Source organism: Thermodesulfovibrionales bacterium (assembly GCA_035686305.1).
GTDB lineage: Bacteria > Nitrospirota > Thermodesulfovibrionia > Thermodesulfovibrionales > UBA9159 > DASRZP01.
On the sequence record DASRZP010000093.1, the window covers coordinates 1 to 45,408 of the forward strand.

Sequence of the window (45,408 nt, forward strand, 5' to 3'; positions counted from 1 at the left end):
ATGAACCTAATGCAAGGAGGGTTTACTGTGCTGGAAGCCGCAAACGGGCAAGAAACACTTGAGAGCTTGCAGCTAAGAAAACCGGATATTTTGGTGATGGAAATGCATGCTGGAGGGCTCAATGCGGTAAAAATACTTCAGTTTATGCGTACAAGAAAAAACTTGCAAGATGTACCAGCTATCATTCTTTCAGCGACTTTTCTTCCTGAAGAAGTGAAGCAAATCATTGCTCTTGGCGCAAGCAATTGTCTTAATAGAACAACGACGACCCCCCTTGTACTTTGCAAAAAGATCAAAGACATTTTGACAAGTTAGGGGCGGCCAAACAGCCGTAAAGAAGACCATAAACACCAAAGATATCGAGCTTCGCTCCAGCCCTTTTCAACAATGCGGCGAGATTCTGATCGCTATAGTCTTCGTCACTGCCTTTGTGTGAAACATACCCGCTCATTTCCTTTTCCCTCCATAGATGCAATCCTTATCATGCCGGACGCCAATGATCAGCGTCTCTCCCCAGAACCTTGCCGGCGTAATACTTCTCCCCTTTTCTCTCAGGTTTCCTTCTTCCCTCGAACCGGCAAGTGAATATGCTCTAAGGAACTAAGGATGCAAGGAGCGATTGAGAAGGTGTAACCTATTCCTTAGTCTTTGTCTTCAGCGTCTCTTCCATCATCAGGATATATTTCACGAACTTGAATCCGAAGAGCATGAGTTCCACATCATCGGTGCTGAGTTTCTCATGTAACGTTTCATCAACTTCAAAGTGGTCCAGGAATTTGCTGTTGAACACGAACCGGCGAAATCTATCCGTGTCATAACAGGCCATATAAAACAACTCCTGTTTCTTCTCATCGAGCTCCTTCCCCGGCAGGTTCCGCATCAGGATGATGCTCTTCCAACTCCTGTTCAGCTCATCGTAACGGTCTACGCCCTGATCCTCTCTCCATCGCTCGACCGTCCATTCGTCAAGCTCTTCAAACCCCTTACAATGGGCTTCCCTGACGAAGAAAAAGAACTCCTCATCGACGATCTCGCCGTCAAGGGCCTTTTTCAGGGTACCCTGGCCGATAGGATAGTACCTGCAGTTCGCCGGCCTGTCTTCATAGATGGAACATCCCTCGGACGTAACAAAGTGGCAACTCCTCGCACCGTCGTCCTTCATCCTGAGGAAAAGAAAGGGGAATGACGACTTTTCCTCGGTCCTGGTATAGGTATATCTTTCGAGGAATTCCTCGGATGTAATACCGAGCCTCCTCTTCAGGGCAATGATATCATAGGGCGTGAGCATGATATCGATGTTGCTGCAACACTTCGTGAAACAGGAAATCCCCTTGTGACACGTAAACCTGAACCTGCTCTTTGGGGTGAGCTGGACGTGATCGACAGCGGACATATTCAGCATAAGGGCCTCCTGAATTCTTGATCTTTTATTATAGACGGCGGGTTCCGGAAAAAGCTATTTCGACCGTTCTCGAAGCCATTATCAGTTCATCACTGAATGAAGGGATCGAGAGAAGATCGTCGGGAACCTCCCAAAAGCCCTCAGTGGTATTCAGGCGCTCATTGACTGGGTCAGCTTCCTTCGCGCAGGGATGATGAGCGCAGTATCTCTCCTGAGACAAGAAAGGGCCGGCCCCTTCGGGGTCGGCCCTTGGCTCCGGTACAATAGCTCAGCCCGCTTTTTACAACAGGGGAACGATGAGCAGGGCAACAATATTGATGACCTTGATCATCGGGTTGATGGCCGGTCCTGCTGTGTCCTTGTAAGGATCGCCGACTGTATCACCGGTGACAGAGGCCTTGTGTCCATCGCTTCCCTTCTTATGAACTTTCCCTGTGTCATCGGTAACGCCCTCTTCAAAGGATTTCTTGGCATTGTCCCAGGCGCCGCCGCCGCTTGTCATGGCGATGGCCTGGAAGAGTCCGGTCAGGATACTTCCGATAAGTACGCCTCCAAGTGCCTCTCTTCCAAGCAGAAAACCTACAATAACAGGAACAACAACTGGGATGAGCGCAGGGACCATCATCTGCTTGATAGCGCCTTTTGTGACAATATCAACACACTTGCCATATTCCGGCTTTGCCTTATATTCCATAATTCCGGGGATCTCCCTGAACTGTCTTCTGACTTCATCAACGATGCTGCCTGCTGCTTTTCCAACAGCCTCCATCAGGAGTGAGCCGTAATAATAAGGAAGCAGACCGCCGATAAAGAGACCTGCCAGAACCATCGGGTTTGAGAGATCAAAATAAAGCTGTGTGCTGAATGACCTTGAATACTCCGCAAAAAGAACCAGAGCTGCAAGGCCTGCTGAACCGATTGCATAACCCTTTGTAACAGCCTTTGTTGTGTTTCCGACTGCATCGAGAGGATCTGTTATGTTACGAATCGCTTCAGGTAGTCCTGCCATTTCTGCGATACCGCCTGCATTGTCAGTAATCGGTCCATATGAGTCAATCGCAACAACGATGCCTGTCATCGAAAGCATGGAAACTGCGGACAATGCGATAGCAAAAAGACCGCCTGCTGCGTCACCTGCAAATCCGCCACCCAATGAATAGGCTCCGAGGATTGAGGCAACAATAACTATCACAGGAGCGGCGGTTGACTTCATGCTGACAGCGAGGCCTGCGATCACGTTTGTGCCGTGGCCTGTCAGACTGGCCTTTGCAATGTGTTTCACCGGGGGATACTGTGAAGCGGTGAAATATTCAGTTATGACCACGATCAGTCCGGTCAATGCAAGGCCGATAATTGCCATAAGGAAGACGTTCATCTGTGTAAATGAAGGGTGAGAGGCCATTGAAGCCGCATCTACGCCTTCAAGAAATCTACCTGTCACAAAATAAAACACTATTGCGGCGAGAACTCCGGCAACGGAAAGCCCCTTATAGAGGGCGCCCATAATGTACTGGCTCTTGCCGAGCTTTACAGCAAAGGTTCCGATAATGGAAGCGATGATCGATATTCCGCCGAGGAGCATCGGGAATTCCACCCATGGGCTTTCAGCGCCAAAAACCGTCTTAGCGAGGAGCATTGCTGCAACGAGCGTGACCGTGTATGTTTCATAAAGGTCAGCTGCCATGCCTGCACAGTCGCCGACATTGTCGCCAACGTTGTCTGCTATAACTGCGGGGTTCCTCGGGTCGTCTTCCGGTATGCCCGCCTCGACTTTTCCGACGAGGTCCGCTCCGACGTCTGCTGCCTTTGTATAGATACCGCCTGCGATACGGGCGAACACACTCATGAGTGAGCATCCGAACCCGAGACCTACGAGCGCATGGAATGCCATCTCAGGGGCTGCCTGTCTTGCTATTGTGTAAAAGCCGGCAAGTCCTATAATTCCGAGACCAACGACCATGACTCCGGTCACCGAGCCGCCCTTGAACGCAAGGCTGAGTGCAGCCTGGAGCCCTTTGTGGGCAGCCTGTGTTGTACGTACGTTTGCGCGGACTGTAACCCACATGCCTACAAAACCTGCAAGCGCTGAACCCAGTGTTCCAATAAGAAAACCAGCAGCTGTCCAGATACCAAGTCCGGCAACGGCAATCAAAATAATCAGGGCAACAAGCACAATTGCAACAGTTTTATATTCACGTGCAAGAAATGCATATGCTCCCTCTTTAACCGCATTCGAGATCTCCTGCATCTTCGCGCTCCCCGCATCCTGCTTCGATACCCACATTGCAGTCATCACAGCGTATATCACGCCTAACAATCCGCAACCTAAGGCGAAAAGTATTGTTAAACTCATGTATTCTCCTCCTTCGATAAGATGTTGTTCGAATTAGTTATAAGTCAGACTGAATGATCCTGGATTTCGACGAACGCTGTCTTCACCTCCCTTGTTTGGACTAAAGATTATTAATGTATTCCCACCGAGGCTTGCCAACAAAATGTCCCTTATTCCCTTGCTGCCTGTTTTGCAAAGACCATTGCCGTCGCCCGGTAGAACATATGGGCCATCTTCGAAAAGGGCGCGTAGGCGAAGAGGAAGAAGATGAAAACGAGATGGGTGACATAGATGGGATAAGCCAGGGCCGCGATATCGGCAAGCCTCAAGAGCTCGGAGAGTATGCCTGTTGCCATGATTGCAGTCACAACCACAATGAAGAGCCAGTCAAAATAGCTGCCTGCCCCCGCCTTTTCAGCATTCTTCAGACGGTTGCTGATGACAAGGGACATCCCGATGAGGAGGGCAAGGGCACTTGCGTTTCCAAGAATCTTCATAGGATCATAGAGCGGATATGGCGATTCGCCGAAGTGGAAGAGCGACGAAGCCTGTATACCAAGGATTTCATATCCATAGAGATACGCAATCGCCCAGGTCGTTGTTATCGCAAGTCCCACGAAGGCGTAGAATACGAGAAGGTGTGACGTTGATCTTGCCTGTGTTACATTACACTTCTTGAACCTCTTGTGAGTAAGGATCTCAATAATCGTATCCTTGATGTGGGCTGTCAGGTTGCCTCTTAGCGTCACGCCGTTGCTCATCGCCGCCCAATACTTCCTGATTCCTGCGATAAAGCTCAGCACGGCAAAGACTGCTGCCGCGATGAATACCGTGTCGATGAGGGGAACAGGGATGAGCTTTGCATAAACGATCTCCCCTTCAGGGAGTCCCGAGAGGTATCCCCTGGCGCCGATAATCCCGAGAAAAATGAGCACCGGCAGTGCAAAGAGGAGGATCAGGTATTTTGAGTCGGCAACCATGTTCGCAAGAGCAGAGGGTGAAGAATACGTCTTGATCGTCATCTTCCTGATCGCGCCGAGCACCTCGCCCGGTTTAGCGCCCCGAGGGCAATATGCAGTACAGTCACTGCACTGATGGCATAGCCAGACATCGGGGTTGCTCAGAAGCTTGTCCTTCTGCCCCCACTGGGCAAGGACCATCTCCTTCCTCGGGAATGGCTTGTTGTCGGGAGTCACATTACATACCACAGAACATGTGGCACACTGGAAACACTTCTTGAGTGACTCTCCTCCGTTGTTGATGATCTCTTTAACAAAACTTAAATCCGGGCTTATCACCTGTTCCGCCATGAATGAACCTCCTCTTTCAGATAGAGGCTGAAGTGAGGGTTACGAACCTATCCTTCTGCGTTCTTCAGCCTTTTTTCAGCTCAATCCTAACCTTTATCCTAAAATCCCTTAAACGGATTTGGGCCTATCTCCTTAACCTTCTCGACAAACTCGTTGATCATCTCAGGCAGCCTGTCATACTCCGAGATCGCCACCTGCATCATCTGGACCCTCTCGGACTCGAGCTGCAGCCTGTTCAGAGTCTCTCCGATCTTGCTGAACCGGTAATTGGCGAGCTCGCTGCCCTTCACGAAGTGACACTGGTAGTTCTCTCCGTACTTGCAGCCGAGGAGAAGCACGCCGTCGATGCCTTTCGAAAGGGCATCGGCGACCCAGACGAGATTCATGCCGCCGAGACATCTCAGCGAGACAAACCTTACGCTTGGATCGATCCTCTTCCGATTGATCGCCGCCGTGTCCAGCGCAGGGTATGCATCGTTCTCGCAGACGAGGGCGATGATCCTGAACTCATCCTCCTCGGACTCAACAGACTTGATCATCGAGCCGACAATATCGACACTGTAATCCTTGAAGGCGACGATCCTTTCTGGACATGCACCCATGCAGGTTCCGCAGCGCCTGCACCGGTTGATCTTGTAATAGGGTATCCCCTTCTCGTCTTCGTCAATTGCGCCGAAGGGGCATTCCTCGGTGCATCTCTTACAGGCAGTACACCTGATGAGCATCGGATCAGGGAAGGTGATGTCCCAGGCCCTTGGATGGACTGCGACACCCCTCGATACATGGTCAAGGCACTGTATCGCCTTAAAGGCCGCCCCTGCACCATCCTCCTGGGCCTCTGCCATGTTCATCGGCTGTCTCACACCGCCGGCAGCATAGATGCCGGTCCTCCTCGTCTCGTACTGGAAACAGATAAAATTCGAGTCCGCAAAACCGCAGGCGCCTTCAAGGGGCGGTATCTCAGGGCCCTGACGGTAGCCGAGGTTCAGAATAAATTCCGGCTTCGGCGTCGACTCGAGGTAAGCCTTTTTCGCCTCATCGCCCTTTGCAGCCGCCTGGGTTATTCCGTCAAGATATTCCTGGGGGGCCTTCGTCGTAGGCACCATGCCTGTTGCGAGCACGACGAGGTCAGCCTCGATCTTCACCTTCTCACCGAGCAAGGAATTTTCGGTCTCTACAAAGAGATTCCCCTTTCCTCCGTCTGTTACACCCGTCACGTCCGCCTTTGTCAGCATGACGCCGGGATCGTTCTGGGCCTCTTTATAATAGGCCTCAAGTCTTCCGGGGGTTCTGATATCGATATAAAATATCATCGCCAGGGCATCAGGGTTCTGCCTTACGTATTTCGCCTGTTTCAGGGATGTTGCGCAACACATGGCAGAGCAGTAGGGAAGATGGTTCGGGTTCCTGCTCCCCGCGCACTGAATGAAGGCGACCTTCTTCGCTTCTTTTCCGTCGGAGGGCCTGACGATCCTGCCGCCGTTCTTCCGGGCAATCTCCTCGAACTCAATATTGGTAACGACATCCTTGAACTTTCCGTATCCGAGATAGTCAAGTTTCGTCGCGTCATAGGGCTGCCAGCCCGAGGCCATAACGATCGCCCCGATCTTCATCGTTTCAGAACCGTCCTTTGACGCAATAGTCACATCGTAGAGACCCGGCTGGCCGTCGGTCTTCTCCACGTATGCAGATTTATATACCTTGATATCAGGGTGGCTCTCTACCTCCCTAATGGTCTTCTCGATGTCAGTGTCAACGATGAGGGGCTCCTGGAAGAAGTCGCCTGTAGGGATCTTCTTGTAAAGCCTGTTCGCAAAGCCCCCAAGCTGCGCCTCCTTTTCTACGAGCACAACCTTCTCGCCGGCCCTGGCCGCCTCAAGGGCCGCAGTCATTCCCGTGATGCCTCCGCCGATGACGAGGAGGGTCTCGGTAAGATCGGCGAGGATATTGGGTTCCGGCAGATCACCTTTCTGGGTCTTTATGATCCCCATGGTGAGGTAATCAGCGGCAACAGCCTGGGTCTCATCATTGTTCGGCTCCAGCGTCCATGCAACAAATTCCCTGATATTCACACGCTCTGTTATCGTTCCTGGGAAATCGAACTCCTCAAACTTCACGCGGGGAGAACAGGCTGCGATAACGATGGTGTTCACACCTTCCTTCTCCATGTCCTCCGTAATCATTCCCACGCCATCGGGACTGCAGAGGATATCATGGGTCTTGCAGAGAGGGATCTTCATGTCCTTTATCGCAACATTCGAGAGCTTATCTATATTGACGGCTTCACCAATACCGCAGCCCTTGCAGATATATACGCCATACTTTTTGTCCATCCCTACCTCCTCCTCAAGCTCTGGATGCTCTTCATAACAACACCCGTTGCATCCTGTGCTGACCGTGCAACATCAACAGGGCTCTTCAGTGTTCCCACCGCATAGACCCCCTTCTTTGCCGATGTGTCCACAAACCCTTCCGGTGTATAGGAGAGATCCTTTATCGTCTTCGCTTCCCTTGTGCTCGGGGCCATTCCTGTTGCAAGGACTACCATGTCAAAGGTCGCCTTGATCTTGCCTTCGCCGAAGATGTCTTCGGCCTCGACAATGACGTCCTTTGTTACGGGGTCTTCGGTGATGCCTGCAACCTTCCCCTTCGTGAAGGTGACATTCGGATCGTCCTTCACCTTCCAGTAGAATCTCTGCTCATAGAGACCGGGGGTTCTGATGTCGATATAGAATATCCGGGCCTTTGAATCGGGATACTGCTCCCTCACATAGAGGGTCTGCTTTAGCGAGGCCAGGCAGCAGATATAGGAACAGTAGGGGAGGTGATTCTCATCCCGTGATCCTGCACACTGGACAAAGGCTATGTTCTTAACCTCTTTTCCGTCAGAAGGCCGGAGGATCTTCCCCTTTGTGGGACCGTTCGGCGCTGCGAGCCTCTCCATCATCATATTGGTTATCACGTTCTGGACCTTGCCGAATCCGAGGATATCCATCTTCGTCGCGTCATAGGGGTTCCAGCCCATGGCCATGACGATAGCACCGACCTTCAGGTTCACCGTCTCCGGCTTCATGGCAAGGTCGATAGCGTCGTATTTACAGGCATCGAAACATGCCTTTTTGCAGTCACCGGCGCATGCCGTATCATCGATCACATAGCGAAAGGGGAAGGCCTGATCAAAAGGCAGATATGCTGCCTTTGTCTTGTCCATGCCGAAGTTGAATGCGTTCTCCCGGAAGGAAGGGCATGCCTGGGCGCATGCATCGCACCCGACGCACCGCTCATTCACATAGCGCGGATGTATCTTGAGGGTCACATCGAAATTCCCCTCTTCACCCTTGACGTCAACGACCTCGGCGAGGGTATAGACCTTTACCTGCGAGCTGTTCTTTATCCTCTTGAACTGTATCTCGAGTCCACAGTTTGGGGGGCAGAGTTTCCAGAAATACTTGTTGAGCTGTGCCACCCTGCCGCCGAGGTACGGATTTTTTTCTACGATGACTACGTCACAGCCCGCCTCAGCCGACTCAACAGCCGCTGTAAGCCCGCTGAAACCTCCTCCAACCACGAGAACCGTTTTATTCTCTGCCATCTCTATCCTCCTTAAGGCAGTAAATCACGCTGTACGGAAAATGGAACAGGGAAAAGGGAAAACCGATCATGAATAAACTATGATTAAGCCTGAGCGTAGTATTTTCCATCTTCCATCTTGCATTTTCCGTGAAACAATCGGGGAGGGCTGATGCCCTCCCCGTGTGAGGTCGACTACGATACCATCTGGACGTAGGGAACTTTCTTCAATTCCCACCCGTGAGTTTCTGCATTGTACTTCGAATTGGTGAAGCACTTCCAATCTTTATCATCGATCTTGTTGAAGTCGCCCCTGTAATAGTAGCCCGGGTACCTGGACTCCTGCCTGAAGAGGATGTGCCGTGCGTGAGCTTCAACCGAAAGGATGCGGTGATAATTCTCATTGCACCTCAGCAGCTCATGGAGGTCCTTTGCCGCCATCTTGTTCGCGTCCTCTTTGAGCATCTCGAGCTTCTTGAGACCTTCTTCGAGCATGGTCTTTGAGGTCATGTACCAGGTTGACACCCCTCCGAAGTACTCGTCGGCGATCTTCTGGAGCCTCAACTGAAGGGCCTTCGGGCCGATGTAATTGGGGTTGATCGTAGGATCGGTTGAATAGGTTTTGTATTTCTCATATATCTCGAAGGGCAGATACATCTCGGCCGTGACTTCGTCAGCCGACTTCTTCGGTGTCGGCTTGTAGTCGGGATGGTCGAGGATGTATGCTAACGCAGCCTTTGCAGCTAGCCTGCCTTCTGCGTGAGAACCTGAGGAGAATTTGTGGCCCGATGCTCCGACAACGTCACCGGCCATGAAGAGACCGGGTACGGTGGACATCCTGTTATATCCCCAGCTGTAGTGTTCCGGAGTGCCGGGAATATCGCCGGGGCCGCTTACCCAGAACCCTGCGCAGCCTGCATGGGAACCGAGGAGATAGGGCTCTGTCGGCATGATCTCGGAAGGGACCTTATCAGGCTCGGTATTCGTTGCCGCCCATATGGACGCCTGTCCGATAGCCATATCGAGGAAGTCTTCCCAGGCCTCTGCCTCAAGGTGTTTCATCTTCTTGGCTCCTTCTTTGTCGCCAAGCTTCTCTTTGAAGGCCTTGCCCAATTCAGCCATAGCCTCGTGCGTCCTCATGATGATCGGACCCTTTCCGTCCTTCATGGCCCTCATCATGAGGTGGTTCCTGATAGCCGTTCCGAGACCCTTTGCATAGTCTCCATATCTTGCAACGGCATCATCGAAATATTCCTTGTCCGCGCAGTAATCGCTTCCATAGCTGTCAGTTGCCTTCGCCTTGAAAAAGAGGAACCATGCGCCGACAGGACCATAGCCGTCCTTAAACCTCGCAGGCACGAACCGGTTCTCCATCAAGGTCATCTCGGCGCCTGCCAGCATTCCGAAAGCATAACCTGAACCCGCGCTGAATACCGGGTACCAGGTCCTTCCCATACCCTCACCGACCGACCTCGGCCTAAAGACATTAACGGCTCCGGCACATGCGTTGATGATAGCCTTCGCCTTAAAGATATAGGTCTTGTTCTCTCTGACGCTGAAGCCCGCCGCTCCTGCCACGTGCTTCCCGTCCACATCCATAAGAGGGCTGTGGATCAAGACCCTCTCGAAATGGTTCTGGGCCATTCCGGTCTTTTCCCTGTTGGTCTGGAGGGCCTTCTTTGCAGCCTCTGCAACAATGACCTTATAAGATTCACCGTTGATCATGATCTGCCATTTGCCGGACCTCACCGGCGTTCCGCCGTCCTTGAGCGATGCCTTGCCAGCATCCCTTGCCTGGAAGCCGTCGAGGGAGAATCCGTCATCACCCTTCTTCCAGATCGGGAGTCCCCACTCTTCAAAGAGCTTGACGGAGTCATCAACGTGCCTGCCGAGGTCAAAGACAAGGTCTTCCCTGATGATGCCCATCAGGTCGTTTCTTACATACTTTACATAATCGGCGACTTTGTTCTCACCGACATAGGTATTGATAGCCGACAGACCCATGGCGACTGCACCGCTTCTGTCCGTTGCTGCCTTGTCGACAAGGACAACCTTCAGTCCCTTTTCGTTTGCCCACCGGCATGCTTCGAATGCAGCGCCGCAACCTGCCATACCGCCACCCATAATAAGGAGATCGGTCTCAACCTCGGTCACTTCAGGCTTCGCACAAAATGAAAATGTACAGGTTTCTTTTTCCATGGATATTCACCTCCTATTCGTTTCTTGCCGGACCGGTAAAGAAGCCGGGCTTTTTCAGCGTCGCAAAATCAGGCGTCGGTTTTCCGGCATAGGGATCAACCGAACCTTCTGCCGTTGACCGGATGGGGAACTTGAACCTCTTGAGGATCCCGTTCCTGAATTTGATCGTCCACATGATGGAGTCAGTGCCTCTCAAAGGGATCGTGCTGGACCCGAGGGGAACAAAGTCCGAGTAACCCCTGACCTCGATCGCCTGCTGAGGGCAGATCTTCACGCAGTTAAAGCACTCCCAGCACTGCTCGGGCTCCTGATTGTATGCCTTCATCTTCTCTCTGTTGAGGGCCATCAAATCATGGGGACAGATATACTGGCAGGCTGTCTTATCCTGAGCCTTGCATCCGTCACACTTCTCGGTGATCACAAAACTTGGCATGTCAAAACCTCCTTCGGATATAGTGTTGATAATTGGCTTTTTAACCTAAAGCCTCAGGGTCTTGCTGAACCTTCACCCCCTCTCGTCATAAAATGGGGCTGGGGATTGGCGATCAGGGATTTGCTTTCGGCAATCCCCAATCTCTCATCCCTAGTCCCCTTATTTTTATGCGCCTTCTGCATATTTGTGTGTCTTGATCTCGACCTTCTCGGTCAGGCCCTCATAGTATTTTCTGAGGATCGCCAGGACCTCAGGCCGGCTGAACTTATCGGAAACATCTTCGCCCTCTGAGAGCATCTTTCTCAGCTTCGTGCCGCTCAGGAGAAGCCTGTCTTCCTTGCCGTGGGGACAGGTCCTCATCGAGGCCATGCCGTCGCACTTGTGGCACCAGAACGTCCAATCGATCTTGAGGGGCTTTGTCTCGAGGGCGTCCTTCGGAATCTCATCAAAGATCTTCTGGGCATCAAAGGGCCCGTAGTACTCACCGACACCGGCATGGTCGCGGCCAACGATGAGATGGCTGCAGCCGTAGTTCTGCCTGAAGAGGGCGTGGAGAAGGGCCTCCCTCGGACCCGCGTATCTCATGTCGAGGGGATAGCCGCCGATAACGATGGTGTTCTTTACGAAGTATTTTTCCGTGAGCATATCGATTGCCTTCTGACGGACATCGGAAGGGATGTCTCCCGGCTTCAGTTTGCCGAGGAGCATATGAACAAAGACACCGTCGCAGGTCTCGATGGCGATTTTGCAGAGGTACTCGTGGGAGCGGTGCATCGGGTTCCTCGTCTGAAAGGCTGCAACGGTCTTCCAGCCTTTTTCGAGGAAGAGATGCCTCGACTGCGCTGGGGTCAGATAGATCTCGGGATATTCCTTCGGAAATGTTGCCTCGCTGAGGACCTTGACAGGGCCGGCGAGGTTCGTCCCGGCCTGATCCATGACCATCTTCACACCAGGATGCTCTACATCAGCGGTCTTGTAAATCTCTTTGCACTCATACTGCTTGTCGATCTTGTAGCTTTCCGTGACCTTCATAGTCGCCATGATCTCGCCGAACTCCTCGGAGAAGAGGGCCACCTCGTCGCCCGGCTTTACGCTCTCGTCCGTCGAGACTGTTACCGGAATCGGCCAGAACGTGCCGTCGGCCATCTTATAATCGCCACAGATGTCCTTCCAGTCTTCGTACCCCATGAAGCCTTCGATCGGTGTAAACCCGCCGATACCGATCATGATAAGGTCGCCGGTCTCGCGGGACGATATCCTGATCTGCTTCAGGGATTTTGCCCTTTTCTTTTCTTCCTCCAGTTCCTTGCCGGTGAGCAGAAGCGGTTTCAGTTTCTTCTCTTTTCCATGCGGATTAACCAGTGACATATCCAATCCTCCTGTCTGTTATTGTTAGGCTTTCACGGGTAAAGCCAAACCGAAAACCCTTGCCTGATGCGCCCTTCATGGCTTCATGATGCCTTGGTGAGAATCCTTTTCGCGGATCAACCACCTAAAGTTCCTCAAAAGAGCACTCTAAATTAATCAATGTGGGGATTTAAAGCAATTTTAAAATTATAATTCGAAGATTAGTTTTCCTTATAAAATGGGGGGAGCACAGCAGGCGGGATTGGCAGGGGCGTACCGGCTGCACGCCCCTGCAAAGAGGTCGTAAAAAAACGCTATCTATTTCAGGCCCAGAGAAGCACAGACGGCCTTGAAGATGTCGTCAATGCCTCCGGTGCCTTTGACGCTGCTCAGTATCCTCTTCCTGCCGTAGTAGTCGATGAGGGGAGCGGTCTGGGCATTGTATACTTCAAGCCTCTTCTTTATTGTCCCTTCCTTGTCGTCGTCCCTCTGGAAGAGTTCGCCCCCGCATTTGTCGCAGACGCCTTCCTTTTTAGGAGTATTGAAATAGACGTTGTACATCTGGCCGCAGGCCTTGCACGTCCTCCTGCCGGTGAGCCTCTTCATCAAGTCGTCTAAAGGCACGTCCACGCTCAGGGCAGCGCTCAGAGACATGTTCAGGCCGGCAAGCATCTTGTCCAGCGCCTCTGCCTGGGCTGTGTTCCTCGGGAAACCGTCAAGGATATAGCCCTTCTTGCAGTCATCCTTCTTCAACCTCTCCTCAACCATTCCGAGCACAACCCTGTCCGGTACCAGTTCACCCTTGTCCATATAGGATTTCGCCTCTTTCCCGAGAGGGGTCCCTGCTGCAACAGCGGCCCTCAAGAGATCGCCGGTGGAGATCTGAGGGACACCATATTTTTCGATAAGCTTCTTTGCCTGGGTGCCCTTTCCTGCCCCCGGCGCGCCAAGTAGTACGAGTCTCATAGTTCCTCCTTGTCTGTTATGATGAATGTAAAGGCACTCTTGCATCGGACTGACCTTCAGCCCTTCAAGAAAACATGGTTACTTTATGACAACAAACCGTCTTTTTTCAAGAATAAACCCGGCAGGAATCATTAATTCTTCTTATTTTCCTATTAATGCGGCATGACGGATAGATAGTCTCTCAGCTTTTTGAGCGCCCTTCCCCTATGGCTCAGGCCATCCTTTTCGTCGGCTCCCATCTCTGCAAAGGTCCTCCCATGTCCTTCAGGATAGAAGACAGGGTCGTAACCAAAACCGTTAAAGCCTCTTTGATCCCTGCCTATCCTGCCCCCGACATTTCCCTCGAAGGTCTCAACAGGGCCTCCGGGAAAGGCCAGAGCTATACAACAGACAAACCGAGCTCCTCTTTCACTGTCGTCGACGTCATGGAGTTCTGCGAGCAGTTTGGCGATATTCTTCCGGTCATCCGCGCCCTCACCGGCATAGCGCGCGGACAGGACGCCCGGGGCGCCTCCCAGGGCATATACTTCAAGGCCGGAATCGTCGGAAAGGGCGGGTTTTCCCGCGTAAGCTGCAACAGCAACAGCCTTTTTGATCGCATTCCCTTCAAAGGATCCAGCATCCTCCTCCACCTCGGGACAGTCCGGAAAATCATCAAGGGTGTAGAGGACTATCGGAATCCCCTCGAGTATCCTCCTGATCTCTTCTACCTTCTTTTTGTTTCTTGTGGCGATGACAAGTTCCATGTCCATCCCCCTTGAGACTCCCGGTAATCTTCAGGAGTAAATGCGCCGATCCCCTTGGTACCCGGCCCCCTTGCACGATTGGGCCACTGGGCCTTGGTAATAATGAGGCCACAGGGTCTGCCTGTGACAAAAGTCATGGGTGTGAGGTAAAATATATTATGCTGGCCCAAAAAATAAAGCCAGTATTGAAAATATCGTTATCCATCTGTTAGTATTTGTGGATGTCTGATGAGTTAAAGAAGGCCAGCCTGCTGCTCAGGGTATTTGCAAAGGCTCTTGATTTCATCCTCATTGCTGCAGTGACTGAGTTGGTGCCGAGGGCCGGTTTCTACGCTGGACTGTCCTATCTCCTCATCAGCGACGGGCTCTTCGAAGGAAGAAGTGTCGGCAAGCGCCTCATGGGTCTAAGCGTCGTCTCGGCCTCGACTGAAGCCCCCTGCTCCATGAAGGACTCGATACTGAGGAACTCGCTGCTTGGTGCAGGCCTCGTGCTGTTTAGGATCCCTCTCATCGGCTGGGCATTCATCATACTGATTTCAGGCGTTGAGTTCCTCATACTCCTCGGGAGTAAGGAGGGAATGAGACTCGGAGATGAAATCGCCAAGACCTTGGTAGTCGAGGGGCTGCCGGCGCAGAGCGAAACAGCTAACCAGTAGACGAAATTCGGCGTGTTGTTCAGGAGGTGGAATGCTTTTCCATAACATATTAGGGATGTTTTCGAGTGATCTTGCCATAGACCTCGGTACGGCAAATACCCTCGTCTTTGTCAAGAGTAAAGGGATCGTCTGTAACGAGCCTTCTGTTGTCGTTGTCAGGAAGGACAATAAGAAGACCGTAGCCGTCGGCGCAGATGCCAAGAAGATGCTGGGGAAAACGCCCGCGAATATCATGGCTATCAGGCCGATGAAGGACGGCGTAATCGCAGACTTTGACGCCACAGGTGAGATGCTGAAATACTTCATCAAGAAGGTCCATAACCGGAAGAGTTTTCTCTCGCCAAGGGTCATCATCGGCGTGCCATCAGGAATTACCCAGGTCGAGCAGAGGGCTGTCAAGGATGCTGCTCAGGCGTCAGGGGCGAGAGAGGTGTACCTCATCGAAGAGCCCATGGCCGCTGCCGTTGGCGTGGGCCTTCCTGTCGGCGAGCCTTCGGGGAACATGATCGTTGATGTCGGGGGAGGGACAACGGATATAGCGGTCATCTCCCTTGACGGCATCGTCTACAGCAAGGCGGTCAGGGTGGGCGGCGACAAGATGGATGAGTCCATCATCGCTTATATAAAGAGGAAGTACAACCTTATGATCGGTGACAGGACCGCAGAGTTGATAAAAATAGAGGTTGGGTCGGCCTGTGTGGTCGATCCCTCCGATATTAAGACCATGGAGATAAAGGGAAGAGACCTTATATCAGGCATACCAAAAACGATCGTGATCAGCGAGACAGAGATCCGGGAGGCCCTTAATGAACCGGTCAGCGTGATTCTCGACACCATCAAGGTGACGCTCGAAAACACGCCACCCGAACTTGCTGCCGATATCGTGGACAAGGGCATCGTCCTTGCCGGGGGAGGGGCATTGCTGCGCGGCCTTGATAAGCTGATCAGGGAAGAGACGGGCCTGCCCGTTATCGTGGCCGATGATCCGCTTTCGGCAGTTGCGCGGGGAGTCGGCAAAATGCTCGATGAAATGGAACTCTTAAGGAAGATAGCCATAACCTGATGTCTTTCAGACGTCTTCTCCCTCTTTTCCTGCTCATGATCCTGTCATTTACTCTCATGACATACCAGAGCAACAAAGGTGTTCTTACTCCCTTGGCCTTCCTCTCGATCCCCCTGAACTATGTGAACAGTGTCTTCGGTTCCCTGTCAACCTCTGTCAAAGAACCCTTCAGAAACATGACGCTGAAGGTTGAGGAGAACAGGAGACTGAGAGAAGAGGTCAACAGGCTCATCACGGATCAACAGAGATACCGTGACATCTACTTCGAAAACCAGAGACTGAGGGAATTGCTCTCCCTGAAGGAGAGAGAGAGGAGATACGTTGCGACAGCACATGTCGTTTCGAAGGGTTGGGACCGATGGGCCAACACCCTTATCGTCGACAAGGGGAGGACCGACGGCGTAGAAAAGGATATGGCTGTGATAACTCCCCGTGGCCTTGTGGGGAAGGTCTCGAATGTGACCGACAGGTACGCTTCTGTCCTCCTCATAACCGATATCAATTTTTCTGCTGCCGTGAAGATTCAGGAGACGAGGAAAGACGCCATTTTCTCCGGAACGGGCTCCGGTTCGTGCATACTGAAATACATTCCTCAGGAAGAGAAGCTCAACGGCAACGAGGTCGTTGTCACTTCGGGCTTTGATGACCTTTTCCCTCCCGAGGTTCCTGTTGGATTGGTATCATTGGCATCGGGGAAGAGCTCAGGCATTTTTCAGAAGATCAATGTTACGCCGTTCCAGGACCTGTCGAGATTGGATGAGGTGGTCGTGATAAGGAGATGAAGACCGTCTGTCTCATCTTTACGGTTCTCTTCTCCCTCCTCCTGCAGACGAAGGTCTCGTTCTTCGGGGTCGCCCCCATGTTGACCATCATCATTGTTTATTATGGAGCCATGAGGAGCGGCACTCTGAAGGGAGTCCTTCTCGGTTCGCTCATCGGCATTGTCGAAGACAGCATTACAGGCGGCATCCTCGGGCCAAACCTCCTCGGCAAAGGGGTTGCGGGCTATCTTTCATCCCTCATCTCAGGCGGAATATTCAGGTGGACGCCGTTGCTGGGGATGCTGGCAGTCTTCACCGTCACGCTTACGGACGGCCTCCTCGTCTTCCTTTCGAAGGCCCTCTATGAAAATCTTCCGGCTCCGCCGCTCAGGGCGGTCCTGTCGATTACGCTCCAAGCAGTCATGAACATGACGGCCGGGATCTTTATTAAACCAAGAAATGCAGAATAACGAGAGATCATCGAAAAAGATCCTGACGGTGGGATATATCATCTCTGCCCTCTTCTTCATCTTTGTAATCAGGCTCTGGCAGCTCCAGATACTCCAGGGGGACGAATACCGGAGGCTCTCGGAAGAGAACAGGCTGCGCATCGTCAGGGTTCCGGCCCCCCGTGGGATCATCTACGACAGGAATGCCGTGCCCCTTGTGAAGAACTCTCCTTATTACTCGGTCTCGATAAACCCTCAGACCCTTGACAGGATCGATATGAAGGCCCTCTCTGCGCTCCTGAAGATAGACGTCGGATCGCTATCCGACAGGATAAAGCATAGCCGGAGCCTTTATGAATCCATCAGGCTCAAGGAAGGGCTCTCTCCCAGGGACATCGCCTTCATTGAGGCGAGACGATCGGACTTCCCGGGCCTCTCAATCGATGTCGATGTAAGCAGGGATTATCTATTCGGCAGCGTCGGCGCTCACCTCATCGGCTATCTCGGCAAACCGAACGAGTCCCAGTCAAGAGACCCGGAATTCAGGGACGTCCCTCCCGATGCCTTCATAGGACAATGGGGGATCGAAAGGCTCTATGACCGCGAATTGCGCGGCATAGCCGGCGAGAAGGTCATTGAGGTTGACGCCATGGGCAGGGAACTCAGGCTCATCCAGGAGAAACCCTCCGTACGGGGCGAGGATGTAAGGCTTGCAATGGACATTCATCTCCAAAAAGAGGGAGAGGAGGCCTTAGGTGAAAAGACCGGCGCCCTCGTTGCGCTCAAGGCCGACACCGGCGAGATACTCGCCCTGGCGAGCAAGCCCTCCTTTGACCCCAACATGTTTGCCAGGGGCATAACCCTGAAGCAATGGGAAGACCTCACGAAGAATGCCAAACAGCCTCTCCTGAACAGGGTGCTCCAGAGCCAGTACCCGCCGGGATCCACCTTTAAGATCGTCACGGCATTGGCTGCACTGGAAGAAGGCGCTGTCCAACCAGACTCGAAAACCACATGCAAAGGCGGCATAGCCTATGGCCGGTGGCACTTCGGTTGCTGGCAGAAGAAAGGGCATGGGACCCTTTCCCTCCATCGTGCCCTCGTCGAATCCTGCGACGTCTACTTCTACGAGGCGGGGAGAAAACTCGGCATCGACAAGATCGCCTCCTATGCGAAGGAACTGGGACTCAACAGCGAAATCGGGCTGAACCTCGTTAAGGAGAGGCGCGGTCTCATCCCTGATACCAAGTGGAAGCAGGAGAAAAAGAAACAGCCCTGGTATCTCGGGGAGACATTCAACGCAGCTATCGGCCAGGGATATGTAGCTGTCACGCCTTTCCAGATGGCACAGCTCATGAGTGTCGTTTCGAACGGCGGATACTTCTATCGTCCGTCCATACTCTTTCTGAAGGACAATCCAGAGCCCGTGAAACATCTCAACATCAAGCCTGAAACCCTTGCCGCCATCAATCATGCCCTTTTCGGGGTCGTCAATGAGCAGGGAGGAACAGGATGGGCGGCACGGTCCCAGTTGACTCATATCTGCGGCAAGACAGGCACGGCCCAGGTGGTAGGGCTCAAGAAAGATTCCCAGCACCTCCCTGAATTGCTCCGTGACCATGCGTGGTTCGTCTCCTTTGCGCCTTATGAGAAACCCGAGATCGCCCTTTCGGTCATGGTGGAACATGGCGGCCATGGAGGCGCAGCTGCCGCCCCTATCGCAAAACGTGCAATAGAGGCCTACCTGAAGAGCACTCAAGAGGCGGCATCCGGGAATCAGACCTCAGCGGCAACGACGATCAATGGACGCCGGCCTGCCGCAGTCGACCAGAAGCCGCCACAGGCCATGCCTGACCAGAAGGTGCAGAAGGAACCGACACAATGAAGATCGATCGCCTCCTTCTCAAGAACTTCGACTGGGTGACCCTCGGTCTTATCACTGCCCTGTCTGTCATAGGGGTCATGACGATATACAGCGCCACACGCTCTCCCCTTTCAGGAGAGATGCCTTCCTTTTACATCAAGCAGGTCTACTGGCTTGTCCTGAGCATCCTTGTCCTCATTGCTTTTGTGAGTTTTGATTACATATGGCTGAGCAGATTATCGCCCCTCTTTTACGGCATCGGCATTTCGCTGCTCGTGCTCGTCTTCTTTCTCGGAAGGACGGGGATGGGCGCCCAGCGGTGGCTTAACGCCGGCATATTCTCCTTTCAGCCCTCAGAGGTATTCAAGCTCATATATGTAATTGCCATCGCACGGCACCTGAGTGCCCTTCAGGAGAAGATAGGACTCTTGTCCCTTATCAAGATGTTCCTGCTCCTTGTGGCATTGCCTCTGATACTGATCATCAAACAGCCGGATCTCGGCACAGGGGTCATCCTCCTCTTCGTCTTTCTACTCGTCACCGCGGCAAAAGGGCTCCAAAAGAAGGTCATTGCTCTGCTCATCGTCCTCGGCCTTATCTCCGTCCCTTTCCTCGGGAACATCTTCTGGGAAGGGCTGAAGGACTACCAGAAGAACAGGCTTGTCGTCTTTCTTGAACCCGACGTTGATCCTTCAGGCGTCGGCTATCATATCAACCAGTCAAAGGTCGCAATAGGTTCAGGAAAGGTCTTCGGCAAGGGCTATCTCAGGGGAACACAGGGACCTTTCAGGTTCCTCCCTGAAAAGCATACGGACTTTGTGTTTGCCGTCTTTGCCGAGGAGTGGGGTTTTGCCGGAAGCGGCTTTCTCCTCTTCCTTTACCTCGCCTTTATCCTTCGGGGGCTCGATACCGCCAGGAAGGCGAAGGATGATTTCGGAAGGCTCCTGGCCATGGGCATCTCGCTCATGTTCGCGGTCTATTTCTTTGTGAATATCGGCATGACCCTCGGCATCATGCCTGTCGTAGGAGTTCCCCTGCCCTTCATGAGTTACGGCGGCACTGCGCTCCTCACCAACTTCATTGCGGCAGGGGTGCTCATCAACATACGGACCCGCCGCTTCGAACTCTTTTATTAGGCAATCCTCTTTTGGTATAATTTAAATCCTGTTGGACAGTGTTTTCGTCTCTTTCAGGTCACAGACCCCTCATGACGGACTTTCAGAGGCGGTGTAGCTCAGATGGTTAGAGCATGCGGCTCATATCCGCAGTGTCCGGGGTTCGATTCCCTGCACCGCCATTTTCCTCTCCCCTAACCCCCTAATAGGGGCTTCCTTTTCTTTCATAAGGCTTTACTGCCAAGTAGGGCACAAAAACAGCATTTACCCTGATGCCTTATGAGTGTGCATTTCTTGTTGACTTTATTGAAGCCATTTATTACTATATCACCATAAGGTGATATATGGAACCCTTCATCCTTCAGTCAAAGGCTATCTCGGACCCCACCCGTGTCAGGATGCTCAAACTGCTTGAGAGGGGCGAACTGTGTGTATGTGAGATTATGGAAGTCTTAGACCTTGTGCAATCCACAGCCTCTAAACATCTGAACATCCTAAAAATGGCGGGACTTGTGGAGAGCCGTAAGAACGGGACATGGTCATACTATCACCTTTCAGAGAAATCCCGTGAGCATAACAAGGATTTCCTCAAGTTCATTGCCCTGCATCTTAATGATGATGAAGTTATCACTCAGGACAGAAAGCTCCTCAATACCAAAAAGAAGAAGACCTGCAAATAATCAGGAGATAGAAGACACCATGACGGAAGGCATAGCAAAGAGACTTTCATTCCTTGATAGATTTCTTACCCTATGGATATTCCTTGCGATGGGTATTGGGGTGTCTATGGGTTACTTTGTTCCTAGCATTGAGGCTTTCATCAACAAGTTTCAAGTAGGCACAACCAATATCCCGATTGCCATAGGGCTGATACTGATGATGTACCCACCGCTTGCAAAGGTCAGGTATGAAGAGATGGGTGAGATTTTCAGAAACAAGAGAGTCCTTGTCCTATCGCTCATACAGAATTGGGTCATCGGTCCTATCCTGATGTTCCTTCTTGCCGCCATTTTCCTCAGAGGATATCCACCATATATGGCAGGACTAATCCTTATTGGTCTTGCGAGATGTATCGCTATGGTGATTGTGTGGAACGATCTTGCCTGTGGTGACAGGGAGTACGCTGCTGCATTGGTAGCCTTCAATTCTATTTTCCAAGTCCTGTTCTTCTCGGTATATGCCTATATCTTCATGACAGTCCTGCCTCCTTTGGTTGGTCTGAGGGGTGAGGTCGTCAATGTGACTATCGGAGAAATCGCCAAGAGCGTATTCGTTTATCTTGGAGTTCCCTTTTTCGCAGGGATGCTAACACGGTTTAGCCTATTGAGGATAAAAGGGCAAGAATGGTATGAAAAAAAGTTTGTCCCGAAGATGAGCCCTATAACCTTGATAGCCCTTCTGTTCACCATAGTGGTGATGTTTACCCTCAAGGGAAACTACATCGTTCAGTTACCATTGGATGTCATCAGGATAGCGATACCCCTTGTTGTTTATTTTGTCCTGATGTTCCTTGTCTCTTTCTATCTTGGGAGAAGGTTTGGGGCAGGGTATGAGAAGACCACTACGCTTTCGTTCACAGCAGCAAGCAACAATTTTGAACTTGCCATAGCAGTTGCAATATCGGTATTCGGTATCAATTCAGGACAGGCATTCGCAGCGGTCATCGGACCCCTTGTTGAAGTTCCCGCCCTAATTGCATTAGTCAATGTTGCTCTTCTCTTTCAGAGAAAGTATTTCCCGAGTCAGTATTGTAAGGTCGTGGGGGTTAAATCACCTTAGGGAAGAGCGTTGAGAGGGACAGCGTGAAGATAGCGGTTTTCGGTGACATACACGGCAATATTGAGGCACTGAAGGTAGCCTACGATAGTGTTATATCGGCAAAGGTTGACAAGATATATCATCTCGGCGACCTGGGTGGGTACGCTCCGTTTGTCAATGAAGTTGTTGATTTCATCATCGAGCATGGCATAGAAGGTGTTCAGGGCAACTATGACTTGAACGTTGCCTATGACAACGAACACTGTGGTTGTAAGTATGAGGACCCGATTCAGGCTGACATGGCAGATAAGTCCTTTGAATGGACAAAACGACACGCTACCCAGAAATCAAAAGATTTCATGAAAAGCCTTCCCGAATCAATATCATTTACGTCAGGGGGAAAGAAGGTCGTGTTGTTCCACGCCACTCCCCATAAGAACAATCTGTATTGGTATGAGGAACGACCTGAGAAGTTCTTCCTTGAAATGTTTGTGAAAACGAAGGCTGATGTGATGATATATGGTCATACCCACAAGCCCTATCGAAAAGATATCGGGGCAAAAGTTTTCATCAATGCGGGAAGCGTAGGGAAGCCAAAAGACGGAGACCCACGGACATGTGTAACGTTGGTTGATATTACCGATAATGAAGTTAGACATGAGTTTCTTAGGGTGCCTTACGATGTAGGGAGGATGGTTTCCTCTATCCTTTTAAGTGGATTACCCGCTGCTTTAGCCGATAAACTCAAGGAAGGCCACTAATGTTGCCTTAAGAAGTTGTCTTACGTCCGTCCCTGAGAGAATGACTCAACAGCCTTGCGGACAATAAAAAAATACGAGGTACGAACCGAAGCATAATCACACCAGGGAGATACTGTTTGTCTTCCCCACGCTATCCTTCGAAATAACTCATTGTGTAAGAGTCTGGACTTCATCATTCTGACAGTCTCAGAACAGTCTCAGAACAAGTTTCATTTCTTCCTGGAGGCGACGCGAGTTGATGTGTGATATCAGTATCGATGCTCTGCCAAGTCGTGCAAATCAAGTAACGACCGCACTTGATATCTACTGTTCTATTGGATTTCAAGATTCCCAACAGTAACAGTTCCAGCGCTTATAGTCACGGTCCCTGAAATCGATGTGTACCCAATATTATCAGTATATGAAGGGTCGTAACCACCTTCAATCGTTACCATAACATCACGGGTGAAGTTGACGATTTCGGAGAAATATCCTGTGCAAGCCTGAATGGTATCTCCGCTAACAACGGTATCATAAGCAGCGTCGATGGAAGAAAAGTACGAAAGCGGTGATACGCCAAAGATTCTTATGGGTTGGTTTGCGAACACGTCGACGGTAGCTGTAGCGTTCTTGCCGCTATATATGCCTGTAACCGTGTGTGAACCGGTAACGGTCGCGGTGCAGCTAGCGCCCGTGCATGAGCCGTCCGGCGTAATCGAGAAGGTTGTTGAAGCGGTCACGTCACCGAGGCTGTTGTCGTACTGGTCAAAAGCCGTGGCAGTAAAGCTCTGGCCGATTCCTGCCGTGGTCGTTGCCGATGCAGGACTGACCGTGATATGGTCAAAGGGTCCGGCATCTATCGCCAGCGTCGCCGTGGCAGTCTTTCCACCGTAAGTTCCGGTTACTGTATGCGAACCTGCAACGATCGATGCACAGGCGGTTGCTGTGCATGAGCCGTCCGGCGTAATCGAGAAGGTTGTTGAAGCGGTCACGTCACCGAGGCTGTTGTCGTATTGGTCAAAGCTCGTCGCCTTATAACTCTGGCTGCCCCCTGCCGTGATCGTTGTCAATGAGGGACTGATCGTGATATGGTCAACAGTACCGGTGCTCGCTGTAAACACAACATCGACCCAGTAATTCATTCCACTGTATCCCTGGGTTGGCTGGTTGGGAAAACTGCTGGTTGTACCATAGTGATACACGGCGTTGTAGCCGTCTGTCCCGTCCTGCAGTGCCCGGAGGGGTGGATTGTAATAGCTGGAGGTGGATAAGTACCCGCTGTCAACCGCATAATGTCCAACATTGGTATGGTAAGAGGCAATGTACGTAGTATTCTCATTGATGGCGACAGGGGTCGGCAGGGCAACCTGCTGCCAGCCTGAGGCTGTCTCATTGGTGAAGGTGACGCTCGCAAGGAGTGTCCCCATGCTCGTCCAGAGATTGCCGATGTGGGTGCCGGTATTCGTCGCTCCCTTGTAGAAACGCAGTCCCGTGATGTAGCCGTTCACATCACTGCGGAATTTAAGTCCCACTTCTATGGCATTGGTGTCCGTTGATATAACGGATGGCACCGTTGTGTTACTCCAGAGGGTGAAGGTGTCGAAGACCTGAAGGGTGAAGGTCTGGGTGTCGGTCCCCAGGCTGTTTGCAGCCTGAACCGTAACAGTATACTGACCGGCTGAGCCTGAGGGTGGGATCCCCTGTATGAGTCCTCCAACCGGGTTAATAGTCAACCACGAGGGAGCCTGGATCAGGCTGTAGGTTGGAACAGGAATCGCACGGGCATTTACATTATACGTATAGGGCAATCCGACATGGGCGAATATAGTCGGGGTAGAGTATATCTGGGGAGACGTTTGAGCACAGTAGGCAGGCAGGAACGCACTGAGGGACGTGAACCACGGGACAGCCATCTTGTTATAGCCGGACTGGATCGGATGAAGACCGTCCCAAAGGTCTCCGGGATAGGTAAGGGCATCCTCCTCGTCGACCATGATGATTTTATCGCCATTGGCTATGCGGGTTTGAGCCATTGCCTGCACGGCGTCGTTATAAACATGTGTAGGCCCGGTAAGAGGATCCTCACCCCCTTCCCGTATGATCCGGGCGAGAAGAACCGTTATGTTCTTGTCAAAGGCAAAGATTTTATCGAGTATGCCTGAAATATAACTTACACTTTGACAGTCGTTTGCGACGTCATTGGTGCCGATATGGAGTAAAACCACTTCAGGTGGATTTGCCGCCAACCAGCTTGATATATACTGAATCACCTGGCCAACTCCGGCAGGACATCCGGCTGTCCATCCGGGGTGGCCCTCGTTATCGGCATCAAAGAGCGGAGTCAGCAGGTTGCCGAACTGCATGCTGCCGACGAAATCAACATCGTAATTCGAGCCTGCCAAATCTAAATAGAGCGTCTGGCGATATGATGCCATATGGTCATAGTCTGTAGATACGACCAGACCATTACAACATCCTTCGGTTATCGAATCACCGACAGGCATGATCCGTATGGACCGTGAGCAGGTTTCACAATAGGGCCTTGCCAGGTAGTAATGTGAACTGACCTCGTTCTGTGTCAGGACCCGGTTATAGACCGCGACCTCATCAATGCTCCCTGTGAAGTGATATCCACTTGATCCGCTCTGGTTTAACCAGCCTATATTGAGAGGTACCGGCGAAGAAAAACCGCCAGGGGTAGTAATGCCTGAGGATGTGGCATCCAACTGGCCGTCCACATAGAGACTCATGGAGCCATTTACTCCGTCCCTCACTGCTACGATGTGGCGCCACTTGCCGGTGTTCAGCAGTTTGCCGCCCTGTACATAGCCGCCAGCATTAAACTCATCCTGCACATTGAAGGCCGCGGTGCCGCCGTTCATGCATGCCACCCACAGGCTGAGGCTGCCTGTCGGCGTGTCATCCCTTCCCAGAAGGACCTGTTTCCCCGAACAGGTATTTGTCGCGTCGGTCTTCATCCACAGCTCGATGGAAAAACTGTCGGCAGGACCAAAATCAAATGAACTGTCATTCGCCGCATTCACGTTCGTGCTTTGGGTAAACTGCTGGGCGCCGTTGACGACACCGGTTATGACCGTTGGACAGGTTGTGCAGGTCGCCGTGCTTGAGCCTGCTGAGTCGGCATAAGAAGACCCCTCTGTCTCGTCAAACTTCCAGTAGTGGATCATGTTTGAAGGGCACGACAGGGTTACCGCAGCGCCGGCATCCTCCGTTATGCTGAAGAGCATTGATAACAGCAACATCAGTCCCAGGGCGAGCTGTTGTCTGAAAAATGTTCCTTGACGGATTCGAACTTTGCTACGGAAAAACCAGATTATTCTTTGCAATGCGCAGCAACCTCACTGATTTGTTGTAACAAACTGCCTGACGAAATCTCAATGACATTAAACGGCTCACAGTAAAAGCAAGAACAATGCCAATTTCTGTTTTGCAATTGGTCCGAATGAAAGGCGTATATGCGCATACGCAGTGGTCGGTGTACTCCGCGGTCCAACTGTTTCGGACATTGTCCGTCAGGTCAAGTAGTGGCAACTACAACTCATGAGCCGCTCTGCAATGCCTTCTGATAGAACTTGCCGACATACTCTTTCACCATTCTTCTCGCACTGAACCGATAGCCCGTCGTCTTGATCGCTTCTTTCATCACCTTGACCCATTCAACGGGTGTGCCATCATCTCTGACCCTATAGTAAAGCGGCACAACCTTCTGCTCCAGGAGCGTGTAAAGTTCATCGGCGTCTGCAGCGTCCCTGTCCTCGTCTCCGTGGTCCCTCGATCCAAAGGCCCAGCCGTTGGCACCGCTGTATCCCTCGATCCACCAGCCGTCAAGGATGCTCAGGTGAGGGACACCGTTGATCGAGGCCTTCATGCCGCTTGTCCCACAAGCCTCCAGAGGCGGCAAGGGGGTGTTGAGCCATGCGTCAACGCCGTGAGTCAAATACTGAGCGAGCTGCTCGTCATAGTCCTCGACAAAGGCGATCCTGCCCGCCAGCTGACGATCCGCAGCAAAGGAGAAGACGCTCTGGAGGAGCCTCTTGCCAGGATCGTCGGCGGCGTGGGCTTTGCCGGCGAATACAATCTGGACAGGCCTCCAGCGATCCAGAAGAAGCGGCTTCAGCCGGTTCAGGTCATGAAAAATAAGGTTGGCCCGCTTGTATGTGGCGAATCGCCTGGCAAACCCAAGAGTAAGGGCCGTGGGGTCAAGCAGAACCCCCCCTGCGACAATATTCTTCGGATCCACGGTATTCTCAGCCCAGCGGTGGCGAACCCTGTCCCTGATGGCGTTGATCAGCTTCATCTTGCGCCAGACATGAAGTTCCCAGAGCTGGCGGTCGGGTATCTCGTCTATGAGTTGCCACATCACAGGATCGTCATGGTTCTGGAGCCACTCGGGATCGAGATACCGACTAAAGAGCTCCTCCACCTTTGGATCCACCCAAGTAGGGACGTGAATCCCGTTCGTCACGACTTCGATGGGTACTTCCTGAGGTTGAACCCCGGGCCAGAGCGGCTGCCACATATGGCGAGCAACCTCCTGGTGCCTCTGGCTCACGGCGTTACGATAGGAGGACATCCGGAGTGCAAAGGCGGTCATGTTGAATCCCTGGCCGGGCGAACCGGGATGCGTGCCCAGCGTCATGAAGGCGTCGCGGTCGAGGCCGAGGCCGGGATAGTATCCGCCGAAGTATCTGTCCATGAGATGAAAGGGGAAGACATCGTGGCCGGCTGCCACGGGGGTGTGGGTTGTAAAAACTGTTGTCCCTTTCACCTCGCGCGAAGCTTCGTCATAACTCATGCCCCTCTGAACACGCTCCCGAATGCGCTCCAGGATTGCAAATGCCGGGTGTCCCTCGTTGAGATGGAGCACGGAGTGTTCTATTCCCAAGGCGCTAAGCGCCTCGCTGCCCCCGATGCCGAGTACAATCTCCTGCCTGAGCCGCTGCTCCAGGTCCCCAGCGTAGAGGTGGGACGATATCAAACGGTTCCAGGGGTCATTCTGTTCGATGTCAGTGTCGAGCAGGAAAAGGGTGACCCGTCCGACCTCAACCTTCCAGATCGAGACATGCACCGGCGGGTCCATGACGGGCACCTTAACAAGGAACTGCCGTCCCTGTGGGTCGAGGACCCGCTCTATCGGTGCGGCTTCGCGCTCAAGGGGCTCGTCCACGCTTTCTTGCCAGCCGTCGGACCTCACCCGTTGGCGAAGATAACCTTCCGGATACATGAAGCCTACCCCCACGATGGGCACGCCGAGGTCGCTACATTCCTTCAAATGGTCTCCCGCGAGAAAGCCGAGACCACCCGCGTAAAAAGGCAGGGAGTGATGCAAGCCGTATTCGGCTGAGAAATAGGCGATCGGCGTGCACTCCTGTCCTTCCGTCGCTTCAGTGAACCAGCAGACCCTGGAACGGGTCTCCTTGTGGAATCGGGCGAGAATGACGTCGTAGTGGTGGAGATACTTCGGGTCTTCTGCGGCCGCCTCAAGCACCGCGCTGGGTAGTTCCTTCAGCATCTTGACAGGGTTGTGGCGGCTCTCCTTCCAGCCTTGCCGATCCAGCATCTTGAACAGCATCCTCGCAGGGTGGTGCCAGCTCCACCAGAGGTTATAGGCCAGCTCAGCGAGTCCGGAGATGCGCTCAGGGAGATTTATGCCTTTGAGATCGCTCATGAGTGCCTCTGCATTATCTTAGCTCAGCGGGACACAATCTTGCTTACCGGACTACTCCCCGGGAATGGCGCAAAGTAGTGGGAGTGTTGCCCCTTTCCCCCTGCGATGACGATCTGCAAATATTCAGGGGTGAGGGTGATCGGAACAAGGGTATCAGGGGTGACTACGTTAAATTTTTCTCTAAAGGCTGCCTGATTAGGGCACCCCTTTGCCCAGGAAGAAAAGGGAATGCGGGCCTTTTCCCAGATGGCCTTCCTGATCTGGTCTTTGGTCCAGCCAGCCTTTGCATAGATCTCCGCATGCTCAGGACCCAGCCCTATGATGTGAGATTGTTCCATCTGGCTTGTCCAGCACGGGCCGCCAATGCTCAGAAGTGGAGAGACCGCATGGCTGAACCAGTTTGAAAGCTCCTCAGGGGTTGAACTCCACAAATCCACCACATTTGTGGGGGGCCAGATGCCCATCACGGTTACCACACTGTCATCCTTCTTAAAGCCCTTGTCAACATGGTACGGACGCCAACCCTTGGGAAGAGCGTCCTCATTCTCCCCAAATATCCAGGCAACAAAATCCGCGGGTGAGCCGAGAGTGGTCTTCTTCGGCGACGGAGGTTTTGAGCCGCCCACAACGGCTGCAATCAAATCAATGGCATAACCGATGGACGCATTGGCATGGTGCATTCTGCTGGCAGCCCCCTGACTGTAGGCGAGGCCGATCTCTTTCACAATCGGTCCGTTCACGATCACCAGTGCCCCGATGGAGCCTGTGGATGTCGCTGAGCCACGCCAGTTTGCCTCAGGTGAAATGAGCGCCTCCATGGCCGCGATGAGCACAGGCATATATTCAGGCTTGCATCCGGCCATTACTGCATGGGCCGCTACCAACTCAACGGTAAGGGAGCCCATTCTCGGTGGAACCTGACCCAGAACCTGATCAGGTCTACGGCTGGTTCCCTTAAGCATCTCTGACACTTTCTCCGGGGTAGGCGCCATGATAGGCAGACCAAGGGACCACCCTCTTTCAAAAAACAGAGTATTGATGTCCTCATGCATACCTTTGAACATAAGTGTCTCAGCCGGATATGTAAGTTTCTTGGGCGGCATTTCTGCCACGGGTTTCCACTTTATTGCGGCATCAAGGATAGCCGGAAAAACATCTTTGGCCTTTTGCGTGATCTCCTCGATCGGAATTCCCCCCATCGGATGGGGCACAACGACAAAGCTCATATCAGCCGCGCCTTGACTCATTGCGGTATCCTTGGACAGACCGACAAACTCAGATGTGGCGATGGAAACAGTGGGAATGCCCATCCTTTCCAGATTCAGCTGGTCAACTACCAGCCACGAGGTGCAGGAGCCTCAATCGGCCTGGCCGGCAATTACAAGATCGGGTCTAAATGCAGCTATGCGCTGTGCAAGCTGCCTGCTCTTTTCCGGATTCTGGCTGATGATCTTAACTTCCGGGGCCTCTTGCCAGGCCTTAATAATCTTGATGTTCTTCACATTTTCTATGAGGAGAGCCGCGACTTGGTTCAGGAAATTATCCCCGTTCTGTTTTCCATTCCATTGGAGCACCACCGTCTTTCCTTCAAGGCTGACCGGATGAGGATTGACCTTCATCGGTTCAATGTTAACGACACCCTCAGGGTTGATGAGCTTCACTTCATCGCCTCCCTCCCGGGATGATGTGATGGCAGGCAAGAACAAGAGAGCAACTGAGAAAAAGAGTATCCCAAAGCCTATGAGGTTCCTTCTTTTCATCATGACATCCCTCCTTTGCGGTTAAGGCAGTCATTTCTCGACAGGGTATCCGGCCTTCATCCATCCCCTGATGGATGGATCAACCAGAACCTTCACGTTGCTAAATCTCATCTCTCTTAACCGTTCTGCCAGTTCGGAAGCGTCAGCCTCGCCAGGGCCGCAATCACAATAGGTTACTATCATTTTGTTCCGGGGGAACCGTCTGACGTTTTCTTCCGTTAGTCTCGCACTCCAGGGAAAGGAGATGGCTCCCTTAATGTGCCCCTTGTCATAGACGGCCTTGGGCTGTGCGTCGAGAATCACAATATCGGCCCCCCTGTCCATCTCCTCCTTCAGTTCGTCTATCGTAATGCGCGGAATATCTTTATGTGCTGAGCCGTCCTGGCAGGATATGCACGTGTCCCTCCCCGGCGCTTCACCTTGGAGTCCTTCATCGTAAGGAAGAAGGAACGTCGGTTCTTGCCACGCGAGCATCATAAAGGCAAAGAGAACAACGAGGTTTCTTACGTCACAATGCTCCACTGTAGGCAGCCCCTTTTTACTTAAATGATATCAAATTTCCGGCTGTAGCGAAGTGGCACTCGGAGACTTGCAAAATCCACAATTCCACAGCTCTCACCTGACCTTTTATTCCCGTTGAAACGCCTTTTCCTCCCACCTCAAAGCAGACGCTATTGTGCAGGCCGCTGGTACCGACGATGTTCATTTTCCCTCCTGCCATCACGGTCTTCAAGCAATGTGTTCACTTCGTCTTCTGAGAGTTCAGCCACCTTCAGCAAAAGTTTTGCCCGTTTTTCCAATTGTTCGGGTTTGCCCGTGCTGCACAGTGCCCCAGCCAGACCTTCCACCGTTGGCCACTCAAACATGTAGCGCAGCGGGAAGTCTTTGTCAAAGGCGAGTCTCATACGGGATATGACCCGAGTCGCCTGCAGGGAATTCCCACCCAGCTCGAAAAAGTTATCATGGACCCCTACGTGTCTGAGTTTGAGGACCTCGCTCCATATTCCTGCAAGTATTTTCTCGATGGGAGTACGGGGAAGGACATGTGCAGTCTCAATATCGGGCCGCCCTGAGTCAGGCGGCGGTAGTGCCTTGCGGTCTATCTTTCCGTTTGGCGTCAGAGGCAGAGCATCGAGCAGCATGAAGGAGGATGGTATCATGAAGGCGGGCAATTTTTCTGTCAGAGATTGTACAAGGGACTTCCTTAAGGCAGTGGTCATTTGCTCCTTCAGTGGGTTGTTGGCATAGGATTCCAGAGATTTCGGGCGTGAAGTCTCCTGCGGGAATGAAACAGGCGGGACGCGTCCAATCGTGGTATCCGCCGGATCGCGATACCGGAAGAGAGCATCAAAATATGCCGGCCCGCCGGCGTCCGACCATGTAATGTCCACGGCATAAGACAGATCATCACCAAGCTTCCAGAAGGCTTCAGGATGCACGGCCTCTGCCAGCATCTGCTCAACCATTTCTCTCAGTTCGCGGGCGGTACGCAGTGCTTTGTGCTCAACAAGATCGACGGCAGCAAAGGTTTCCGGAAAGGTCCGGGCGTTCGGTACACATGTCACACGCACTGCCTTTGGCATATTTTCCCGCAAATACCGGGACAAGACAGTGAGCGTCAAATTATTATTTTTCCAGTCGAGGCATCGCTGCTCTGTCGGCAGAGGCTCTTTGCCATCAATATGAAGGATACTGTCATAACGGAACCGTATTAATTCATTTTGGTGGAGGCCGCGTTTCAGCAGAGCGTCTACATGGCTGATCCTCGGAAAATAAGAGCGCAAAGAGTGAAAAAACCGAGGGTCAATGAGCAACTCTTTTTCGTGAAGTATGTCTCTGTTGACACGCTGATACAGTTCGTCGGCAGATACATTGTCCTGCGCACCCGACAAGGTGACGGAAACATGAAACGCTTCGAGGAGCGCCAGATTGCGTACGTCTCCTATAAAAATAAACCCGCCGGGCTCAACAACCTCAATCGTGCCACGGATAACTGTAACGAGATACTCTACACTGGGAAAATACTGTATGACACCATTGATGATTACTGCATCGAAACGTTGTTTGCCTACGACCCTCAGATTGTCGGCGCTGCCATGGAACAGCCTGACACGGGAACGATGATCGCCGAGGAGGTCCAGATGACGCTGTACGTAATTGAGCGCAGGCTGCGAGAAATCCATGCCCCAGTAAAGGGAGCAAAGAGGCGCCACGCGGAACAGGATGCGGCCCAGGCCGCATCCGATTTCCAGTACACGGGAGGGCTTCAGTGAAATGATTCGCTCTGCAGCACCATTGACCCATTCCCGTGTCTCAACCTCTTCAACGGGTTTTCCGGTGTAACTGCTGTTGACGCCGGCAGTGTTGGTAGCGGGATCTTTGACGTCAGGGGAATCGAGAAAGGTGCCATCATAGATTGTTTGCCATTGTTCGACCCGTTCACGTTGCATTTCCGGTGTGTGCTTCTTAATCTGCTCAAAGCCCGGGCCGGCAACGAGGTACGCTACCAATCGCTTGTCACCGGGGTTATCTTCCCGGATAATTACGACTGCCTCACGAACTGCCGGATGTTGCAAAAGAGTTGCTTCGATCTCCCCCAGCTCAATTCGAAATCCACGAAGTTTCACCTGATGGTCGATACGGCCCAAATACTCTATGTCGCCATCGGGCATCCAACGGCCTAAATCGCCTGTTTTGTATAGTCGGCTTCCGGGTTCGTCACTAAAGGGGTTTGGAATGAACTTCTCCGCAGTAAGCTCAGGGCGGTTCAGATAGCCACGGGACAATCCGGCGCCGCCTATATAGAGCTCGCCGGGTGTCCCTGCAGGCGCCGGCTGTTGATGGCGATCGAGTATGTAAACCTGGAGGTCGGGAAGGGGAAGGCCGATGAAGCTGCCTTTCTTATTTACATCGGCTACTGTCAGGGGGCGATAGGTAGCATGAACTGTGGTTTCGGTGATTCCGTACATGTTGACAAGCCGGGGATGTTGATCCCCATGGCCTTGAAACCATGGCCTCAAGCCTTGAAGTTCAAGGGCCTCGCCCCCGAGTATGATGAAGCGCAAGGAAAGGTCATTGCCCTCTCTGCCCGCGGAAAGTTCATCTGAGCGCATCAGTTGGTAGAAGGCGGAAGGAGTCTGATTGAGAACGGTTACACGCCCTTTGCAGAGCAACTCACGGAACTCTTCAGGCGAACGGCTTATGAGATAGGGGACTATTACAAGAGTCCCGCCGTACAGAAGCGCACCAAATATCTCCCAGACAGAAAAATCAAAGGCATAAGAGTGGAATAATGTCCACACATCATGCTCGTTAAAGCGAAAGAGGTATTCGGTTGCAGTAAACAAGCGAGCTATGTTACCATGGCTTACCATAACCCCTTTGGGTGTACCTGTGGAGCCTGAGGTATACATTACGTACGCAAGATTTCCGGATGTTACACCGGCAGCAGGATTCTTCGCGATCTCTTTCGATGTGGTCTCCCGGAGAATGTCCAGACACAGCATATGCGCATTACAAACGGGAAGTGTACGAAGCAGGCGCTCCTGTAACAGCAGCACGGGTACTTGTGAATCTCCGATCATAAAGCTGAGACGTTCTTTGGGATAGGCGGGGTCCAGAGGCACATATGCTCCGCCTGCCTTAAGGATGCCAAGGATGCCGATGATCATCTCCAGGGAACGCTCCACATAGATGCCTACGAGCACCTCGGGGCCGATTCCCTGCTTTATCAGGTAATGGGCCAGCTGATTCGCCCTGCGGTTCAGCTCCCGGTACGTAAGCTTCTGTTCCTCAAAGGCCACTGCAACAGCATCCGGGCTCCTTTCCACCTGCTCCTCAAAGAGCTCATGAATGCATTTGTCGGCTCGGTGCTCTCTACCGGTATTGCTCCACATAGGGTTATTACAGGGAGAGGGCCCAGAGTCATCACTGTGAGACTGGGCAGAACATGTCATGGATCCGAACTTCTCATTACTCAGCCCGTTTTTACGCATAACACACCAATAAAATTAAACCACTGGAAAAAAGGCTCTGATACTGCAAATCCGTTGCGGTTGAGCAATGCCAGGTTCTGCTGGATGCTGTACGGTATGAGCACGTCTTTCAGAGCGCCTTCCTTGCGGATGATCTCCTGTTCGGAATAGCCGTTTCTCCGCTTATAATCGTGGTACGAATCAATAAACAAATCGTTCAGGATTTCTTCCTCAAGAACGATCTTTTCAGTCAATAGCAGGGCGCCGCCAGCGACCAGGCCCTTGTAAATCCATTGTATGACCTTCTCTCTTTGCGGCGGAGGGATGAACTGCAGTGTCCAGCACAGAGTAATGACACTGGCTTTTTCGAGGGAAAGAGTTGTGAGGTCCCCGCTCAAATCGCCGTAACGCAATTCTATCCGGTTGCTCAGACCACTGTCCCTGACCTTGCGTTCGGCTTTTTTAATCAAGGGAAGAGAACTGTCATAACCAATAAAGCGCGCTGCTCCGTCAAACTCCCTGCAAAGGTTGATAATCGTTGTGGCAGTAGAGCAGCCGAGATCGTAAACATATGTCTCCGGCTTCCAGAACCTCTTGGCGAGTTTGACGACAATGCGTTGCTGCTCCTCATAAAAGGGGATGCTCCGTTGCAGCATGTCGTCGAATACCTCGGCGACTTCTTCGTCGAATTCAAATTTTCGGGATGCTGAGCCGGATGATTGAAAAATAGTATCTCTCTTCACAGTCTAACCTCTTTCACCACTTACTTAAGATTCACATAAATCGGCGGTTATGTCAATTCCCGACGTGTCTTCTCAACAAGCGGAAAGAGGAGGGAGAGAAACCGAACAGATAAGGGTAAGGAGTCCGGAGACGGACGATGAGAACCGTCCTGGACCTTTTAATGACATTCTTTCGGAACGGTCATTCACCGATTCGCCTTGGCCGCACCGGCACTTATCACGTTTTATGGCTTCCCTGTGACATCGGGAGTCTATTTTCCCTTTGCCTTTCGTGACTTTTGTTTCACCACTCTGGTAAACTTTCTGTGCGCTGCGGCTGCTCCTGTAAAGCATAAGAATGATCTTTTCAAGAAATCACGATTCGGTATGACATTGTGAAGGAGAGAATGAACTACGATAACGCCATTCGTTATCTCTATGCCCTTCAAAAGCACGGCATCAAACTGGGGCTCGATAATACAGTAAGGCTCCTTTCGCTCCTGGGCAATCCTCACTCCTCTTTCCGATCAATCCATGTCGCGGGCACGAATGGAAAGGGATCAACTTCGGCAATGATCGCCTCGGTATTACGAGAAGCTGGTTTCAGGGTGGGGCTCTTCACATCCCCGCATATCGTGAGCTTCACGGAGAGGATACGGGTCGACGGCGTCGAGATCAGGGAACAGGAAGTTGTGGGGCTTACGGAAGAGATACGAGATGTCATAGCGCATAGTCAACAGTCAGATCGGTCCCCTTCCATAGACCCTTCCCTTGGGGAGGGAGGAGGTGATTTTTTACCCACCTTTTTCGAATTCGTTACATCGATGGCCTTTCTTTACTTCATGAGGAAGGGAGTGGAATGGGCAGTTGTGGAGACGGGCATGGGTGGAAGACTGGATGCAACGAACATCCTTACCCCCCGTGTCTCCGTGATAACGCATATCAGTTATGACCACCGGGAATTTCTTGGCGAGACCTTGAGAGAGATAGCAGGGGAGAAGGCGGGGATTATAAAGAGCGGGGTTCCCGTTGTCTCCTCTGCGCAGGAGCCTGACGCTTTGGAGATCATTATGGAAAAGGCCTTTGAGAAGGGTTCTGCTCTCCTTCTCCCCGGGAGAGACTTTTTCTTCCGTCTCGAGGCGAGTGATATGGAGGGGATTACCTTTCACTATAAGGGCTCGAAAACCTATGATCGTTTATATGTTCCCCTCTGCGGAATGCATCAGGCTAAAAACGCATCTGTAGCGCTTCAGGCAATAGAAGTCCTTATGAACGAAGTGCCCATCTCTCCACAATCGGTCAGGGACGGTCTTGCCAAGACCACGTGGCAGGGACGATTGGAACTGATCAGGAAGGGAGAGGGCGGGTATGACCTGCTCATTGACGGCGCCCACAACGCCGCTGCATCGCGCGCCCTCGCTGATTCTTTGACACGGTTCTTTGTCCCTTCCTATGGCAGGATAATCCTGATACTCGGCATCATGGCAGACAAGGACATTCCAGGAATCATGGGGCCCATTTTGCCGATCGCTTCCGAGATTATCTTTGCGGCTCCTGACTATGCCAGGGCAGCTTCCCCTGAGGAACTCTCCGGACATGCAAGAATGCTCGGCTTTAGGTCAACGGCTGCGCCTTCGGTGAAAGAGGCGATGCAGGAGGCGATCAGGAAGACAGAAACCCTTCCCGAACCCGGCCGGCGCGATCTCATAGTGATTACCGGTTCATTCTATACGATCGGAGAGGCAAAGATGGCTCTCGGCCACCGGGGCGTTCTTGCGAGTTTGAGGGAATGAGAATCCCCCGCCAAGGGGTGGAGGGACTTGGGGAAAAGGTAGTTATCTTCTCCTCCTTTCTCGTCGCTCTCTGGTCTCTGCTCTTTTTTGTTGCCACCTGCCTCGCAGAGGAAGCGACGTCCATACAGTCGGATTCCCTTGAGTTCGAAGAAAAGACCTCTACCTACACGATAAAGGGTCACGCTAAAATTATCAAAGGCTTAGCAACCCTGGAAGCTGAGGAGATCAGATACAACGAAAAGACCGGTGAAACGACTGCAGAGGGCAATGTCGTCTATGGCGACCAGCATGTCAGAATAAAGGCAGAGCGGGCCGAACTGAACCTCGAATCAAAAACGGGCACCCTCTATGATGCAGAGATCTTTTCGAAAAAGGAGAATTCCCATGTCAGAGGAGTCGAGATAGAGAAGACCGGGGACAAGGAGTACCGCTTGAAGACGGCTTCATTTACTACGTGTGATGCTCCGATACCTGCATGGTGCTTTAAGGGAAGGGATGTTGATCTTATCGTCGGTGACCAGATCCATGCCAAGGATGTTGTGTTCACCATAAAGGATCAACCGGCGTTCTACTCGCCCTATTTCACCGCGCCCGTCGGCAATGAGAGGAAGACAGGCCTCCTTTTGCCGACCTTCGGAGTCATAAAGGGAAAGGGCTTCCATTACGAACAGCCTCTTTACCTCGTCCTCGCGGAAAACAGGGACGCCACGTTCCTCCTCGATACATACAGCAATAGAGGCGTTGGAGAAGGGGTCGAATACCGCTTCATCGAGACCGATAACTCAAAGGGAAATTTCTGGATCTATCATATTCGGGACAGTAAGTTTGCGGATAACTTCTGGGACTTCCGGGGAGTTTACGAAAACCGTGACAGCGGCAGGGACATAGGCGGCTTCCTGAACCTGAATTACATGAATTCAAGGAATTTCTATAGTGACTATAATCCCTATATCGTCACAAAGAAGGGCCTCGTGGATACCGTCACATACTTCAATCAGACTACCGGAAGATTCCTCGAATCCACCGGAGAGGCATCACTGAAGCTCGACAATTCCAGGATATATCTCACGCCCCAGTATCTTGTCGACCTGAAGAGCGGGCTCGACGAATCCACGATTCTCCAGAAGCTCCCCGAAGTCGGTTTCTTTGCAGAACCCAGGAGGATAGGCCCCCTCGTCTTTTCGCTCAACTCCTCCTTTTCCAACTTCTGGAGAGACCAGGGTACGAGCGGCCTGAGATTCGATCTCTTCCCCAGGGTCTCATATTCCTTCGGAAGAGAGATCACGATCATGCAGACCCTCGGATTGCGGGAGACGGCGTACTCTCTTTCAAGGAACGCCGGAACTGACGACACTCCTCACCGCGAAAACCTTGACTACACCCTTACGGCCAATGCCCGACTTATCAAGCAGTATCCGTCCTTTCTCCACATCCTCGAGCCTTCCGTCGGTTTCGCCTATATCTCGCCTGCCGGTTCGAATCTGCCGGTCTTTGATTCTACCGAACTCTATTCAAAGACTGCGACCTTTGCCCTCTCGCTCTACAACAGATTCCTGGACAAGAATGGCGAATTCCTGACGGTGAGGGCTGTTCAGGGTCTTGATTTTTACAAGGATGACAACCGTTGGATCCCTCTCGAGGTTGATGCGGTGCTCAAGAGACCTATGCCCATCAAGAGTTCGGTGACGTATGATGTGGATAAGGGAAGGTTAGTGAACGCCATCTCCGACGTCGGGATTAAGATACTTGATCAGATATCACTCTCCCTGGGCGAAAGGTACGAGAGAACGCAAGACATATTATTTTACACCTTTGGACTCAGTACTGCTCTCTCAAAAAAGATCACGGCTGAGGGGAGTTTTTGGTACGATGCAAAACATGGAGGGCTGCAGGATATCGTAACAAAAGTGAAGTACCGGGAACAGTGCTGGAGCATGACGTTCGTTGTTACGAAACGGCAGAGTGATTATAGCTTCACCGTTCTTTTTGACCTTCTCGGAATCGGCAGCCTGAAATTGTAATACGGGGTCCTTGGCAGGTCATCGCAACTTCTTCAGGGGAGACATCGAGAGCCGGAAAGGGCCGTCAAGGGGCCTCCTTCGCTTCGAGCTTTTTGATGATCCCTTCTGTCAGTCTCACAGCCTCTGATATTGAGGTCTGATCGGTCTCTATGAGAAGTTCCGGATTGAACGGTTCCTCATAGGGAGCCGATACCCCGGGTACGGGCGCTCCTGCTCCGCTCTTTGCATAAATGTCCCTCGGCGCCCCGTGGGATTCGGCCCGCTTTCTCTCCCGGCTGACGCAGAGATCGAGAGGACACTTCAGGTATATTTCACCATATCTCCCTATCAGTCTTCTCGCAAGCTCCCTCCATCGCTTCAGGTTCCCCGTTGCGTCTATGATCACGCTATGACCGTGTTTCACAAGGGCGTAAGCCGTGTATACGAGACAGCGGTAAACGAGGTCCCTTTCTCCTTCCGAATACGTGGGTTCGGGAGTAACGATCTTCCTCAGCTCGTCCATGCGCAGTATGATGAAATGAGGATGGATCTCCTTTATCCCTTCGGCCAGGGTACTCTTCCCGCTTCCCGGAAGACCTGTTATCCATAATGCGATAGGGCTCATGCCTGACGACATCTTATCACAGCTCACCGGAGAATGTCATAAGACCTCTGTCTTGCAGGAATTCCGCTTATTCTTGACGTCCTCTCTTTGTGATCGCCTCTCATTCCTTGAGAGTGTCCAAAGTGTGCTATAATGATACATCTTCGTTGATTCATCCTCAGGAAATGCGATGATAAAACACCATGCCATAGGAATTGACCTCGGAGGCACCAATCTGAGGGTAGGCCTCGTATCAGAGGGGGGCAGCATCGTGGAAAAAATTAAGGTGCCTTCCCTCGAAGGGATTGAGGAGCCTCTCCTCCATGCGATCTCCGAAGTATTCACCGACGATGTTGCGGCAATAGGCATCGGTGTGGCGGGGCTCATAAACAGGGAAAGGACTGCCGTTGATGTCTCTCCCAATCTCCCCTCGATTGAGGGGGTGAAGATCGTCGATGAGGTGCGTTCGAAATTCGGCGTACCCGTTGTTATCGAAAATGACGCGAACGTCGCTGCCGTCGGTGAAAAGTGGACAGGCGCCGGACGGGACTTTAAGAATTTCGTCCTCCTCACCCTGGGGACCGGCATTGGAGGAGGAGTCATTCACGACGGGATGCTCATGGACGTTTCCGCCGAGTTGGGACATATGAGCATCATCGCAAACGGGGTGAAATGCTCATGCGGGAACTACGGGTGTCTGGAATCGTACGCCTCTGCAAGGGCAATTCTCGGCTATGCCGTCACCGCACTCGAACACGCCTCGCAAAGCATCCTCAAGGAACTCTATCAGGGCAATATCTATAAACTGACTCCCGAGGATATTTACAAGGCAGCACTTGAGGGTGACAACCTTTCACGGGATGTTCTGCGGGAAGCCGGGAAATACCTTGGCGTCGGGATCTCGAACTGCATAAACATCTTCAGCCCTGAAGCGGTCATTCTTGGGGGAGGACTCATCGGGGCCTGGAATATCTATATCAAAGAGGCGATCAGAGAGGCATCCAAAAGGACCTTCAAGAAGCTCTTTGACAGCATCCAGATCATCCCTTCTTCCCTCGGCGATAATGCCGGGATTATGGGAGCTGCATACCTTGCCCTTCACAGCGGAGATGAATAATGAACCTCATCTATTCCCGTCGGCGTTCATCCCTCGTCCCTTCCTCCTAGCGCTATGCCTGAACATATAAGGAACTTTTCGATAATCGCACATATCGACCATGGGAAGTCGACCCTTGCGGACCGGCTGCTGGAATATACTGGCGCCTTGACCTCGAGGGAGATGATGGCCCAGGTCCTTGACTCGATGGATCTCGAAAGGGAACGGGGCATCACGATCAAGGCCCATGCAGTGCGGCTTCATTACGCGGCCGACGACGGAGAGGAATACGTATTGAACCTCATCGATACGCCAGGCCATGTGGACTTCTCCTACGAGGTTTCAAGGAGTCTCGCCTCCTGCGAAGGGGCTTTGCTCATTGTCGATGCGACGCAGGGCGTCGAGGCCCAGACCGTTGCGAATACCTACCTCGCCACAGAGCACAATCTCGAGATAATTCCGGTCATCAACAAGATAGACCTTCCTGCATCCGAGCCTGACCGGGTCAAGGAGCAGATAGAAGAGGTCCTGGGCATAGAAAGTTCAGACGCTATCCTTGCAAGTGCGAAGGAAGGCTTAGGCACAAAAGAGATCCTCGAGGCGATCGTCAGAAAGGTCCCTCCTCCTTCAGGGAATCCCGACAATCCTCTGAAGGCACTCATCTTTGATTCATGGTTTGACAATTATCAGGGCGTCATTGTTCTCGTCAGGCTCTTTGAAGGAAGAGCACGGCCGGGTATGAAGATACGGCTCATGATGACGGGGAAGGACTTTGAGGTCTCGCACGTTGGGGTCTTCACCCCGAAGATGGTGCCCGTTGAAGAGATTTCTGCGGGGGAGGTTGGATACATCATCGCCGGGATCAAGAGCGTGAACGAGACACAGATTGGAGACACCATAACCGACGCCAGTCATCCCGCCACCGAACCCTGTCCCGGCTATCGGGAGATAAAACCTATGGTCTTCAGCGGACTCTATCCGACGGAGACCCATCAGTATGAAGGATTGAAAGACGCCCTCGAAAAGCTGAGGCTCAATGACTCTTCCTTCTCCTATGAACCCGAGACATCGTCGGCCCTGGGCTTCGGGTTCAGGTGTGGATTCCTCGGTCTCCTCCATATGGAAATCATCAAGGAGAGACTTGAGCGTGAATTCGGTCTTTCACTCATCAGCACCGCGCCGACCGTCATCTACAGGGTGACTGGCGTGAAGGGGAATGTCGTCTTCGTAGATAATCCGACCTTGCTGCCAGAAAAGTTCCTCAGCATAGAGGAACCCTTCGTCGCGATAACCATATTTGTGCCGCAACCCTATATCGGTCCTATCCTTGAACTCTGCCAGGAAAAGCGCGGTACCCAGAAGGAGTTCACCTTTATCGGCAAGGAGAGGATCATGGTCGTCTATGAGGTTCCCCTCAACGAAATTCTCTGGGACTTCTATGACAGGCTGAAATCCATCTCCAAGGGCTATGCCTCGATGGACTACGACTTTGTTGGATTCAGGGCATCCGATCTCATCCGCCTTGACATCCTCCTGAACGGAGAGCCCGTGGATGCCCTTTCCTTGATCGTCCATAGGGACAAGGCATATTATAAGGGCAGGCAGATAGCAGAAAAGTTGAGAGAAGTCATTCCGAGGCAGCTCTACGAGGTTGTGATACAGGCGGCGATAGGGAGCAAGATCATCGCGAGGGAAAGCGTCAAGGCCCTGAGAAAGGATGTCCTCGCAAAGTGCTATGGCGGTGATATCACGAGGAAAAGGAAGCTCCTCGAAAAGCAGAAGGAAGGAAAGAAGCGCATGAAACAGGTGGGGCGGATAGAGGTCCCCCAGGAGGCCTTCCTCTCCGTACTGAAGGTAAAGTGACGACGAGACACGCTAAGGAGGAATAAGAAAGAGTGAAAAGAGACAAGAAAGCGATTCTCTGGGAATACACAAAGGCCATTGTAACGGCCCTTCTCCTCGCCCTCTTCATCAGGGCATACTTCATCCAGGCGTTTAAGATCCCCTCAGGCTCCATGATCCCCACGCTCCTGATAGGAGACCATATCCTCGTCAATAAATTCATCTATGGGACACCTATCCCCTTTTCGGACAAGAGGGTCCTTGTCTTCAGGAAGCCGGAAAGAGGTGATATAATAGTGTTTAAATATCCGGAAGACCCGAGCAGGGATTTCATCAAACGGGTGATTGCCGTCGAGGGAGATATGATCGAATCGAGGAATAAGATCATCTATGTAAACGGAAAACCGGCGAGCGAGCCTTTTATCCAACATACCGACGATTCCGTCAGACCCGGGGGCATTGAGCCGAGAGACAATTTCGGTCCCCTTATCGTGCCCAAAAACAAATTCTTTATGATGGGAGACAACCGTGACCAGAGTTATGACAGCAGATATTGGGGATACGTTGATATGAAAGAGATCCGCGGAAAGGCACTCATCATCTACTGGTCCTGGGACAGCAAGAAGACCTTTCCGAGATTCGAAAGGATTGGGAGGCTGGTGCGATGAAAGTGCTTCGAAATCAACAGGGATTCATAAAAGCTCTCCTGACCATGGCGTTCATGGCGGCGACCGTTTATGTGGGAATCCAGTTCGGAAGACCTTACTACCAGTATGAAACCTTCAAGACCGAGGCAAAAGAGATTGCAAGGATCGAGCTCGGTGATGTCGAGAAGACACGGGCCAAGATCTACGAGTCTGCACAGAGTTTCAACATACCCGTTAAGGAAAAGGACATCCTCGTCACGAAGAAAGCGAACCTCGTCCAGGTTAAGACCGCATGGTCTGCTGAAGTCGACATCTTTGGACTCTATCAGAGGACACTGCACTTTACTCTCGACATAGAGGCATAACGTTGTTTACCGGTCTCATTTCAGAGATGGGGGATGTCATATCGCTGATGCGGAAGCGGTCAGGTGCATCTCTTACGGTAAAGGCTGTAACCTTGCAGCAGGATGCCGTCATAGGCGACAGTATCTCCATAAGCGGAGCATGTCTCACGGTAACAAACCGTCGGGGCGATCTCCTCACCTTCGATCTTTCCGAAGAGACACTGAGGTCCACGAATCTCGGAGAGCTCAAGGGAGGAGATAAGGTCAATCTTGAACCATCGCTGAGGGCCGACGGAAAATTGGGCGGTCACTTTGTTACGGGTCATGTAGACGCCGTGGGAAAGGTCCTCTCGAAGACTGTTGTCGGCGACACGCTCAAGATTGTTATCGGTGCGCCTTCGGACGTAACGGGACTTCTCGTCGGTAAGGGATCGGTGGCGGTCGACGGAATAAGCCTTACTGTCGTCGACGTTTCCGAAGATACCTTTAGTATCGTCATTATCCCTCACACGGCAGCTGTCACGACCATCGGCTTGAAAGGCATAGGAGAGACGGTAAACCTTGAAGCCGATATCATCGGCAAATACGTTGCACGGTTTCTTGCCGGAGGCAGGACAAAGGCGACAGGGGGAGACGATAAGCTTATGCAGTCTCTGACGAAGGCAGGGTATATCTAATCAAGGGACCGCATAGGAAGAGTTACTAAGGAGACCATAAGTATAGTAGCACTGTCTGTCACTCCGGCTTGTCCGGAGTCGTTCTTCAGAAAGATTCCCGACAAGGGGGAATGACACATTACGAATGAGCTTATGGGTGAGTTAAGGAGGTAGGGCTTTGCAGAAATATACGTTCAACACGATTGATGAGGCTATCAAGGATATAGCGAGGGGCAAGATGGTCATCCTCGTCGACGATGAGGACAGGGAGAATGAAGGTGATCTCTGCATGGCTGCAGAGAAGGTGACGCCGGCAGCCATCAACTTCATGGCAAAGCACGGCAGGGGCTTGATCTGCCTCTCGCTCACCCCTCAGCGCGTGGAAGAGCTGAACTTGCCGATGATGACCGATGCAAACACGTCCCAGTTCGGCACGGCCTTTACCGTCTCGATAGAAGCGAAGAAGGGAGTTACTACAGGGATCTCTGCCGCTGACAGGGCAACAACGATACTGACGGCTATCGACCCGAAAATGACCGCTGAAGACCTTGCAAGGCCCGGCCATGTCTTTCCTCTCCGCGCAAAGCCGGGCGGAGTCTTGCAGAGGGCCGGCCAGACCGAGGGATCTGTCGATCTCTCAAGACTTGCAGGTCTCTATCCCGCCGGTGTAATCTGCGAGATCATGAGCGATGACGGTACCATGGCGAGGGTGCCCGAGCTCATGGAGTTTGCTGCAAGACATCACCTGAAGATCGTGACGGTGAAGGACCTTATTCACTTCAGGATACGGACTGACCGGTTCATCAAGAGGGTCTCTGATGTGAAACTTCCTACCGACCACGGAGAGTTCAGGGCTGTCGCCTATACGAATGACATGGATTCGAATGTCCATATCGCTCTCGTGAAGGGAGAGATAAAGCCTGAGGATCCGGTATTGGTGAGGGTCCACTCGGAATGCCTCACCGGCGATGTCTTCGGATCGAAGAGATGCGATTGCGGGGAACAACTCCACAGGGCAATGGCGATGATCCATAAGGCCGGGAAGGGCGTTATCCTTTATATGAGGCAGGAGGGCAGGGGCATAGGCCTGGCGAACAAGCTGAGGGCCTATGAACTCCAGGACAAGGGACTCGATACTGTCGAGGCAAACCTGAAGCTCGGGTTCAAACCCGACCTGAGGGATTACGGTATCGGCGCCCAGATCCTTGTGGACCTCGGCGTCAGGAAGATGCGCCTCATGACCAACAACCCCAAGAAAATCGTCGGCCTTGAAGGATACGGTCTCAAGGTCGTCGAGAGGATGGCGATCGAGACGAGCCCTCACGAGAAGAATATCATCTACCTCAAGACAAAGAAGAAAAAACTCGGCCACATGCTCGAGAACGTCTAGACTTGTTTGAAGTGGGACAGGATATTTTGTATCTCCTTTCGTCATTGTCTCGAAAATGACGTCCTCATCTTTAAGAGCCTTTATTTCTTGTGTCGATGTATATTCAGCAAGATATATATAACCGGCAAGAAAGTATAAATTGTCTCTCGTGCTCTATGGCAACAATCCTTAGTCCTTATA

At 52.2% G+C, this 45,408-nt stretch carries 36 protein-coding genes and 1 tRNA gene; 19 read left to right on the top strand and 18 right to left on the bottom strand.

Annotated features, from left to right (window positions below; translation table 11 throughout):
• Positions 1 to 315 (top strand): response regulator (locus VFG09_10690; GenBank protein ID HET6515617.1); only part of this gene is annotated, 315 nt, incomplete at its 5' end.
• A gap of 319 nt (positions 316 to 634) precedes the next feature.
• Here VFG09_10690 and VFG09_10695 read toward each other — a convergent pair.
• The 10 genes from VFG09_10695 to VFG09_10740 form a co-directional block, all read right to left on the bottom strand.
• A complete protein-coding gene (locus VFG09_10695; GenBank protein HET6515618.1) occupies positions 635 to 1,402 on the bottom strand; it encodes a YkgJ family cysteine cluster protein in 768 nt (255 codons plus the stop codon).
• A gap of 280 nt (positions 1,403 to 1,682) precedes the next feature.
• Entirely contained in the window at positions 1,683 to 3,755 is a 2,073-nt protein-coding gene (locus tag VFG09_10700) for a sodium-translocating pyrophosphatase (protein HET6515619.1), read from the bottom strand.
• 149 nt (positions 3,756 to 3,904) lie between these two features.
• Entirely contained in the window at positions 3,905 to 5,044 is a 1,140-nt protein-coding gene (gene qmoC / locus VFG09_10705; GenBank protein ID HET6515620.1) for a quinone-interacting membrane-bound oxidoreductase complex subunit QmoC, read from the bottom strand.
• Positions 5,045 to 5,142: 98 nt separating this feature from the next.
• Entirely contained in the window at positions 5,143 to 7,377 is a 2,235-nt protein-coding gene (locus VFG09_10710; protein HET6515621.1) for an FAD-dependent oxidoreductase, read from the bottom strand.
• A 2-nt stretch (positions 7,378 to 7,379) separates the two neighbouring features.
• Entirely contained in the window at positions 7,380 to 8,636 is a 1,257-nt protein-coding gene (locus tag VFG09_10715) for a CoB--CoM heterodisulfide reductase iron-sulfur subunit A family protein (GenBank protein ID HET6515622.1), read from the bottom strand.
• A gap of 173 nt (positions 8,637 to 8,809) precedes the next feature.
• Positions 8,810 to 10,813 (bottom strand): adenylyl-sulfate reductase subunit alpha, encoded by a 2,004-nt coding sequence (aprA, locus tag VFG09_10720; GenBank protein HET6515623.1) that lies wholly within the window; start codon positions 10,811 to 10,813, stop codon positions 8,810 to 8,812.
• Positions 10,814 to 10,826: 13 nt separating this feature from the next.
• Positions 10,827 to 11,246 carry an adenylyl-sulfate reductase subunit beta gene (gene aprB, locus VFG09_10725; protein ID HET6515624.1) on the bottom strand — a complete coding sequence of 140 codons (420 nt, stop codon included), beginning with the start codon at positions 11,244 to 11,246 and terminating at the stop codon, positions 10,827 to 10,829.
• 165 nt (positions 11,247 to 11,411) lie between these two features.
• Positions 11,412 to 12,614, bottom strand: coding sequence for a sulfate adenylyltransferase (sat, locus tag VFG09_10730; protein HET6515625.1), 1,203 nt, complete (start codon positions 12,612 to 12,614; stop codon positions 11,412 to 11,414).
• Positions 12,615 to 12,911: 297 nt separating this feature from the next.
• Entirely contained in the window at positions 12,912 to 13,559 is a 648-nt protein-coding gene (locus tag VFG09_10735; GenBank protein ID HET6515626.1) for an adenylate kinase, read from the bottom strand.
• 152 nt (positions 13,560 to 13,711) lie between these two features.
• Complete coding sequence (locus VFG09_10740; protein ID HET6515627.1) at positions 13,712 to 14,305, bottom strand: XTP/dITP diphosphatase; 594 nt, start codon at positions 14,303 to 14,305, stop codon at positions 13,712 to 13,714.
• 221 nt (positions 14,306 to 14,526) lie between these two features.
• On the opposite strand from VFG09_10740, the gene VFG09_10745 reads away from it, so the two are divergent.
• From VFG09_10745 to VFG09_10790, 10 genes are all read left to right on the top strand, one after another.
• Positions 14,527 to 14,961, top strand: coding sequence for an RDD family protein (locus tag VFG09_10745; GenBank protein ID HET6515628.1), 435 nt, complete (start codon positions 14,527 to 14,529; stop codon positions 14,959 to 14,961).
• A gap of 31 nt (positions 14,962 to 14,992) precedes the next feature.
• On the top strand, positions 14,993 to 16,024 hold the full coding sequence (locus tag VFG09_10750; protein HET6515629.1) for a rod shape-determining protein: 1,032 nt from the start codon (positions 14,993 to 14,995) through the stop codon (positions 16,022 to 16,024).
• The gene (gene mreC, locus VFG09_10755) at positions 16,024 to 16,806 is read left to right on the top strand and encodes a rod shape-determining protein MreC (protein ID HET6515630.1); all 783 of its coding nucleotides are present in this window, start codon (positions 16,024 to 16,026) and stop codon (positions 16,804 to 16,806) included. Before VFG09_10750 ends, mreC begins: the two co-directional genes overlap by 1 nt.
• Positions 16,803 to 17,255, top strand: a complete 453-nt coding sequence (gene mreD, locus VFG09_10760) for a rod shape-determining protein MreD (protein HET6515631.1) — start codon at positions 16,803 to 16,805, stop codon at positions 17,253 to 17,255. The genes mreC and mreD overlap by 4 nt, the downstream gene beginning before the upstream one ends.
• A complete protein-coding gene (gene mrdA / locus VFG09_10765) occupies positions 17,245 to 19,119 on the top strand; it encodes a penicillin-binding protein 2 (protein ID HET6515632.1) in 1,875 nt (624 codons plus the stop codon). Before mreD ends, mrdA begins: the two co-directional genes overlap by 11 nt.
• Complete coding sequence (rodA, locus tag VFG09_10770) at positions 19,116 to 20,234, top strand: rod shape-determining protein RodA (GenBank protein HET6515633.1); 1,119 nt, start codon at positions 19,116 to 19,118, stop codon at positions 20,232 to 20,234. Before mrdA ends, rodA begins: the two co-directional genes overlap by 4 nt.
• Before the next feature lie 87 nt (positions 20,235 to 20,321).
• Positions 20,322 to 20,395 (top strand) — tRNA-Met (locus VFG09_10775).
• A 162-nt stretch (positions 20,396 to 20,557) separates the two neighbouring features.
• Positions 20,558 to 20,893, top strand: a complete 336-nt coding sequence (locus tag VFG09_10780) for a metalloregulator ArsR/SmtB family transcription factor (GenBank protein ID HET6515634.1) — start codon at positions 20,558 to 20,560, stop codon at positions 20,891 to 20,893.
• Between the two features lie 19 nt (positions 20,894 to 20,912).
• On the top strand, positions 20,913 to 21,992 hold the full coding sequence (gene arsB / locus VFG09_10785; protein ID HET6515635.1) for an ACR3 family arsenite efflux transporter: 1,080 nt from the start codon (positions 20,913 to 20,915) through the stop codon (positions 21,990 to 21,992).
• 23 nt (positions 21,993 to 22,015) lie between these two features.
• On the top strand, positions 22,016 to 22,732 hold the full coding sequence (locus VFG09_10790) for a metallophosphoesterase family protein (protein HET6515636.1): 717 nt from the start codon (positions 22,016 to 22,018) through the stop codon (positions 22,730 to 22,732).
• 311 nt (positions 22,733 to 23,043) lie between these two features.
• On the opposite strand, the gene VFG09_10795 is transcribed toward VFG09_10790, so the two are convergent.
• The 7 genes from VFG09_10795 to cmoA all read right to left on the bottom strand — a co-directional run bounded on the left by VFG09_10795 (position 23,044) and on the right by cmoA (position 34,877).
• Positions 23,044 to 25,959, bottom strand: coding sequence for a DUF4082 domain-containing protein (locus VFG09_10795; GenBank protein ID HET6515637.1), 2,916 nt, complete (start codon positions 25,957 to 25,959; stop codon positions 23,044 to 23,046).
• 311 nt (positions 25,960 to 26,270) lie between these two features.
• Positions 26,271 to 28,400 (bottom strand): alpha-glucan family phosphorylase, encoded by a 2,130-nt coding sequence (gene glgP, locus VFG09_10800; protein ID HET6515638.1) that lies wholly within the window; start codon positions 28,398 to 28,400, stop codon positions 26,271 to 26,273.
• A gap of 23 nt (positions 28,401 to 28,423) precedes the next feature.
• Entirely contained in the window at positions 28,424 to 29,647 is a 1,224-nt protein-coding gene (locus VFG09_10805; protein ID HET6515639.1) for a hypothetical protein, read from the bottom strand.
• A 111-nt stretch (positions 29,648 to 29,758) separates the two neighbouring features.
• Positions 29,759 to 30,163 carry a hypothetical protein gene (locus VFG09_10810; protein ID HET6515640.1) on the bottom strand — a complete coding sequence of 135 codons (405 nt, stop codon included), beginning with the start codon at positions 30,161 to 30,163 and terminating at the stop codon, positions 29,759 to 29,761.
• Between the two features lie 27 nt (positions 30,164 to 30,190).
• Positions 30,191 to 30,682, bottom strand: coding sequence for a rhodanese-like domain-containing protein (locus VFG09_10815; protein HET6515641.1), 492 nt, complete (start codon positions 30,680 to 30,682; stop codon positions 30,191 to 30,193).
• 149 nt (positions 30,683 to 30,831) lie between these two features.
• Entirely contained in the window at positions 30,832 to 33,990 is a 3,159-nt protein-coding gene (locus VFG09_10820; protein ID HET6515642.1) for an amino acid adenylation domain-containing protein, read from the bottom strand.
• A gap of 146 nt (positions 33,991 to 34,136) precedes the next feature.
• On the bottom strand, positions 34,137 to 34,877 hold the full coding sequence (gene cmoA / locus VFG09_10825; protein HET6515643.1) for a carboxy-S-adenosyl-L-methionine synthase CmoA: 741 nt from the start codon (positions 34,875 to 34,877) through the stop codon (positions 34,137 to 34,139).
• A 386-nt stretch (positions 34,878 to 35,263) separates the two neighbouring features.
• Here cmoA and VFG09_10830 point away from each other — a divergent pair, with 386 nt between their 5' ends.
• Positions 35,264 to 36,649 carry a folylpolyglutamate synthase/dihydrofolate synthase family protein gene (locus tag VFG09_10830; protein ID HET6515644.1) on the top strand — a complete coding sequence of 462 codons (1,386 nt, stop codon included), beginning with the start codon at positions 35,264 to 35,266 and terminating at the stop codon, positions 36,647 to 36,649.
• Entirely contained in the window at positions 36,646 to 38,670 is a 2,025-nt protein-coding gene (locus tag VFG09_10835; GenBank protein ID HET6515645.1) for an LptA/OstA family protein, read from the top strand. The genes VFG09_10830 and VFG09_10835 overlap by 4 nt, the downstream gene beginning before the upstream one ends.
• Before the next feature lie 64 nt (positions 38,671 to 38,734).
• On the opposite strand, the gene VFG09_10840 is transcribed toward VFG09_10835, so the two are convergent.
• Positions 38,735 to 39,274 carry an adenylyl-sulfate kinase gene (locus VFG09_10840; GenBank protein HET6515646.1) on the bottom strand — a complete coding sequence of 180 codons (540 nt, stop codon included), beginning with the start codon at positions 39,272 to 39,274 and terminating at the stop codon, positions 38,735 to 38,737.
• A 169-nt stretch (positions 39,275 to 39,443) separates the two neighbouring features.
• On the opposite strand from VFG09_10840, the gene VFG09_10845 reads away from it, so the two are divergent.
• From VFG09_10845 to VFG09_10870, 6 genes are all read left to right on the top strand, one after another.
• Positions 39,444 to 40,370 (top strand): ROK family protein, encoded by a 927-nt coding sequence (locus VFG09_10845; protein HET6515647.1) that lies wholly within the window; start codon positions 39,444 to 39,446, stop codon positions 40,368 to 40,370.
• A 54-nt stretch (positions 40,371 to 40,424) separates the two neighbouring features.
• Positions 40,425 to 42,212 carry a translation elongation factor 4 gene (lepA, locus tag VFG09_10850; GenBank protein HET6515648.1) on the top strand — a complete coding sequence of 596 codons (1,788 nt, stop codon included), beginning with the start codon at positions 40,425 to 40,427 and terminating at the stop codon, positions 42,210 to 42,212.
• A gap of 32 nt (positions 42,213 to 42,244) precedes the next feature.
• Entirely contained in the window at positions 42,245 to 42,859 is a 615-nt protein-coding gene (lepB, locus tag VFG09_10855; GenBank protein ID HET6515649.1) for a signal peptidase I, read from the top strand.
• Positions 42,856 to 43,203 (top strand): hypothetical protein, encoded by a 348-nt coding sequence (locus tag VFG09_10860; protein ID HET6515650.1) that lies wholly within the window; start codon positions 42,856 to 42,858, stop codon positions 43,201 to 43,203. The genes lepB and VFG09_10860 overlap by 4 nt, the downstream gene beginning before the upstream one ends.
• 2 nt (positions 43,204 to 43,205) lie before the next feature.
• Positions 43,206 to 43,859: a riboflavin synthase gene (gene ribE / locus VFG09_10865; protein ID HET6515651.1), complete on the top strand. Its 654-nt coding sequence runs from the start codon at positions 43,206 to 43,208 to the stop codon at positions 43,857 to 43,859.
• Between the two features lie 157 nt (positions 43,860 to 44,016).
• Positions 44,017 to 45,228, top strand: coding sequence for a bifunctional 3,4-dihydroxy-2-butanone-4-phosphate synthase/GTP cyclohydrolase II (locus VFG09_10870; GenBank protein HET6515652.1), 1,212 nt, complete (start codon positions 44,017 to 44,019; stop codon positions 45,226 to 45,228).
• The last annotated feature ends 180 nt before the right edge of the window (positions 45,229 to 45,408 follow it).

What these genes read in the sequence shown, in the direction of transcription:
- VFG09_10845 (HET6515647.1), top strand. Translation starts at nt 39,444, where the DNA reads ATGATAAAACACCATGCCATAGGAATTGACCTCGGAGGCACCAATCTG.
- VFG09_10750 (HET6515629.1), top strand. Translation starts at nt 14,993, where the DNA reads ATGCTTTTCCATAACATATTAGGGATGTTTTCGAGTGATCTTGCCATA.
- mreD (HET6515631.1), top strand. Translation starts at nt 16,803, where the DNA reads ATGAAGACCGTCTGTCTCATCTTTACGGTTCTCTTCTCCCTCCTCCTG.
- aprA (HET6515623.1), bottom strand. Translation starts at nt 10,813, where the DNA reads ATGGAAAAAGAAACCTGTACATTTTCATTTTGTGCGAAGCCTGAAGTG.
- VFG09_10835 (HET6515645.1), top strand. Translation starts at nt 36,646, where the DNA reads ATGAGAATCCCCCGCCAAGGGGTGGAGGGACTTGGGGAAAAGGTAGTT.
- rodA (HET6515633.1), top strand. Translation starts at nt 19,116, where the DNA reads ATGAAGATCGATCGCCTCCTTCTCAAGAACTTCGACTGGGTGACCCTC.
- VFG09_10805 (HET6515639.1), bottom strand. Translation starts at nt 29,647, where the DNA reads ATGAGTCAAGGCGCGGCTGATATGAGCTTTGTCGTTGTGCCCCATCCG.
- VFG09_10780 (HET6515634.1), top strand. Translation starts at nt 20,558, where the DNA reads ATGGAACCCTTCATCCTTCAGTCAAAGGCTATCTCGGACCCCACCCGT.
- VFG09_10700 (HET6515619.1), bottom strand. Translation starts at nt 3,755, where the DNA reads ATGAGTTTAACAATACTTTTCGCCTTAGGTTGCGGATTGTTAGGCGTG.
- mreC (HET6515630.1), top strand. Translation starts at nt 16,024, where the DNA reads ATGTCTTTCAGACGTCTTCTCCCTCTTTTCCTGCTCATGATCCTGTCA.
- lepA (HET6515648.1), top strand. Translation starts at nt 40,425, where the DNA reads ATGCCTGAACATATAAGGAACTTTTCGATAATCGCACATATCGACCAT.
- sat (HET6515625.1), bottom strand. Translation starts at nt 12,614, where the DNA reads ATGTCACTGGTTAATCCGCATGGAAAAGAGAAGAAACTGAAACCGCTT.
- VFG09_10860 (HET6515650.1), top strand. Translation starts at nt 42,856, where the DNA reads ATGAAAGTGCTTCGAAATCAACAGGGATTCATAAAAGCTCTCCTGACC.
- VFG09_10745 (HET6515628.1), top strand. Translation starts at nt 14,527, where the DNA reads ATGTCTGATGAGTTAAAGAAGGCCAGCCTGCTGCTCAGGGTATTTGCA.
- VFG09_10735 (HET6515626.1), bottom strand. Translation starts at nt 13,559, where the DNA reads ATGAGACTCGTACTACTTGGCGCGCCGGGGGCAGGAAAGGGCACCCAG.
- VFG09_10695 (HET6515618.1), bottom strand. Translation starts at nt 1,402, where the DNA reads ATGCTGAATATGTCCGCTGTCGATCACGTCCAGCTCACCCCAAAGAGC.
- qmoC (HET6515620.1), bottom strand. Translation starts at nt 5,044, where the DNA reads ATGGCGGAACAGGTGATAAGCCCGGATTTAAGTTTTGTTAAAGAGATC.
- VFG09_10710 (HET6515621.1), bottom strand. Translation starts at nt 7,377, where the DNA reads ATGGACAAAAAGTATGGCGTATATATCTGCAAGGGCTGCGGTATTGGT.
- VFG09_10740 (HET6515627.1), bottom strand. Translation starts at nt 14,305, where the DNA reads ATGGAACTTGTCATCGCCACAAGAAACAAAAAGAAGGTAGAAGAGATC.
- glgP (HET6515638.1), bottom strand. Translation starts at nt 28,400, where the DNA reads ATGAGCGATCTCAAAGGCATAAATCTCCCTGAGCGCATCTCCGGACTC.
- aprB (HET6515624.1), bottom strand. Translation starts at nt 11,246, where the DNA reads ATGCCAAGTTTTGTGATCACCGAGAAGTGTGACGGATGCAAGGCTCAG.
- arsB (HET6515635.1), top strand. Translation starts at nt 20,913, where the DNA reads ATGACGGAAGGCATAGCAAAGAGACTTTCATTCCTTGATAGATTTCTT.
- mrdA (HET6515632.1), top strand. Translation starts at nt 17,245, where the DNA reads ATGCAGAATAACGAGAGATCATCGAAAAAGATCCTGACGGTGGGATAT.
- VFG09_10795 (HET6515637.1), bottom strand. Translation starts at nt 25,959, where the DNA reads ATGCTCTTCAGCATAACGGAGGATGCCGGCGCTGCGGTAACCCTGTCG.
- VFG09_10810 (HET6515640.1), bottom strand. Translation starts at nt 30,163, where the DNA reads ATGATGAAAAGAAGGAACCTCATAGGCTTTGGGATACTCTTTTTCTCA.
- VFG09_10830 (HET6515644.1), top strand. Translation starts at nt 35,264, where the DNA reads ATGAACTACGATAACGCCATTCGTTATCTCTATGCCCTTCAAAAGCAC.
- VFG09_10840 (HET6515646.1), bottom strand. Translation starts at nt 39,274, where the DNA reads ATGAGCCCTATCGCATTATGGATAACAGGTCTTCCGGGAAGCGGGAAG.
- VFG09_10715 (HET6515622.1), bottom strand. Translation starts at nt 8,636, where the DNA reads ATGGCAGAGAATAAAACGGTTCTCGTGGTTGGAGGAGGTTTCAGCGGG.